The sequence below is a fragment of the Nonomuraea sp. H19 genome (assembly GCF_052068215.1).
Lineage (GTDB): Bacteria > Actinomycetota > Actinomycetes > Streptosporangiales > Streptosporangiaceae > Nonomuraea.
This window is the reverse complement of sequence record NZ_JBQHCV010000028.1, coordinates 57672-112497: the sequence shown is the minus strand read 5'-3', so window position 1 is coordinate 112497 and position 54826 is coordinate 57672. Positions and strand designations below refer to the sequence as shown.

General features: G+C 69.2%; 57 protein-coding genes and 3 pseudogenes (1 of these 60 running past the window's edge). 33 read left to right on the top strand and 27 right to left on the bottom strand.

What is annotated here, in order from left to right:
• Positions 1–287: 287 nt before the first annotated feature.
• Entirely contained in the window at positions 288–548 is a 261-nt protein-coding gene (locus tag ACTMTI_RS44775; RefSeq protein WP_441126932.1) for a hypothetical protein, read from the bottom strand.
• Between ACTMTI_RS44775 and ACTMTI_RS44770 the strand changes: the two genes are divergently transcribed.
• A complete protein-coding gene (locus ACTMTI_RS44770; protein ID WP_441126931.1) occupies positions 529–885 on the top strand; it encodes a C40 family peptidase in 357 nt (118 codons plus the stop codon). The two genes, ACTMTI_RS44775 and ACTMTI_RS44770, sit on opposite strands and share 20 nt — an antisense overlap.
• Before the next feature lie 229 nt (positions 886–1114).
• Here ACTMTI_RS44770 and ACTMTI_RS44765 read toward each other — a convergent pair whose 3' ends face one another.
• Together ACTMTI_RS44765 and ACTMTI_RS44760 are read right to left on the bottom strand one after the other, a co-directional pair.
• Positions 1115–1780 carry a response regulator gene (locus ACTMTI_RS44765; RefSeq protein WP_441126930.1) on the bottom strand — a complete coding sequence of 222 codons (666 nt, stop codon included), beginning with the start codon at positions 1778–1780 and terminating at the stop codon, positions 1115–1117.
• Positions 1777–2832, bottom strand: a complete 1056-nt coding sequence (locus tag ACTMTI_RS44760; protein WP_441126929.1) for a sensor histidine kinase — start codon at positions 2830–2832, stop codon at positions 1777–1779. Before ACTMTI_RS44760 ends, ACTMTI_RS44765 begins: the two co-directional genes overlap by 4 nt.
• A gap of 87 nt (positions 2833–2919) precedes the next feature.
• Here ACTMTI_RS44760 and ACTMTI_RS44755 point away from each other — a divergent pair, with 87 nt between their 5' ends.
• Positions 2920–3543: a hypothetical protein gene (locus tag ACTMTI_RS44755; protein WP_441126928.1), complete on the top strand. Its 624-nt coding sequence runs from the start codon at positions 2920–2922 to the stop codon at positions 3541–3543.
• A 50-nt stretch (positions 3544–3593) separates the two neighbouring features.
• On the opposite strand, the gene ACTMTI_RS44750 is transcribed toward ACTMTI_RS44755, so the two are convergent.
• Positions 3594–4472: a hypothetical protein gene (locus ACTMTI_RS44750; protein WP_441126927.1), complete on the bottom strand. Its 879-nt coding sequence runs from the start codon at positions 4470–4472 to the stop codon at positions 3594–3596.
• Positions 4469–5011, bottom strand: coding sequence for an RNA polymerase sigma factor (locus ACTMTI_RS44745; RefSeq protein WP_441126926.1), 543 nt, complete (start codon positions 5009–5011; stop codon positions 4469–4471). The genes ACTMTI_RS44750 and ACTMTI_RS44745 overlap by 4 nt, the downstream gene beginning before the upstream one ends.
• A 375-nt stretch (positions 5012–5386) precedes the next feature.
• Here ACTMTI_RS44745 and ACTMTI_RS44740 point away from each other — a divergent pair, with 375 nt between their 5' ends.
• The gene (locus ACTMTI_RS44740) at positions 5387–6259 is read left to right on the top strand and encodes an NmrA/HSCARG family protein (protein ID WP_441126925.1); all 873 of its coding nucleotides are present in this window, start codon (positions 5387–5389) and stop codon (positions 6257–6259) included.
• 35 nt (positions 6260–6294) lie between these two features.
• Here ACTMTI_RS44740 and ACTMTI_RS44735 read toward each other — a convergent pair whose 3' ends face one another.
• The gene (locus ACTMTI_RS44735) at positions 6295–7998 is read right to left on the bottom strand and encodes a TlrC/CarA/OleB/SrmB family ABC-F type ribosomal protection protein (RefSeq protein ID WP_441126924.1); all 1704 of its coding nucleotides are present in this window, start codon (positions 7996–7998) and stop codon (positions 6295–6297) included.
• 103 nt (positions 7999–8101) lie between these two features.
• Positions 8102–8923: an SDR family NAD(P)-dependent oxidoreductase gene (locus tag ACTMTI_RS44730; RefSeq protein ID WP_441126923.1), complete on the bottom strand. Its 822-nt coding sequence runs from the start codon at positions 8921–8923 to the stop codon at positions 8102–8104.
• Positions 8924–9042: 119 nt separating this feature from the next.
• On the opposite strand from ACTMTI_RS44730, the gene ACTMTI_RS44725 reads away from it, so the two are divergent.
• A complete protein-coding gene (locus ACTMTI_RS44725; protein ID WP_441126922.1) occupies positions 9043–9636 on the top strand; it encodes a TetR/AcrR family transcriptional regulator in 594 nt (197 codons plus the stop codon).
• 92 nt (positions 9637–9728) lie between these two features.
• Here the strand turns inward: ACTMTI_RS44725 and ACTMTI_RS44720 are convergent, their stop codons facing one another.
• Complete coding sequence (locus ACTMTI_RS44720) at positions 9729–9881, bottom strand: glycoside hydrolase family 30 beta sandwich domain-containing protein (protein ID WP_441126921.1); 153 nt, start codon at positions 9879–9881, stop codon at positions 9729–9731.
• A complete protein-coding gene (locus tag ACTMTI_RS44715) occupies positions 9878–10321 on the bottom strand; it encodes a nitroreductase family deazaflavin-dependent oxidoreductase (RefSeq protein WP_441126920.1) in 444 nt (147 codons plus the stop codon). The genes ACTMTI_RS44720 and ACTMTI_RS44715 overlap by 4 nt, the downstream gene beginning before the upstream one ends.
• Positions 10322–10535: 214 nt before the next feature.
• On the opposite strand from ACTMTI_RS44715, the gene ACTMTI_RS44710 reads away from it, so the two are divergent.
• On the top strand, positions 10536–11150 hold the full coding sequence (locus tag ACTMTI_RS44710; protein ID WP_441126919.1) for a TetR/AcrR family transcriptional regulator: 615 nt from the start codon (positions 10536–10538) through the stop codon (positions 11148–11150).
• 73 nt (positions 11151–11223) lie between these two features.
• On the opposite strand, the gene ACTMTI_RS44705 is transcribed toward ACTMTI_RS44710, so the two are convergent.
• On the bottom strand, positions 11224–11883 hold the full coding sequence (locus ACTMTI_RS44705) for a TetR/AcrR family transcriptional regulator (protein WP_441126918.1): 660 nt from the start codon (positions 11881–11883) through the stop codon (positions 11224–11226).
• 82 nt (positions 11884–11965) lie between these two features.
• Between ACTMTI_RS44705 and ACTMTI_RS44700 the strand changes: the two genes are divergently transcribed.
• Positions 11966–12646: a GAP family protein gene (locus ACTMTI_RS44700; RefSeq protein ID WP_441126917.1), complete on the top strand. Its 681-nt coding sequence runs from the start codon at positions 11966–11968 to the stop codon at positions 12644–12646.
• A 229-nt stretch (positions 12647–12875) separates the two neighbouring features.
• On the opposite strand, the gene ACTMTI_RS44695 is transcribed toward ACTMTI_RS44700, so the two are convergent.
• Complete coding sequence (locus ACTMTI_RS44695; RefSeq protein ID WP_441126916.1) at positions 12876–14042, bottom strand: erythromycin esterase family protein; 1167 nt, start codon at positions 14040–14042, stop codon at positions 12876–12878.
• Positions 14043–14236: 194 nt separating this feature from the next.
• Between ACTMTI_RS44695 and ACTMTI_RS44690 the strand changes: the two genes are divergently transcribed.
• The 12 genes and pseudogenes from ACTMTI_RS44690 (at position 14237) to ACTMTI_RS44635 (ending at position 22537) form a co-directional block, all read left to right on the top strand.
• Complete coding sequence (locus ACTMTI_RS44690) at positions 14237–14620, top strand: YbaB/EbfC family nucleoid-associated protein (RefSeq protein ID WP_441126915.1); 384 nt, start codon at positions 14237–14239, stop codon at positions 14618–14620.
• Entirely contained in the window at positions 14617–15522 is a 906-nt protein-coding gene (locus ACTMTI_RS44685; RefSeq protein ID WP_441126914.1) for a hypothetical protein, read from the top strand. The genes ACTMTI_RS44690 and ACTMTI_RS44685 overlap by 4 nt, the downstream gene beginning before the upstream one ends.
• Positions 15523–15531: 9 nt before the next feature.
• Positions 15532–15891, top strand: coding sequence for a hypothetical protein (locus tag ACTMTI_RS44680; RefSeq protein ID WP_441126913.1), 360 nt, complete (start codon positions 15532–15534; stop codon positions 15889–15891).
• Between the two features lie 34 nt (positions 15892–15925).
• Entirely contained in the window at positions 15926–16288 is a 363-nt protein-coding gene (locus tag ACTMTI_RS44675) for a hypothetical protein (RefSeq protein WP_441126912.1), read from the top strand.
• Positions 16285–16527 (top strand): annotated as a pseudogene (locus ACTMTI_RS44670) (chromate resistance protein ChrB domain-containing protein); the annotation flags it as partial. The gene ACTMTI_RS44675 and the pseudogene ACTMTI_RS44670, both read left to right, overlap by 4 nt.
• Before the next feature lie 44 nt (positions 16528–16571).
• The gene (locus ACTMTI_RS44665) at positions 16572–17519 is read left to right on the top strand and encodes a chromate transporter (protein ID WP_441126911.1); all 948 of its coding nucleotides are present in this window, start codon (positions 16572–16574) and stop codon (positions 17517–17519) included.
• A complete protein-coding gene (locus tag ACTMTI_RS44660; RefSeq protein ID WP_441126910.1) occupies positions 17516–17641 on the top strand; it encodes a hypothetical protein in 126 nt (41 codons plus the stop codon). Before ACTMTI_RS44665 ends, ACTMTI_RS44660 begins: the two co-directional genes overlap by 4 nt.
• Positions 17642–17777: 136 nt before the next feature.
• On the top strand, positions 17778–18578 hold the full coding sequence (locus ACTMTI_RS44655) for a S1C family serine protease (protein ID WP_441126909.1): 801 nt from the start codon (positions 17778–17780) through the stop codon (positions 18576–18578).
• A 37-nt stretch (positions 18579–18615) separates the two neighbouring features.
• Positions 18616–19605 (top strand): AAA family ATPase, encoded by a 990-nt coding sequence (locus tag ACTMTI_RS44650; RefSeq protein WP_441126908.1) that lies wholly within the window; start codon positions 18616–18618, stop codon positions 19603–19605.
• A 3-nt stretch (positions 19606–19608) separates the two neighbouring features.
• Positions 19609–20493 (top strand): DUF58 domain-containing protein, encoded by an 885-nt coding sequence (locus ACTMTI_RS44645; protein WP_441126907.1) that lies wholly within the window; start codon positions 19609–19611, stop codon positions 20491–20493.
• Positions 20494–20539: 46 nt separating this feature from the next.
• A complete protein-coding gene (locus tag ACTMTI_RS44640) occupies positions 20540–21490 on the top strand; it encodes a VWA domain-containing protein (RefSeq protein WP_441126906.1) in 951 nt (316 codons plus the stop codon).
• Positions 21491–22537 carry a VWA domain-containing protein gene (locus tag ACTMTI_RS44635; protein WP_441126905.1) on the top strand — a complete coding sequence of 349 codons (1047 nt, stop codon included), beginning with the start codon at positions 21491–21493 and terminating at the stop codon, positions 22535–22537. It begins immediately after the preceding gene.
• 244 nt (positions 22538–22781) lie between these two features.
• On the opposite strand, the gene ACTMTI_RS44630 is transcribed toward ACTMTI_RS44635, so the two are convergent.
• Positions 22782–23822, bottom strand: a complete 1041-nt coding sequence (locus ACTMTI_RS44630; RefSeq protein ID WP_441126904.1) for a saccharopine dehydrogenase family protein — start codon at positions 23820–23822, stop codon at positions 22782–22784.
• Between the two features lie 103 nt (positions 23823–23925).
• Here ACTMTI_RS44630 and ACTMTI_RS44625 point away from each other — a divergent pair, with 103 nt between their 5' ends.
• Positions 23926–24873, top strand: coding sequence for a helix-turn-helix domain-containing protein (locus ACTMTI_RS44625; RefSeq protein WP_441126903.1), 948 nt, complete (start codon positions 23926–23928; stop codon positions 24871–24873).
• Positions 24874–25129: 256 nt separating this feature from the next.
• Here ACTMTI_RS44625 and ACTMTI_RS44620 read toward each other — a convergent pair whose 3' ends face one another.
• The 3 genes from ACTMTI_RS44620 to ACTMTI_RS44610 form a co-directional block, all read right to left on the bottom strand.
• Positions 25130–26293, bottom strand: a complete 1164-nt coding sequence (locus ACTMTI_RS44620) for a serine hydrolase domain-containing protein (RefSeq protein ID WP_441126902.1) — start codon at positions 26291–26293, stop codon at positions 25130–25132.
• Between the two features lie 572 nt (positions 26294–26865).
• Entirely contained in the window at positions 26866–27846 is a 981-nt protein-coding gene (locus ACTMTI_RS44615; RefSeq protein ID WP_441126901.1) for a nucleotidyl transferase AbiEii/AbiGii toxin family protein, read from the bottom strand.
• Complete coding sequence (locus tag ACTMTI_RS44610; protein ID WP_441126900.1) at positions 27843–28481, bottom strand: hypothetical protein; 639 nt, start codon at positions 28479–28481, stop codon at positions 27843–27845. Before ACTMTI_RS44610 ends, ACTMTI_RS44615 begins: the two co-directional genes overlap by 4 nt.
• A gap of 284 nt (positions 28482–28765) precedes the next feature.
• Between ACTMTI_RS44610 and ACTMTI_RS44605 the strand changes: the two genes are divergently transcribed.
• Together ACTMTI_RS44605 and ACTMTI_RS44600 are read left to right on the top strand one after the other, a co-directional pair.
• On the top strand, positions 28766–29734 hold the full coding sequence (locus tag ACTMTI_RS44605; RefSeq protein WP_441126899.1) for a sensor histidine kinase: 969 nt from the start codon (positions 28766–28768) through the stop codon (positions 29732–29734).
• A gap of 97 nt (positions 29735–29831) precedes the next feature.
• Positions 29832–30433 (top strand): annotated as a pseudogene (locus ACTMTI_RS44600) (response regulator transcription factor).
• Positions 30434–30647: 214 nt separating this feature from the next.
• Here the strand turns inward: ACTMTI_RS44600 and ACTMTI_RS44595 are convergent.
• A complete protein-coding gene (locus ACTMTI_RS44595; protein WP_441126898.1) occupies positions 30648–31181 on the bottom strand; it encodes a hypothetical protein in 534 nt (177 codons plus the stop codon).
• A gap of 400 nt (positions 31182–31581) precedes the next feature.
• Between ACTMTI_RS44595 and ACTMTI_RS44590 the strand changes: the two genes are divergently transcribed.
• The 3 genes and pseudogenes from ACTMTI_RS44590 (at position 31582) to ACTMTI_RS44580 (ending at position 32473) form a co-directional block, all read left to right on the top strand.
• Positions 31582–32001: a group I truncated hemoglobin gene (locus ACTMTI_RS44590; protein ID WP_441126897.1), complete on the top strand. Its 420-nt coding sequence runs from the start codon at positions 31582–31584 to the stop codon at positions 31999–32001.
• An 80-nt stretch (positions 32002–32081) separates the two neighbouring features.
• Positions 32082–32312: pseudogene (locus ACTMTI_RS44585) on the top strand (hypothetical protein); the annotation flags it as partial.
• A gap of 11 nt (positions 32313–32323) precedes the next feature.
• Entirely contained in the window at positions 32324–32473 is a 150-nt protein-coding gene (locus ACTMTI_RS44580) for a hypothetical protein (RefSeq protein WP_441126896.1), read from the top strand.
• A gap of 120 nt (positions 32474–32593) precedes the next feature.
• Here ACTMTI_RS44580 and ACTMTI_RS44575 read toward each other — a convergent pair whose 3' ends face one another.
• The 5 genes from ACTMTI_RS44575 to ACTMTI_RS44555 form a co-directional block, all read right to left on the bottom strand.
• Positions 32594–33364, bottom strand: coding sequence for an ABC transporter ATP-binding protein (locus ACTMTI_RS44575; protein WP_441126895.1), 771 nt, complete (start codon positions 33362–33364; stop codon positions 32594–32596).
• Entirely contained in the window at positions 33354–34463 is a 1110-nt protein-coding gene (locus tag ACTMTI_RS44570; protein WP_441126894.1) for a FecCD family ABC transporter permease, read from the bottom strand. Before ACTMTI_RS44570 ends, ACTMTI_RS44575 begins: the two co-directional genes overlap by 11 nt.
• On the bottom strand, positions 34456–35535 hold the full coding sequence (locus ACTMTI_RS44565) for an ABC transporter substrate-binding protein (RefSeq protein ID WP_441126893.1): 1080 nt from the start codon (positions 35533–35535) through the stop codon (positions 34456–34458). Before ACTMTI_RS44565 ends, ACTMTI_RS44570 begins: the two co-directional genes overlap by 8 nt.
• Positions 35536–35853: 318 nt before the next feature.
• Entirely contained in the window at positions 35854–36459 is a 606-nt protein-coding gene (locus ACTMTI_RS44560) for a hypothetical protein (RefSeq protein WP_441126892.1), read from the bottom strand.
• Between the two features lie 725 nt (positions 36460–37184).
• A complete protein-coding gene (locus ACTMTI_RS44555) occupies positions 37185–37604 on the bottom strand; it encodes a MerR family transcriptional regulator (protein ID WP_441126891.1) in 420 nt (139 codons plus the stop codon).
• Positions 37605–37663: 59 nt separating this feature from the next.
• On the opposite strand from ACTMTI_RS44555, the gene ACTMTI_RS44550 reads away from it, so the two are divergent.
• The 4 genes from ACTMTI_RS44550 to ACTMTI_RS44535 all read left to right on the top strand — a co-directional run bounded on the left by ACTMTI_RS44550 (position 37664) and on the right by ACTMTI_RS44535 (position 45836).
• Positions 37664–38371: an SDR family oxidoreductase gene (locus ACTMTI_RS44550; RefSeq protein WP_441126890.1), complete on the top strand. Its 708-nt coding sequence runs from the start codon at positions 37664–37666 to the stop codon at positions 38369–38371.
• Between the two features lie 542 nt (positions 38372–38913).
• Positions 38914–41286 (top strand): S1 family peptidase, encoded by a 2373-nt coding sequence (locus tag ACTMTI_RS44545; protein ID WP_441126889.1) that lies wholly within the window; start codon positions 38914–38916, stop codon positions 41284–41286.
• 71 nt (positions 41287–41357) lie between these two features.
• A complete protein-coding gene (locus tag ACTMTI_RS44540; protein WP_441126888.1) occupies positions 41358–45458 on the top strand; it encodes a DddA-like double-stranded DNA deaminase toxin in 4101 nt (1366 codons plus the stop codon).
• 15 nt (positions 45459–45473) lie between these two features.
• Positions 45474–45836 (top strand): hypothetical protein, encoded by a 363-nt coding sequence (locus tag ACTMTI_RS44535; protein WP_441126887.1) that lies wholly within the window; start codon positions 45474–45476, stop codon positions 45834–45836.
• Here ACTMTI_RS44535 and ACTMTI_RS44530 read toward each other — a convergent pair.
• Positions 45828–47222, bottom strand: coding sequence for a cytochrome b (locus ACTMTI_RS44530; RefSeq protein WP_441126886.1), 1395 nt, complete (start codon positions 47220–47222; stop codon positions 45828–45830). The two genes, ACTMTI_RS44535 and ACTMTI_RS44530, sit on opposite strands and share 9 nt — an antisense overlap.
• A 364-nt stretch (positions 47223–47586) precedes the next feature.
• Between ACTMTI_RS44530 and ACTMTI_RS44525 the strand changes: the two genes are divergently transcribed.
• Complete coding sequence (locus tag ACTMTI_RS44525) at positions 47587–47853, top strand: 3-keto-disaccharide hydrolase (protein WP_441126973.1); 267 nt, start codon at positions 47587–47589, stop codon at positions 47851–47853.
• Here ACTMTI_RS44525 and ACTMTI_RS44520 read toward each other — a convergent pair.
• Genes ACTMTI_RS44520 through ACTMTI_RS44500 form a run of 5 tightly spaced genes read right to left on the bottom strand, consistent with a single transcriptional unit; the run spans position 47843 to position 51949 of the window.
• On the bottom strand, positions 47843–48286 hold the full coding sequence (locus ACTMTI_RS44520) for an RrF2 family transcriptional regulator (RefSeq protein WP_441126885.1): 444 nt from the start codon (positions 48284–48286) through the stop codon (positions 47843–47845). The two genes, ACTMTI_RS44525 and ACTMTI_RS44520, sit on opposite strands and share 11 nt — an antisense overlap.
• Positions 48287–48332: 46 nt before the next feature.
• On the bottom strand, positions 48333–49298 hold the full coding sequence (locus ACTMTI_RS44515) for a sulfate/molybdate ABC transporter ATP-binding protein (RefSeq protein WP_441126884.1): 966 nt from the start codon (positions 49296–49298) through the stop codon (positions 48333–48335).
• 5 nt (positions 49299–49303) lie between these two features.
• A complete protein-coding gene (locus ACTMTI_RS44510) occupies positions 49304–50086 on the bottom strand; it encodes a sulfate ABC transporter permease (RefSeq protein WP_441126883.1) in 783 nt (260 codons plus the stop codon).
• Complete coding sequence (gene cysT / locus ACTMTI_RS44505; protein WP_441126882.1) at positions 50079–50936, bottom strand: sulfate ABC transporter permease subunit CysT; 858 nt, start codon at positions 50934–50936, stop codon at positions 50079–50081. The genes ACTMTI_RS44510 and cysT overlap by 8 nt, the downstream gene beginning before the upstream one ends.
• 2 nt (positions 50937–50938) lie before the next feature.
• The gene (locus tag ACTMTI_RS44500; protein ID WP_441126881.1) at positions 50939–51949 is read right to left on the bottom strand and encodes a sulfate ABC transporter substrate-binding protein; all 1011 of its coding nucleotides are present in this window, start codon (positions 51947–51949) and stop codon (positions 50939–50941) included.
• 176 nt (positions 51950–52125) lie between these two features.
• Between ACTMTI_RS44500 and ACTMTI_RS44495 the strand changes: the two genes are divergently transcribed.
• The 4 genes in view from ACTMTI_RS44495 to chrA are tightly spaced (each overlapping or abutting the next) and all read left to right on the top strand, a layout consistent with a single transcriptional unit that may run on beyond the window.
• On the top strand, positions 52126–52611 hold the full coding sequence (locus ACTMTI_RS44495; protein WP_441126880.1) for a Chromate resistance protein ChrB: 486 nt from the start codon (positions 52126–52128) through the stop codon (positions 52609–52611).
• Positions 52608–53039, top strand: a complete 432-nt coding sequence (locus ACTMTI_RS44490) for a chromate resistance protein ChrB domain-containing protein (protein ID WP_441126879.1) — start codon at positions 52608–52610, stop codon at positions 53037–53039. The genes ACTMTI_RS44495 and ACTMTI_RS44490 overlap by 4 nt, the downstream gene beginning before the upstream one ends.
• Positions 53036–54256 (top strand): MFS transporter, encoded by a 1221-nt coding sequence (locus ACTMTI_RS44485; RefSeq protein WP_441126878.1) that lies wholly within the window; start codon positions 53036–53038, stop codon positions 54254–54256. The genes ACTMTI_RS44490 and ACTMTI_RS44485 overlap by 4 nt, the downstream gene beginning before the upstream one ends.
• On the top strand, positions 54253–54826 hold the start of the coding sequence (gene chrA, locus ACTMTI_RS44480; protein ID WP_441126877.1) for a chromate efflux transporter. The gene runs 782 nt beyond the window's last position; the window shows 574 of its 1356 coding nt (coding positions 1–574); it begins with the start codon at positions 54253–54255; the stop codon falls past the right edge of the window. The genes ACTMTI_RS44485 and chrA overlap by 4 nt, the downstream gene beginning before the upstream one ends.

Below are 54826 nucleotides of genomic sequence, written 5' to 3'. Positions count from 1 at the left end.
CGATTGCCGGTACACGGAACCTCCCGGGGGTATAAGAGGTCGAGACCGCCGCCGGGTGGAGCGAGCGGTGTTTCATGCGACTCTATAGAGGTATTCCGTAGATACAAGAGCTCAATATGTAACTCCGTAATTCCCCTACCAGGCTCGGTCAGGAGTCATGCCATGTCTGTGAGCTGGGCATATACCGCATGACAGGTCGCCGGGTCGGTCGAGTGAGCAGTGCGTGTCGAGCGCCCGTAACGGTCGCGAAACCATCACTACTACGGATCACCGGAGATCGGCTGTCCTTAGGTGTCAGGAGTGACACCCGCGATCAAGGCTGTCGTCGTCCTGCGCATGCGGTCGCGCAGGTCGGGCGCCTGAGGGCCACGGGTGAGCAGCAGTTGATGTGCGGTTCCCACCAAGGCGAGGGCAAGCGATTCGACGTCGGCGTCGGCGTGGATGCGGCCGTGTTCCTGTTCGGCGCGGAGGTAGGCGGCGAAGGCTCGTTCGCCGAGTTCGCTTCCCGACGAGCGGATCCGCGTGGTCTTGACGGCAGCCGCGAGCAAGCTCGACGCTCCCTATGTATGGGGCGCCGAGGGGCCCGACGCGTTCGACTGCTCCGGGCTGATCCAGTGGGCGTACGGACGCGCCGGGATCCGTCTGCCCAGAGTGACGCACCAGCAGTTCGCCAGTGGTCCCCAGGTCCCCTTCGCACAGATACGGCCGGGAGACCTGATCTTCTGGCGACTGGACCCGACCAATCCCGGCTACATTTCCCATGCGGCGATCTACTGGGGTGACGGGAAGATGATCCAGGCTCCCAGGACGGGGGACGTCGTCAAGATCGTGCCTGTGCACACGCGAAATCTCGCGGGCGTCGTCAGGGTGGCCGGTGCGGACTGACGTCAGGCAGGAACTGCTCCCCATAGTGACCTTGTCGGGCCCGCGGCTGAGCGCCTGGTCCTCGATGGCGCCCGACGGCAGGGGCGTGGCATGGACCGAAGCCTGGACGTCCGCCGCGAAAGTCTGGCAGGACGCGGCATTCAATCCATTCGATCCTCGTCGCCGTGATCACGCGGCGGCTCCACTGCGATCATGGGTCTCGTGCGGTTCCAGGATGGGCCGATGGCCGTCACGAATCGCCCGTTCCGAGGACCTGCCCTTGGGTGCCGGCGAAGACGAGGCCGAGTTCGTAGGCGAGGACGGCCGCCCGGGTGCGGTCGCGGGCGCCGAGCTTGTCCAGGACATTGCCGACGTGCGTTTTGACCGTCTCCTTGGTGACGTGCAGCGTCGCCGCGATTTCCGCGTTGTTCTGCCCGAGCGCGATGTGCCGCAGGACGTCCAGCTCGCGTGGGGTCAGCTCGACCGGCACGCGCGGCTTCGCCGTACCGAGATGCGGGGAAGCGATGCGGCGCAGCGCGTCGGGGAAGAGCACCGCGTCGCGTGAGTGCACCAGCCGGACTGCCTCTGCCAACTCGTCGGCGGGCGCGCGTTTGAGCACGTAGCCCGCGGCGCCGGCGCGCAGGGCGCCCCAGACCAACTGGTCGTTCTCGAACGTGGTGACCACGATGACCCGCGTCGCCGGGGAGCGGCGGGCGAGTTCCTGAGTGGCGGCCAGGCCGTCCATGCGGGGCATGCGGATGTCCATCAGTACGACGTCGGCGCCGGTGCCGGCCTCGACGGCTTCGCGGCCGTCGGCTGCCTCGCCCACCACCGCGATGTCGTCGTGGAGGGAGAGCATGGTCGTCCATCCCGAACGGATCAGTTGCTCGTCGTCGGCCAGGACGACCCGGATCACAGCGGCAGCCTCGCCTGTACGCGCCACGTCCCGTCCGCCTCCTCCCAGGTGCACGTCCCGCAGGCCAGGCGGGCCCGCATGCGCATGCCGGTCAGACCGCGCCCCTGCCCGCCGGAGCTGCCCGCGGTCGCGTTGTCCACGGTCAGGACCAGGTCGGCGCCGACGGCGACGTCGAGCGTGACCGGGCCACGCCCGTGACGCAGGGCGTTGGTGAGCGCCTCCCGTGCGATGGCGAAGGCCGCGCGCGAGGTCGCGGCCGGGATCTTGCCGAGGTGGCCGACGCTCGCGTGCACGTCCAGGCCGCGGGTGAGCGTGTCGAGCGCCTCCAGCGTGGGGCTCTCGGCGGTGATGCCGTCGTCGAGCACGTTCAGCAGCACGTCGAGGTCCTGCTGAGCGTGGCGGGCGGTGGCCGTCAGATGGCCGAGCGACTGTACGGCGAGCGCAAGCTCGGTTCGCTGCAGCGCCGCCTGGGCGGCCATGGCCTGCACCAGGACGACACTGAGGGCATGGCCGACGGAGTCGTGCAGTTCCAGGGCGAGGCTCTGGCGGCGGCCGAGTTCGGCGATCACACGGGACGGCTCGGTGCGCAGCAGCCGGCGCGCCGCCCAGCGTTGGCCGAATCCAGCGGCGACCATCGCGGCCAGCGTGGCGGCGGCGAGCAGGAGCACCTCCGCCAGCTCGCCGGGCGCCTCCCGCCACAGCCCGCCCAGCCGGACCAGGCCGGGAGACAGCGCCAGCACGCCCGCGCCGAGCGTGGCGCCGCCGTACAGGTGCAGGCTGGTCAGGGCCACCATGTAGATGCGGTCGGCCCGCTCCGGCACGTCGACGTCGAGCAGCTCCGACAGCGCGGCCACCTCCAGACGCCGCATCAGCGGCGTCATGGCGAGCAGCACTGAGGCGGGCAGGCACACCGCCCACAACACCAGCACGCGCCCCGGCGTCAGCTCGGCCAGGATCGGTAGGCCGAGCGCCACGGCGACCGGTGTCAGCAGCGCGGCGCCCAGCAGTTGGTAGATCCCGGCCCTCACGACCTGGGCGATATGGCGCTTCACGACGATCGACGTTAGCCGACGCCCCGCCGCGCGCACTCCCTCGCCAGGGGGAGGCGGCCCGGCCCGGCCGTTCCTAGCGTGAGCGGCATGACGAGAACTGATCGAATCCTCGACGCGGCGCTGCCGCCTGCGGTGACACTGGCCAGTGGAAGCGATGTGGCCGATGCGCCGGTGGCCGCCGGGCGGCTGAACAACGCGTGGAGGGCCGCCCATGCCCCGGTGGCCGGGGTCCCCCGCTGGGCGCGGATCGCTGCCTACGCCGTCCCGTTCACCGTGCTGCCGTCCAGCCTCTGGCGGCTACCGGCCGCGTTCGGCGACGGGCTCCCGCTCGGGGAGCGGGCGTACATCGTCCTGCTGTCGATCCTGTCGGAGTTGGTGGCGTTCACGGCTGTCGGGCTGGTCGCCACCTGGGGAGAGCGATTTCCCCGCTGGATTCCCGGGCTGGGTGGCCGCAGAGTGCCGACGCCGGCCGCCGTCATCCCCGCGACCCTCGGCGCCGTGGTCCTGACGGTCTTGTGGACCGCCGCCGTCCTCACCGAGTTCGCCGGCGTCACCCTCCGAGGTGAGCCGACCCCGGCGAACTTCCCCACACAAGCAGGCGGCTGGGAGGCCACGATCTTCTACCTCTGCTACCTCCCACTTCTGCTGTGGGGACCACTGCTCGCCGCAGTCACCTATGCCTACCACCGACGCCGCCGGAACCCCCAATAAGCCGGAAAGGGGCAATGCTCTGGAACGGGGCGTCGCTCCCTGCTGCGGGCTCAGTCCGGCATGTCCCACCACTGGGGTTCGGGGTGCGGGCTGGGGGCTCGGCCCGCGTCCTTGCCGGGGGTCACGTACAGGTTGACGGTGTCGGAGCTGTGGAACCGGGTGCCCGCCACGGTCCAGTCGTCCTTGACCCGGCTCCCCGGCACGGCTTCCTCGAACCAGCCGCCGTCCTGGTGCGGCCACATCAGCCGGTAGCCGGCCTTCAGCCCGCGCCGGTTCAGCTCGGCCCGTACGTCCGCCACCGTCTTGCCGTGACTGGTGTAGCCGGACAGGGCCTCCTCGCCGTTCGGGTCGCCGGCGCTGTCGTCGGCGTATGGCTCGCCCGGCTTGGCGGGACGGCCGACGCCGAACACCACCCGGCCGGGGAAGTCGGCCGGCATCCACACCTTCGCGCAGAACACCGACGAGCACGGCGTGATCCCCTGCGTACCGATGCTTCCGTGCCATTTGAAGCCGCCCGGGACTATGGGGCCGATCAGCGTCCCCACCTCGTTCGGCGCCACCGGGACCATCTTGACCGTGACGTTCAGCCCGACCGCCCGGAACGCCTCCTCGAAGCGGTGGCGGTCGGCCGTGGGGTCGGTGATGCTGACGCTGAAGTACTCATCGGTCTTGTTGATGGAGACGGCCGCGTTGGCGTAACTCGTCGCCGGGCCGCCGACCAGGCCGGTGCCGACGGCGACCGCCGTGGCCGTCGCCAGGGCGGCGAAGCCCGCCACGAGCCGCCGTCGTACCTTCGGGCGCGGCCGCGTCGCGGCCACCGGTTCCCGTTCCTCGGACATGATCGCGTGCATGAGCGTCCGCGCCTCCGGTGCGGACGCCTCTCCGGCGAGGTCCTTGTCGCGCACGCGGGCGAGATCAGCGAGGTTCACAGCGAGCTCCCTTCCAGGGCGACGGCACGAGGATGGTCGATGCCGGCTTTCGCCAGCCCTCGAGCGAAACGCTTGCGGGCGCGATAGAGCCTGATCCGCACCGCGTTGCGGGAGACGCCGAGCATGCGGGCGATCTGCCCATGGTCCAGCCTCTCCCAGGCGACCAGGGAGAGCAGCTCCCTGTCGTCGTCGGTCAGGGCGCGGAAGACCCGTCCCATCTGCGAGATCTCGTCCTCCGGCGGGCGGGCCAGCGCGGGGGAGGCGGCGAGCCGCTCGCGCAGGGCCGCCGTACGCTGCTCGTGGCGCCGCTCGCCGCGCCGGTGGTTGGCGAGCACCCGGCGCGCCACGCCGTACAGCCACAGCCTCGCCTCGTCGCCTTCGGGCAACTCCTCGATGCGACGCCACGCCGTGGTGAACGTCTCGGCCACCACATCGGCGGCGTCCTCCGGGTGCGGGCAGCGGCGCAGGACGTACCCGAGTATGGGTTCGTAGGTGGATTCGTAGATCTCCACGAACCGGCTATCGGGATCGGCTCCCATCCGGTCTCCTTAACTGGATCATCGGTCATCTACGTCCATGTCCGGAATTCTGGGGGCATTTCTGGAAGGTCCCCAATTTGAACGTCCCCGGCTCCCGAAAGTCCGGCGTGCACCACTTCCCAGCCCCCTGCCCTCGGCGCTGGTCAGTCCGCTCGCGGCCAGGGCTCGTTCCAGGCAGTCGCAGACGTTGGGGCGCGAAATATGGCGGTGGCCGGTGCCATGGCGGCGGCATCGTCCAGGCTGTCCGGGGGTTGACCTCAACTGTGGTTGAGGTCCCAGAATCGCTGACGGCGGGCGGCTCGGCCGGATGGGCCGGTCGGAACGCGCTCGCATGGCCTGGATCGAATCCCATCCCAAACCATGGAGATGTTTGTCATGACCGAAGTCGTCGTCATTGGCGCCACCGGCAAACAAGGCGGCGCGGTCGCCGACCTGCTTCTGCAGCGCGGTCACGAGGTGGTGGCGTACGTGCGCTCGGGGGAGTCGCCGGCCGCGAAGGCGTTGTTAGCGCAGGGCGCGCGGCTCGCCACCGGCGATCTCGCCGATCCCGACGCACTCCAGCGGGCCTGCACAGGCGCCGACGCGGTTTTCGGCCTGTCGGTGCCGTTCGGCGAGGGCGGCAAGGACGAGGAGATCGCGCAGGGACGTCTGCTCGTCGACACCGCCGCTCGCCTCGACGTCCACCTTGTGTACTCCTCTGTGCGGGGCGGTGACCGGCTGGAGGCCACCAACGTCGACCATGCCGACAGCAAGCAGCTCATCGAGGCGTATTTGCGCGAGCGGCCGGTGCGCGCGACGGTGCTCGGCCCGGTGTACTTCATGGAGAACGTCCTCAACCTCGGCTTCAGCCGGCTCGGTGACGGCGTACTCTCCAACCCGCTGACTCCCGGCAAGCCGCTCGACCAGGTGAGTGTCCTGGACATTGCCGGCATGGCCGTACATGCCATTGAGAACCCCGACGAGCTCGTCGGCGAGCGGATCGACATCGCGTCCGATCGCGTCACGGGGCAGGAGGCGGCCCGGATTCTGAGCGAGGTGCTCGGCCGGGAGATCCCCTACCAGCAGCTGCCGCTGGACATGGTGCGGCAGTGGGCAGGCGAGGAGGTGGCCACGATGTTCGAGAACTTCGAGAACAACACCGATTTCCTTGACCTCGAGGCTCTGCATGCCAGGTTCCCCGCCGTGCGCTGGCACAGCTACGCCGGGTGGGCCAAGACGGTGGACTGGGACAGAATCCTCGCGGACTAGATCCGCAACCCTGATCAAGGAGCTCCGCGACGCCGCTATGCCGCAACGCCTTCGTACAGCTCCAGCCGGGAGCCGGTGAACGTGGCCCGCAGGCGCCGATCGTGCGTCACGACCACCAGCGCACCCCGGTACGAGGCCAGCGCCTCCTCCAGTTGCTCCACCAGCATCGGCGACAGGTGGTTGGTCGGCTCGTCGAGCAGCAGCAGGTCCACGGGCGCGCTCACCAGCCGCGCCAGCTCGATCCGGCGCCGCTGCCCATAGGAGAGCTCCCCGAGGCGCAGCCCCAGGTCGGACGGCCGGAACAGGCCCAGGGCGAGCAGCGCGTCCGCGTGCTCGTCCAGGCTGCCGGGACGCCCGTGCGCGTAGGCCCGCAGCACGGTCCGATCCGCCGGCCCGTCCTGCCGAAGGATCTCAGCCGGATCGGTCCGCCGCCCGTCGCCGGTGTCGAGCTCGTCCTGGCGGAAGAACCCGACCCGGCCGGTTTGCCGTACCTCGCCCGTGTCCGGCCGCAGTTCACCGGCGAGCACCCGCAGCAGCGTGGTCTTGCCCGCTCCGTTCGGGCCGGTGACGAGCAGCCGCTCACCGGCGCGGACGGCCAGGGAATCCAGGCGGAGCCGCCCCGCGACCACCACGCCGTCGAGCGCGGCCACCTCGGCCCCGGAGGCGGCTCCCGCGGTGGCTTCGGTGGTGGCGATGGTGGCGGTGAAGCGCAGCGGCTCGGGCGGCGGCGGCGCCGGGTGGTCGGTGAGCCACCGCAGCCGCTGCTGGGACTGCCGGATACGCCCGGCGGCCCCATGCGTACGCGAGCGCGCCCGCCAGGCCCCGGTGCCCATGCCCGCCTTGGCCACCTTGCGTGGGATGCCGGCCAGCCGGCCCGCGTTGGCCGCCACCAGCGTGGCATGCCGGTCCAATTCCACTTTCCACCCCTCGTGAGCCCGCGCCTGTGCGGCGCGTTCCGCGGCCTTGGCCGCGAGGTACCCGGCGTACCCGTCGCCGTAGCGGCGCACCCGCCCGTCGGCGACCTCCAGGATGGCGGTGGTCACTCGTTCCAGGAACATCCGGTCGTGCGTGATCGCCACGACCGTGCCGCGGTGGGTGCGCAGGTGCTGTTCGAGCCAGGCCACGGCCTGGTCGTCCAGGTCGTTGGTCGGCTCGTCCAGCAGCAGCAGCTCGGGAGCGGACGCCAGCGTGGCGGCCAGGGCGAGCCGGGAGCGTTCGCCACCCGACAGCGTGCCCAGCGGGCGGCTCCGCTCCAGCCCGGGCAGCCCGAGCCCGTGCAGCGCGATCTCCACCCGAGTGTCGGCCTCGTAGCCGCCGCGCGCTTCGAACTGCGCCACCAGGCGCGCGTAGACCTCCAGCCCCGCGCCGGCCTCCGCTCCCGCGCGAGCCTCCATGCCGGCCTCGCCGAGCGAGCGTTCGGCCGCTCGCATCCGGGCTTCGAGCTCGCGCAGGTCGGCCAGTGCCAGGTCGATGGCGTCGGCCACCGTCGCGTGCGGCGGCAGCGCGAGCGACTGCGGCAGGTATCCGACGCCCCCGGGCGCGACGACCACGAGTTCGCCGTTGTCCGGCCGCTCGTCGTCCGCCATGAGCCTGAGCAGCGTGGACTTGCCCGACCCGTTGTCGCCGATCACCCCGATCCGCTCGCCGGGTTTGACGGTGAGCGACACCCGGTCCAGGACGACGCGGGTGCCGTAACGCTTGGTGATCTCGGTGAGGGCCAGTTGGGCAGCAGTACGCATAAGGGCCCACCTCCTCTTCTCAGCTCGGACAAAATCCTGGACGCCACGGCTCAGCGATCGCGTCGTGCCTCGTGGCGCGAGTACGGCCGCACCCGCCCGCGGCTCAGCCTGGCGCCTGCCGGCTGAGGTGCTCCCAGGCCCGGTACACCTCCGTGCGGGCCTGGTCCATTTCCTGGACCATGTCGTAGGAGGCGCTGCCGACGATCAGCCGCAGTGGCGGCTCCGCCAGATCGACCAACTCCATGATCACCGGTGCTGCGGTGCTCGGGTCAGGACCGGCGTCCTCGCCCCACATCTCGGCCAGCTGGGCGCGTAGCGGCTCGTACTCCGGGCGCGGCTGCGTCATCGTGGTGCCCCGCGTGAACAGGTCCGTGCCGTACCCGCCCGGCCCCACGATCGTCACCTTGACCCCGAACGGCTCCACCTCCATCGCCAGCGCCTGGCTCACGGAGTCGAGCGCGGTCTTGCTCGCCGCGTAGAACCCGACGGACGCGAACCCTCCACCGGCCCCCATCGAAGTGACCTGCAGGATGTGGCCGGACCCCTGCGCACGCAGGTACGGCACCACGGCCTGGGCCACCCACACCGCGCCGAAAAAGTTGACGTCGAACTGGGCGCGGATCTGCGCCTCGGTGGCCTCCTCCACCATGCCGAACAGCATCACGCCGGCGTTGTTGACCACGACGTCGAGCCGGCCGAACGCCGCTGCCGCCCGGTCCACCACCTCCCGCACGGCCGCGCGGTCGGTGACGTCCAGCGTCAGCCGTACGAGGCTGTCGGGGTGGGCGGCGGCCAGGTCGTCGAGAGGGCCGAGGTCGCGCGCGGCGGCCACGACGCGGTCTCCGGCGGCGAGTGCCGCCTCGGTGAAGGCCCTGCCCAGGCCCCTGGACGCGCCGGTGATGAACCATACTCGGGCAGCCGTCATACGATCTCCTCGCTCCACATGAGACGAGACGTTTCGTCTCGGTGCTACCGAGTATGGAGGCGTGTCGCTCTCATGTCAAGACGGTACGTCTCGTCTCGTGTGGTGATATGCTCCCGTCCATGTCCGATCCCATGAAGCCGAACCCCGCCCGGCGCAGCGAGCGGTCCCGGCGCGCCGTCCTGGACGCCGCGCGCGAGCTGGTCTCCGAGCTCGGGTACGCCAAGGTGTCGATCGAGGCCATCGCCGCCCGGGCGGGAGTGGGCAAGCAGACCATCTACCGATGGTGGCCGTCCAAGGGCGCGGTGATCTTCGACTCGTTCCTGGCGCTCAGCGAGGGCGGGGAGGGCATCCGGCTGCCCGACACCGGCGACCTCGAGGCCGACCTCAAGACCGTCATGCGGGCGACCGTCGCCGAGTTCGCCGACCCGGCGTTCGAGGCACCCATCAGGGCACTCAACACGGAGATCATCAACGATCCCACCCTCGCCGCCCTGTACCGCGAGAAACTGGCCGGCCCAGTCGACGAAGCCAAGAAGGAACGGCTGCGCAGCGCCCAGCGGGCTGGCCAGCTCGCCGCGAACGCCGACCTCGACCTGGTGCTCGAGGTGCTGTACGCCCCGCTCTACCAGCGCTGGCTACTCCGCTCCGGACCACTCACCCCGGAGTACGCCGACGCGCTCGTGGAAATCACCCTCCGCGCATTCGGCCCCTGAATGCGGGCCACCCTCCGCGCATCCCGACCCGCAGGCCGGAAACCGGCCTCGGTACTGGTGAGATTGCGTATCTACCTGGCAGGTGGATGAGATCAGCGGAGGAGGAAGGTCGCCACGCCGCCGGAGGCAAGCTCGTAGGAAAAGTTCGTGCGCCCCATGGAGACGTTGAAGCGCTGGCTGCCGACACCCCAGTCGTCGTTGACGGCCAGGAGGTAGATGGAGCCGTCGGGGTTACGGAAGGTCACGCCGATGACGGGTCAGAGTCGCCGGGCGAACTCGATGACGTCCGCTTGGTGGTCTCGCTCTGGTGCGCCTCGGTAGGGAGTGATGGAGCAGCTTGGTGTCGTGTGATGTCCATGCGGAGGAACTCGGTGATGCGGAGCAGCCTCGGCGGGCGTGCCACCTCATCGGAGAGGGCCTGGAACGCCTCGTCTTCCCCGACGAGGCGTGGGGCGGCGAGTTCCGCCTCCCTCCCGTCGACCCGGAGCCGCGCACCGTCGGCTGCCAGGACGTTCTGCACCCAGTCCGAACGCGATCCATTCACCAGAACGAACAGGTAGCCGCCGTCGACAGGATGCGCATCGACAGGCGTGCGGTACGTCGCGCCAGAGACGCGACCGACGTGAGTCAGCACCGGCCACTTCCCACCCGCGATCGCGCGAGGGTTGAACACCCGCTTGTTCACGTGCCCCCACCACCTCGGCATCGGCATCGGGATCTCCTTCTCTCGCCCCGGCAGGGCGCGTCGTCGCCGAGCTCCCCGCTCATGCCAACCCGGGAGGACTTACATCAGTAAGGTGGCTTACGTTTGTAAGGCTGGCTTACAGTTGTAAGGTTGTCAACCCGCCTGCCCTGGAGTCGTCGTGTCACCATCACCACAACCGCTCAGCAGAGGTCTCGTGCTGGAAGCCGCGATCCGGGTCGCGGATCGCGGCGGCGTGGAGGCGATCACGATGCGACGGGTGGCGCAGGAACTGGGAGTGGAGGCGATGTCGCTCTATCACCACGTACCGAACAAGGACGCGATCCTCGACGGCGTGGTCGACATGGTGTTCGCGGCGATCAAGCTACCCAGTGCCGAGTGTGACGATTGGCGCGACGCCATCCGTGCGTGCGCCTCCTCCGCGCGTGCGGTCCTGTCGCAGCACAGCTGGGCTCTCGGCCTCATGGACTCCCGTCGCAACCCGGGGCCGGCGACGCTACGCCACCACGACGCCGTCCTCGGTGTCCTCCGCGAGGCGGGGTTCACGCTGCCGATGGCCGCGCACGCTGTCTCGCTCATCGACAGCTACGTCGGCGGGTTCGTCCTCCAGGAGGCGAACCTGCCGGTGACGAGGCCGGACGATGTCGAGGAAGTGGCCGGCAGCATCCTCGGGCAACTGCCGGTGGACGACTTGCCGTACCTCAAAGAGATGATCGTCGACCACGCCCTGCGGCCGGGCTACGACCATACGAGCGAGTTCAGCTACGGCCTGGACCTGATTCTGGATGCGCTCGAAACTCGCCGGACGTAGAGCCCCGATACCGCTACGTGAGACTCACCTTGCCTCTTCCCGGAAACGCTCGCAGCGGGGACTGACGGCGAGTTCAGCTCCGGGGCTGGTGCGCACACTGATCCGGCTGCGCACGAGGTACGGCTTCCAGCAGTGAACGCAGCAGTTGGGTGGTGGTGTCGGCGGACACTTCGCCGGGTGTGTTCATGATCTGGGCGGCGAGTCCGTCGACGAACGTGTGCAGGAGCGCCGCCCAGAGCTCGACCTGGTCATCAGGATGCGGGCGCGTGGCCTGGCTCGGTTCGCGGGTCGGCTCGTATCCGCGTAGGGCGGCGATGCATTGGCGGTACAGCGCCCGTTGGTCGTTCCACGTCACAGAGCCTCCTTCTGGAGGGTGTTGACGTTCCCATTCCACGATCGCTGACCACAGCGCGTATTCCTCGCGCCGCTCGGCATCGAGCGGCAGCATCTCCGTCACGATCGTGGCAATCTGTTCGACCACCGAACCTTGAGTGCGGGGCCGCTGAAGGCGTGGGAGGACTCGTCGACGGAGGGTGTCGGTGGTGGCCTGTACGACGTAGGCCTGCAATTCGCGCTGATTGCGGAAGTAATGCCGCAGGGACCCGGTGGACCAGCCGGCTTCGGTGGCGACTCCGCGGACGGTCACGCCGGCAAGGCCCTCGCGCAGGATCACCCGGATGGCGGCCTCTCCGAGCTCGGCCCGTCGCTGGTCATGATCAACGAGTCGTGGCACCGCCACATGTTAACACGCGTGTGCTATTTTAACTGACACGGGCGTGTTATTACGGCTCGTTGGCTCCCGTAAGGAGACAGGTTTGTCGATCGAGACGATCGGGGCGGTGCTCGGACTGGCCCTGCTCGATACGCTGAGCCCCACCGTGATCGGGATGACTCTCTATCTGCTGCTGGCCAGGCCGCACCGCGCGGGCGCGCTGCTCGGCGTGTACCTCGGAGCGGTCGCGATCGCGTACTTCGCCTTGGGCGTACTGCTCATGCTCGGCCTGGGCGCTGTCGTGCCACTTGTCGATGACACCGTGTGGGCCTGGGGACAGGCCGTCCTCGGCGGAGCGCTCATAGTGGGAAGCTACTTCATCCCCGACAAGAACCCCGAACGTGCATCCATCCAGGCTCGGTCCTTCACCATGCGCTCGATGCTGCTGCTGGGGCTGGGGACCTGGCTGTTCGAGTTCGCCACCGCCGTACCGTACTTCGGTGCGATCGGCATCATGACCTCGGCCAACCTGTCTGCCGTCCAATGGTCGCCACTCCTCGGCGGTTACGTGACCATCATGGTGATCCCAGGCATCCTGCTCTTTGCCGCATGGGCCGCCCTGGGCGAACGGCTGCGTGAACGGTTTGAACGGTGGCAGCACAAGCTCTCCTCCGGATCCCGCACCGTACTGAGCTGGATCGTCTGGATAGCAGGATTTCTGATCCTCCTGGAGGCAGTAGACGCGCTGTTCACGGAAGTAACCGTCGTTACTCCATGGGGATAGCGCATCCACTGACTCAATGTGTGGCCGGCTGCCTCATGCCGGAGACTCCACTGGCGCGGCGAGGACGATAGTCGACCAATGATTCCAAGCACGGCAAGCATGAGCACCGCGAGCGCGGCGATCCAGGCCAACCCGGCCGTCACCGCGGTCCGCGGGAAGAGCCCCGCCGTAGGCCACAAGGGCCCATGATGCGCGTGCGTGTCAGCGGAGACTGACACGCACGCGCCTGTCAACCCAGCTTTTTCAGCCTGACAGCCTGCTTGAGGAAGACGACGCCGTCGATCATGTCGAGCTGGGCCGGGTCGAGGGGGAAATAGGCGAAATCGTGGGAGATGCGCGGGGCGGGCTTCGGGACGGCCTCGGCCAGGCGGCGGGCGTCGATGAGAGAGTGGTCCCACGGGAGCGTGGACAGGATGCCCTCGACGGTGTCCGGGGGCGGGGTGTTGTCGCCGACCGTGCCGAGGGCTGAGGCCAGGAAGGCGTACCGGTCGCCCAGGTGCGTCCCGGCGATCGCCCCCGCGCTCCACCACTCCAGCGACTGGTCGCCGAACGGCATGAAGGTCTTGTTCCGCTGCAGGTGGAGGTTGCTGGCGAAGACCAGGGCCGGGCCGCGCTCGGCGACGGCAAGCAGATTGGCGGCCATCATCGCGTCGCGCAGGGCCGACAGCCGGGTCCACCGTGCCGGAGACGCGTCGGCCATCCAGTAGTGGTAGCGGAGCAGGCCGACGGCGGTGCGCCCGTACAGTGCCGCCCGCTCCCTGTCCTCCGTGCTCAGCCGCGGCGCCTGCGTGTCGAGCAGCGCCACCAGGTCGTCGGCGAGCAGCCGCAGCCGCTGGGCGTCTGCGGACTGGCCGATCGACTGGGACGGATCCATGGCCGTGGCCTCGTTCGACCACCGGTCGTCCGGGCCCAGCAGCGTGTCGAGGGTTTCCATCGTGCACGGGAGCGGGCCGTCGATGAGGCCGTGGAGGGCGGTGAGCGCCTGGCGCGGGCTCTCGGCCCAATACTCCAGCGGGCCGTCGAAGCCGAAGAACCGGAGCTTTTCGTCATGCTCCTCGTTGTACGCGCGCATCCAGCGCACCAGCTCGCGGTTGGCCAGGAACACGCCGAAGCCGTGGCTGAAGCCGCGTTCCATGACGTCATCGAGCGTGCCGGCGCCCGTCGTGATGTAGTCGTCCACCACGAGGCCCCTGAGGCAGTCGCTCTCGATGGCGAACGACCGGTAGCCCTCGTGCTCGACCAGATGCCGGAAGATCTCGTTGCGCAGTTCGCCCAGCTCCTCCACGAAGTGCCTGGCCTCGCCCAGGCCGAGCAGCAGAGGCCGGGCGGGCAGCGACCGGAGGAACGCCGAGACGCCCGCGCCGTCGAGCGGACGGGCTGTGTCCTTGATGTCCATGGCTTCAACGGTATCGTTGAACTTTCGATGCAAACTTTGCCATGGAAATCCCCGCTTCCACCGCGATGAACCTTCAATCGGTGATGCATCCATGAGGTCGGTGGATCGGTTTCCGCGCCCACTCTTGGAATAATCCATATTTTCGGTAGGTTTTCCGAATACCTTTAAGATCGCGCAATAAGTCAGGAGACGGAATGACATCACCGGTCGATCCGCTCAAGGGCCTTGGCGACCAAGAGTTCGGCAAGCTGCTGGACCACTACCAGCAGGACCTGGCGGCGCTGGAGCGGCTGAGCGACCAGATCGCCGCGGTCAGAGGCCGGGGCGAGGCGGCGGACGGACGGGTGGTGGTCGAGGTGACGCAGACCGGAGGGCTCGCCGGACTCACCATCGACCCGCGTGCCCTGCGGCTCGGATCGGCCGAGCTGGCGGCGGCGATCCTCGATGCCGCGGCCAAAGCGACGCGGGACGCCGAGCAGGGGGCGCGCGACCTGGTGGCCCCGTTCACCACCGGCACTTTGCTCGACGGCGAGCACGCGCCAAACGACGATCGCGGCCACGGGGTTCGCCGACGTTGAGTGTCAATCCCGGTCGCGCGAGCATCTACGGCATCGGCACTCTCGGCATCGCGGCCTTCGTGTTCAAGATGCTCGCGGTCGACTACCCGCAGGGCGATCCGGCCAAAGCCCGTCAGGCCAGTGCGGTCTGGTCTCGGCTGGCCGATCGCATCGAGCAGAGCCCGGACAAGACGTTCCCGGCTGCCGCGGCGGTATGGCGGAACAACAACGGGGACGGGGTGGAGGCCTTCCGGTCGGCCGTCACCGCGGGGCTGTATCCGCAGGCACAGGAGGAGGGGTACGCCGCCAAGCTCGCCCGCCGCTGCCGGCAGAACAGCGCGGCCTGCGAGGATTTCGCCGAGGTGATCGAAACGGCGCGGCACGCGTACTGGACGCTCGCTCAGGCGAACTTCGCCAGCTTCATCTTCATCACCACCTTTCCCTGGCAGGCGGGAGCGGCGTACCAGATCACCCAGTTCCTCATGCGACGGGCACAGGCAGGCATGCTGGCAAAACTGCTGGAGCACAGCATCGCCAGGATTGTGTTGAGCAAACTCACGGAGTACTCGATCGGCAGCGCGTTCTTCGCCGTCGGGGATGTGGCGGTGGTGGCAGGCGTCAAGGCGTCGCGAGGCGAGGAGGTCGGCTCGTTGGAGGCGAACGCGACGCAGGTGCTGAAGGAGTTCGCCGCGTCGGTCGCCTTCTACGGTGCGTTCGACGCCGCCGCGCCGCTGGCCAGGAAGATGAGCGGGAACATGGACGTGCAGTATTTCCTGAGCCGGCTCGCGGGCGGCTCGATCGGCTACGGCCCCTCGTACGACCTCATGAACGGGCAGGAGGGTACGGACCTCATCCCCACCTGGAAGGAGACCCTCGGCAGAGTGCTGCTGTATTTCACCATGGCTCACAAACCCGCGGGCTGAGAGGACGACGTGAAGATTTATTGGCCGCAGATCGGATCATCGGCGGACTCGTTCGACATCGAGAGGGGCGAGCTCGGCAGGTTGGTCGAGGAGGCAGCGAAGGACCTGAACGGCATCGGGGATTTCTGGGGCGGCGGTACGGAGGGCGTGACCTTCTTCAAGGGCGGGGGAGGCGGCACGGGGTATGAGGCGGTCACCGGTCAAGTCATGGAGGGCATCGACGTGTTCCTCGACGCCCACCACGAGATCGCGCTGCGTCTGCGCCTCATGGCGGACACGACCCAGGCGGTCGAGTGGGACACCGTGGCCGTCATCTTGTCGAAGCTTCCCGCTCCCGATCCCGGACGGCCGATCTGGGGAGCGGGCTAGCCGCACTGGGTCACGGGACCTGTGTGGACTCGGCGTGGCGCGGCTGGGCGACGGACTGGTGGCTTTGCCTGCCGACGCCCGCACCCGTGAGCAGCTGGAATGGATCGGCGAGATGGGCGGCAGTTCCACCGTCTGGCTGGCCGTCGCCGACAGCGCGGCCCAGGAGAAGGCCGTCGCCGCGGAGATGCGCCGGGCACGGGCGGCCGAGTATCAGGCGGTCATCGACCAGGCCGAGGCGGCGGCGCGGGCGCGGCCCGGCGAGCGCAGCCGGGCCGTCAAGAGGCTGCAGGCCGAGCTACGCAGGATCGGCCGCCGCGACCACTTCCCGCCCGCCGAGCGCGAGACCGCGCAGCAGGCCGTGCACGCCCTGGCCCAGGCAATGGAGGGCGCCGGATGAAGTGGGCCACCCGTGCGGGAGTGCACATCGACCGGGCGGCCTGCGCCTGGCTGATCCGCCGCCACATCGACGCCGCGGCCGAGTTCGTGTTCGTCGACGACCCGGCCCTGGTGCCCGCCGACGCGACCGCGTTCGACATGCGCGGGGCGGAGCTGTCCCACGGCGGCGACTGCAGCTTCGAGACCATCCTGCGCCGGTACGAGCTCGACGATCCGGTGCTGTGGAAGCTCGCCGAGATCGTGCACGAAGCCCCGGCGCCACGACCCCTGATGACGAGGTACCCATGGACACTGACGTGCGCCGGGACGTGGTCCCGTTCCGGCAGGCCGTACGCGCCTGGTTCGGCATCTCGCTGCAGACGTTCGGCGGCCCGGCCGGCCAGATCGCCGTCATGCAGCGCACCCTCGTGGATGAGCGGCGCTGGATCGGCCAGCAGCGGTTTAACCACGCCCTGAACTACTGCATGCTCCTTCCGGGGCCGGAAGCCCAGCAGCTGGCGATCTATGTCGGCTGGTTGCTCAACGGCACCCGCGGGGGCCTGGTCGCGGGCACCCTGTTCGTCCTGCCGGGCATGCTGGCGCTGCTGGCCCTGTCGGCCGTCTATGTCCTCTGGCAGGACACGACGGTGGTGACCGCGTTGTTCGCAGGGATCGCCCCGGCGGTGCTGGCCATCGTGGCGCAGGCGGTCATCAGGGTCGCCAAGCGGTCCCTGACCCACCCGGTGTTCGTCGCCATCGCGGGGGCCGCCTTCGTCGCGCTCGCGCTGTTCGGGGTGCCCTTCCCCGTCGTCATCGCGGTCGCCGCCCTCATCGGCTGGAGCGCGTACCGGCTGGCTCCCCACGTCTTCGTGAGCGGCAACGGGCACGGCGGCGACGGCGGGGCCGCCCCGCTGATCCCCGACGACGCCCTGCACCACGCCCGGCCGAGCGGGCGCTCGGCGGGCAAGATCCTCGCCGTCGGGTTGGCCGCCTGGTGGCTGCCGGTGGCCGCGGTCGCCCTGTTCACCGGCACCGGCAGCGTCTTCACCACCCAGGGACTGTTCTTCTCCGGCACCGCGCTCGTCACCTTCGGCGGCGCGTACGCGGTAACACGGCCATCAGCGCCGCACTCACCGGCATCACCGCCGCCGTCGTCGGTGCGCTCTACTTCGCCGAGCACACGCTCTTCGCCAGGACCTTCACCTGGGCTTGGGGGCCGTTCAACGTGCAGCTCCCGGAGCCGGGGACGGTGAACCCGATCGCCCTGGTGATCACCGTGCTCGCTTTGGTCATGACGTTCGTCCAGAAATGGTCGATGCTCCGCATCCTGGGCATCTGCGCCCTCCTGGGCATGGGCACGGTGCTGCTTCCCTGAGACCGGGCGCGCTCTCGGCTTCGGTCCCAAAGCCATCCTCGTCTCCATGCGTGCGTTGGGCTGCGGGGACCGGTTCTCATGGAGTTCTAAGGCGGACTTTGTAGCACTTTTGACTGAGATTTATGAATATGGGGCGATGGAGCGCGTGCCGCAGGAGGCTGGTGCGGCCGAGGCTCGGGGAGCCGTGGCCGGGAGAGCTCGGCGGTTTTTCGTCGGGGGCGGCGCACTTGTCGTCGTGGCGGTGCTGGCGTACTGGCTGGGAAGCAGCGGTGGGAACGGCGAAGGGGCCGCCCCCAGGCCGAGCGCGACGCCGACGCCCAGTACGACGCTCACGGTGCCCGACGTCTTCAAGAGGGTCGGGCCGTCGGTGGTGATCATCCAGGCCGGGAAGTCGCTCGGAACCGGGGTGATCGCGGCCGAGGACGGGACGATCCTGACCGCGCACCACGTCATCAAGGGCACGAAGGACGTCACCCTGACGTTCGCCGACGGCACCAAGACGAAGGCCGTCGTCGCGTCGTCGAATCCCAAGCGCGACGTCGCGACCCTCAAGCCCGCGGAGCTGCCGGAGATCGTCGTCCCGGCGACGCTCGGCGGCGCCGTGGCCGTGGGCGCGCCAGTCGTGGCGATCGGCAATCCGCTGGGCCTGACCTACAGCGTCTCCACCGGCGTCGTGTCGGGCCTGAACCGGACCGCCGATCGGACCGCCGAGGGCGCCGACCTGAGCGGGCTCATCCAGTTCGACGCCTCCGTCAACCCGGGCAGCTCCGGCGGTCCCCTCCTGGACGCTCGCGGCCTGGTCATCGGGATCGTCGTCTCGATCGCCGACCCGGGAGGCGACGAGGCGTTCGCCGGCATCGCGTTCGCGGTGCCGATCGGCGCGGCCCTGGGCGGCAGCGAAGGCGACGGCCCGCCGGGCGACGGACCCCAGATCTGACCGAAGCCGACCGAAGCGTCACGAGAAGGAACACCATATGACCTCGACCAAGTCCCCCGAGTCGGCCCACCCACTCGAACAGGTGCTGTTCGAGGTCAAACGCACGATCGTCGGGCAGGACGTCCTGCTGGAGCGCATGGCGGTCGCGCTGATCGCCGACGGCCACCTGCTCGTCGAGGGCGTGCCGGGCCTGGCCAAGACGCTCGCGGTGAGGTCGCTGGCCGCCGCGATCGCCGGGAGTTTCCAGCGCGTCCAGTTCACCCCCGACCTGGTGCCCGCCGACCTCGTGGGCACGCGGGTCTACCACCAGCACTCCGGGGAGTTCAAAACCGAGCTCGGCCCGGTGTTCGCGAACCTGCTGCTGGCCGACGAGATCAACCGCGCTCCCGCCAAGGTGCAGAGCGCCCTGCTGGAAGTGATGCAGGAACATCAGGTGACGATCGGCCGTGAGACGTTCCGGGTGCCCGAGCCGTTCCTGGTCATGGCGACGGAGAACCCGATCGAGTCGGAGGGCACCTATCCGCTGCCCGAAGCGCAGGTCGACCGATTCATGATGAAGGTGGTCGTCGACTATCCGACGCAGGCCGAGGAGCAGGCGATCGTGGAACGGGCGCTGCGTCCGCCCGAGCCGCCACAGCCGATGGTGACGGCCGGGGACCTGATGGAGATGCGGGCCCGCGCTCAGCAGGTGTACGTCGATCCGGCGATCGTCGACTACGCGGTACGGCTGGTTTCCGTGACGCGTTCTCCCGCGACGGCCGGGCTCGGCGAGTTGGAACGGTACGTCACCCACGGGGCGAGCCCGCGGGCGTCCATCGCGCTCGTCACGGGCGCCCGGGCGCTGGCGTTCCTGCGCGGCCGCGACTACGTCCTGCCGCACGACCTGTCCGAGCTCGCGCTCGACGTGCTGCGCCACCGCCTCGTGCTGTCCTACGAGGCCCTCGCGGACGACGTCGACGCCGACACGATCATCACCAGGGTGCTCGGGGCCGTCCGGGCGCCCGACGTCGTCCTGCAGAACCGCTGAGCCATGGCCACCGCACCCGAGAAGCTTCTGCTCCGCCTGGAGTGGAAGGTCGTCCGCAGGCTCGACGGCCGGCTCCAAGGCGCCCACCGCACCGCACACCGCGGCTCCGGGATCGACTTCACCGGGTTGCGCCCCTACAGCGACGGCGACGACGCCCGGCACATCGACTGGAACGTGACCGCACGGCTGGACGAGCCGCACCTGCGAGTGTTCACCGAGGACCGCGAGCTGACGGTGTGGCTCGTGCTCGACCGGTCGGCGTCGATGGCGGCCGGCCGGCCGGGGCGCGGCAAGCACGACGTGCTCGCCGAGCTCGCGCTCGTCCTCGCCCGGCTGTTCGGCCGGGGCGGCAACCGCGTCGGCGCCCTGCTGTTCGACACCGGGATGCTGCGCGTCGTGCCGCCCGGCACCTCCCGGCGGCACGCGCTGCGGATCGGCGCCGAGCTGGAACGCACCTCCGCGGTGCGCGGCGGCACCACCACCGACCTGGCGGAGATGCTCGATGCGGCCGGACGGCTCGCGCGCCGCCGGGCACTCATCGTCGTGCTGTCGGACTTCATCGGCGACGGCGACTGGGAGCGCTCGCTCCAGCGCCTGGCCCGGCGGCACGAGGTGGTCGCCCTGCGGATCGTGGACACCGCCGACGACGTGCTGCCCGAAGCCGGGCTGATCGTGGTCGAGGACGCCGAGACCGGCGAGCAGCTCGTCGTCGACTCCGCCGACCCGCTGTTGCGGGTCCGCTTCCGCGCCGCCGTCGACGACCGCGACGCCCGGCTCGCGGCGGGCATGCGACGGGCCGGGGTGCCCGTCCACCGCATCGACACCGACCGCGATCTGGCCGAGGCGCTCGTCGAAGTCGTCGCCCGAACCCAGGACCGGTCGTCATGACCGAGCGCATCAATAGAGGCAGCGCCTTGGTCATGAGGCCGGCCTCATGACCCTGTCCTCGCCGCTCTTGCTGGCCGTCGGACTGCTCGTCACGGCGGCGCTCGCCTGGGCGGCCGTCGTCTCGGCGCGCCGCCGGACGGCAGCGCTCGCCGCGGCCGGTGTCGCCGTGCCGGGCGGCCGCCGGGCGTACCTCGGAACCGGCCTGACGATCGCCGGCGTCGCCGTACTCGCGATCGCCACCGCCGGACCGGCGGCCATGGTGCCGGTCCCGCGGACCGCAGGCACCGTCATCCTCGCCATCGACGTCTCCAACAGCATGGGGGCCGACGACGTCGCGCCCACCCGGCTGGCGGCCGCGCAGCGGGCGGCCCGCGCGTTCGTGGCGGCGCAGCCCGGCAGCGTCGACATCGGAGTCGTCGCGTTCGAGCGGGGCGCGCTCACCATCGCACGGCCCGACGCCGACCACTCCATCGCGCTCGCGGCCATCGACCGGCTGAAGATCACCGGCGGCACCTCGCTGGGGACGGCCATCACGGCCTCGCTGTCGGCGATCACCGGCAAGCAGGTGGCCGTCGGCCGCGACGGCGCCACGCCCGACATCGGCTACTGGCCGTCGGCGACGATCGTGATGTTCTCCGACGGCCAGAACCAGGGTGCGGACGTCGAACGGGCCGCCGCCGTGGCCCAGGGGGCGGGCGTCCACATCCACACCGTCGGGGTCGGTACCACGGCCGGGGCGACGGTCAAGGTCGACGGCTACCACCTGCAGACCTCGCTCGAGGAGGACACCCTCACCTTGATCGCGCAGACCACCGGCGGCGCCTACCACCCCGCCTCCGACGCCGCGCGGCTCGACGGGATCGCCGACACGATCGATCTGCGGCTCACCGTCTCCGACGAGCCGCTGCCCCTCGCCGGCGGGCTGATCGGGCTCGCCCTCGCGCTGCTCACCGGGGGAGCGGCGCTCACCGTGCTCCGGTCTGGACGGGTGATCTGAATGGTGTTCTCATGGCCGTGGGCGCTGCTGTCAGTCCTGATCATCCCGCTGATCTTCGCCATCCGTGAGTGGGCGCGGCGCCGCCGCCGGCGGGCGGCCGTACGCGTCACCTCGATCGCGCTCGTACGCAGCGCCCTGCCCGGCCGTACGCGCTGGACGCGGAAGATCCCCGCGGCGCTGTTCATTGCCGGACTCGCGCTGCTCGCGGTCGGGGCCGCGCGACCGCAGGCGTCGGTGCCGGTGCCGCAGACGTCGGCGACGATCCTGCTCGCACTCGACACCTCCGGCTCCATGTGTGCCACGGACGTCGACCCCAACCGCATCACCGCCGCGAGGAAGGCCGCCGCGGAGTTCATCGAGTCGCAGCGGGGCGGGCCGCGCATCGGCCTGGTCACCTTCGCCGGCACCGCGGGTCTGCTCGTCCCTCCCACCGACGACACCGACGCGCTGATCGAGGCGCTGGACGGCCTCACCGTGTCCCGCGGCACCGCGATCGGGCAGGCCATGCTCACCTCGATCGACGCGATCGCGGAGGTCGACCCGTCGGTCGCCCCCACCGGGGCGAACCCCGGCGGCGGTGGCGAAGGCTACGCCGGGGCCGCGATCATCGTGCTCACCGACGGCGCCAACACCCAGGGCGTCGACCCGCAGACCGCCGCCCAGGAGGCGGCCCTGCGGCGCGTCCGCGTCTTCCCCATCGGCTTCGGCACCACGAACCCGGCCCCGATGGTCTGCGACAACTCACAGTTCGACGGCGGCTGGGGCGGCGGCTTCGGCGGCCGCGGCAGATTCGACAGCGGCCGCAACCCCCGCACCATCGACGAGCCCGCACTCAAGCAGATAGCCCAGACCACCGGCGGCTCCTACCACCGCGCTGAGAACGCCGACCAGCTCCAAAGCGCCCTCGACGCCCTCCCCGGCAGCTTCACCGTCATTCGCCAGCGGGTCGACACCGCCCCCGCCTTCGCCGCCGGCGGCGCCATCCTCATCACCGCGGCCCTGTCCCTCTCCCTCTGGTGGAACCGCCCTCGGACCCCGGCCCGCTGACGGTACCCGTAGCCGAAACGCCTCATCGGCGCGGCCGTCCACGTTCGCTGGTGGGGCCTGGACCACACGACCGGACACGTCGGCACCGGCCCCAGGAGGCCGGCGGGCACACAGCGCTCAGCAGCCAATCTCCTCGGCACCGGCCCTGCCGACGAGGCGGAAGCGAGTTCCTGGGCCCGCACGGGTGATCGGCCTCCTCATCGACCGCACTGACCACGGTCTGGATCCCGGGTCGGATCGCCGGTCAGCCGCGTGTGTCGAGTGGGACGTGCAGCGAGAGGTGCGAGGACAGGGCCTGGAGGAAGTCCGGGGCGTCGAAGACCGCGCCCGCGGAGGCGACGCCGGTGGTCCTGGTCCGGCCGGTGAGGATGCGGTCGACGGCCTCCACCGCGAGCGGCGCGCTGATGGCGTAGATGTCCCGGCCGGTGGCGGCCACGCGGCGTTCCGTGCCGCCGGAGCGGACGAGGACGTCGACGACGAAGGTCTGCGCTGAGCGGCCGCGCTCGTCGACGGCGGTCGGTGCCGAGGCGTCAGGAGCGGACAGGTCTGCGGCCGCCTTGGCGGTCATGTAGGTGCGCACCTCCGGGACGGCCAGGTGGCTGGGAACGGTGACGACGTCGGCCATGGTGAACTCTCCGATGACGCTCTGGGGGCCGAGCGGAGCCGGGAAGGGCCACTCCAGGGTCGGCAGAGCGTCGTCGTGGTACTCCAGCCGTCCGCCGGTGTAGCGGACACGGCGGCCGCCCCGTCGCTGCCCCGAGACTGCGCCCGCAGCGAGCGTTCCCGCAGTGGGGTGCCAACTGCTCAGGCCGTAGGCGATGTGCGCCTCGTCCGCCGCCGTCCAGTCGCCCATCGCGGTGGTGACCAACAGGTCGCCGAGGCCGCCGTAGAAGGCCATCGCCGGGACCACCACGGTGCCCGCGGCCCGGGCGCGCTCCGCGAAGTGCGCGAACGTGTCGACGTTCGCCTCGATCTCGGCCGCCACGTCGACATACGGGATGCCGGCGCGCAGCGCCGCCTCGACCAGCGGGGCGGCGGTCGTGGCGAAGGGCCCGGCACAGTTGATCACGGCGGCCGCGCCGTTCAGCGCGCGGAGCGAGGCCGGATCGTCGACCGACGCCTGCCGCGCCTCCAGCCCGGGGTGGGCCTCCACCAGCGCCAGCAGCTTGTCCTGGTCGCGACCGAGGAGCAACGGGACGTATCCGCGCTCGCGCAACTCCGCGACCACGAACCGCCCGGTGTGCCCGTAGGCGCCGAACACCGCCACGTTCCGACTCGATCCCATGCCTGCTCCCGCGTGCTTCGAAGTGATTCAGTGCGTGAATCCTGTCCCAGCCGGTCCATCGGCGCCTAGTGTCCGGAACGACATGACCCGTACAATTCCCGACATGAGCTCTTTCCCGCGCTCCGTCGCGGTCGCCGCCACCGACGGGATGCTGCACTTCGAGCTGGCCCTGGCTTATGAGGTCTTCGGCTCCGCCCCGGACGCCGTGCCAGGTCCCTGGTACGACGTCCGGGTGTGCGGCACGCACGCCGTCCGGGTCGGCCGGTTCCAGGTGGAGCCGGACTGCGGGCTCGACCGGCTGGCGCACGCCGACACCGTGATCGTCCCCGCCTTGGCGGACGTCGACGAGGACCCGCCGGCCGACCTGGTCGAGGCGGTGCGCGCGGCCCACGAGTCGGGCGCGCGAGTGGTCTCCCTGTGCACGGGCGTGTTCGTGCTCGCCGCCGCCGGCCTGCTGGACGGGCTGCGCGCGACCACGCACTGGGCCCACACCGAGCAACTGGCCGCGCGCTATCCCCAGGTGGAGGTCGACCCGGACGTGCTCTACGTCGACAACGGCAGCGTGCTCACGTCTGCTGGCAAGGCCGCGGCAATGGACCTGTGCCTGCATCTGGTCCGCCGCGACCACGGCTCGGCGATCGCCAACGTGGTCGCCCGCCGCCTGGTCGTGCCGCCCCACCGGGCCGGTGGCCAGGCCCAGTTCGTCACCACACCGGTGCCCGCCCAGGACGGCCATCCCCTGGCCGAGCTGCTCCCTTGGGTGATGCGGCGGCTGGACCAGCCGCTCACCGTGGAGGACCTGGCCCGCCAGGCGAAGATGAGCTCGCGCCACCTGGCCCGCCACTTTCGCTCGGTAACCGGCACCACTCCGCTGCAGTGGCTGCTGACGCAGCGGATCCGCCGCGCGCAGGAGCTGCTGGAAAGTACGGACGACAGCGTCGACACCATCGCCTCGGCCGCGGGCATGGGCACGGCGACGACACTGCGCCGCCACTTCCACCGCACGATCGGCGTACCGCCGGACGCCTACCGCCGCACGTTCCGGGCGTGAGGCTACGACAGCACCTCGGCATCTGAGCCGTGGCCAGTTGGGAACTGCCGTTCATCACCTACCGCCGCGCCTGAAAGGCCGCCCGCAAGGCGAACCTGACGGACAAGGAATTCGCCTCGCCGCTGGCTTCCCGGCCCGGCGTCCGCGCATGTGGACCGGCCGGCCGAGCTCAGCGAGCTCGGCCTGGCCCGGTTCGCGCTCTACCTGATGCACGACCGGAAGGAGTCCACCCTCAAGGCGTACGGGTCCACGGTGCTCAGCTCGTTGGCTGAGTCGGCTCGGCGGCCTCGTCAGCCTGTCCGGTCTGCCCGCCGCAGAACACTTCGTTGACGAGCCTCTGCGTCGCCTTCTGGAACGCTTCTGCCAGGGACAGTGCGGCGTCGTCCACATAGTTCAGCGCGGCGGTCAGGGTCTTGCTGCCGTCGGGGGTGCTGTACATCAGCGCCGCGTGGCCGGCGATGCCGCCGTTGTGGGTGATGATGATGCCGCCGTCCGTGTTCTGCACGAACACGCCCAGGCCGTAGCCGGCCTTGGGCTCCGGCGTGCACATCTCGGCCAGCAGCGGGGCCGGCAGCAGCTTGCCGCCCAGCAGCGCGGAGATGAAGGTGTGGAGGTCGCGGGTGGTGGAGATCATGTCGCCGCCGCTGGAGATCCAGGAGGGGTTGTGGCGGGTGACGTCGACCGTCTTCTGCTGGCCGGCGTCCTCGTAGCGGTAGTAGGCGTGGGCGTGCGGCTCGGGGACCTCCGTCTGGGTGGTCGGCGCCACGGTGCCCGTCAGTCCGAGCGGCCCCAGGATCAGCCGCTGCATCTCCTCGGCGTAGGTGCGGCCGGTGACCTTCTCGATCAGCAGCCTGGCCAGCACGTAATTGGTGTTGGAATAGCTCCAGTCCGTCCCCGGCTCGAACCGCGCCGGCTTGGACAACGCCAGCCGGACCAGCTCTTCGGGCCGGTAGGTGTGGAACCGGTTGTCCACCCACTCCTGACCCGCGGTGGTGGCGGGGATCCCCGGCACGTACGTCCCGTCGGAGTCGTAATCGCCGGTGAAGTTGAACACCCCGCTGGTGTGCTGCAGCAGCATCCGCACCGTGATCCGCCGGTCCAGCCCGAACTCGGGCAGGTAGTCATCCGCCGGGGTGTCCAGCTCGATCATGCCCTCGGCCACCAGTTGCAGCACCAGGGTCGCGGTGAAGGTCTTGGTGTTGCTGCCGACCCGGACGTGTCCGTTGGTCGGCGGCTTGGCGGTGTCGCCCAGCTTGCGCGCCCCGGCGCTGCCGACCCACTCGCCCCGCTCATCGTGCACGCGCAGCTGCACGCCGACGAAACCGGAATCAACGATCTCCTGGATGGTTTTCTGCAGCTCCGGGCGATCCTGCCCGGGCCGCGGGGTGAGCTTGTCCTGGTCGGCGAGGGGGATGGACATGGTGGTGTGCTCCTTCAAATCTGTTATGAGCTTCGGTTGAACGGACGGATGGTGGAATGCGGGCCTGTTGGCGCCCGGGGTATCTGGATTGCTCAGGCTGGGTCGCCCGAGGGGATCGCACCCAGCCTTGGGGCCGTGATCGCTGCACCGTTCATGGCATCCACGATCGCCGACCGCGCTGATACCGGGCCGTTGCCGTCCTGACGTGGCCGCTGACACGACACCGCATGGTCAGCGCGAGGGCTGGTCAGCTGGGTCGAGGGCGCCGGCCAAAGGGATCAGGGGGGCTGCGGTTCGCACGGTCCGACTACTGGGTGGCGGCACCGTACGCGGCCCCGCCGGTTCTACGCCACCACCCGGAATGTCGGTGAGCAGGGACCGGGAGGCGGTGGTGGAGGACGCGACGCTGGCCGCCCGGAACGCGCTGCTGGAGATGATCGATCATCTCGGGAGGCGGGGGTGGAGCGCACAGTAGGCACGCGTCATCGACAGCGTGGCCGTCGGCCTCAAGGTCGGTCAGCTGGTGGACGTGCTCAGATTCCTGGCGTCGGCGTTCGTGCCCGAGGACGTCTTCACCGGCGGATGAAGGTCGGGGTCAGTGCGTGCGCCAGACGCCTCTTCCAGACGTGCGCCTGGCCCTGGACCTGCGGATATTCGACCTGGAACTCATCCCAGTTCACGTCCCAGCTGCGAATCGTGTCCAGGTTGAACTCCGCCGCCTCCCGCTCGCCCAGCGCCTCCTGCAGAATCTGCCGGAGCAGCTCATGGGGCAGTGTGACGTGCTCGGCCAGCAGTACGGCGTCGTAGAGGTCCTTGCCCTGAGCCCATATGTCGGAGGCCAGCCAGAGGATCTTCCAGGCCAGAGACAGCTCGGGGGTGGCGGCCTGGACGGGGGTCGGCTCGCCGCCACCCGCCCGCGGGATCAGCGCCGTGACAGGTGGGACCGGCAGCCGCTCGTTGAAGACGAAGTCGAGCTGAACGGTTCCTGACGGCAGGCCCGCGGCGTGCCAGGTGAACACCAGACGCTGCCCCGGAGTGCGATCGTAGGTCCAGATGTCATCGACGCGGATGCCGGTGGCGTCGACGGTCACCGTGCCGGACGCGTCCGGATAGTCCGCCACGGCGCCGATGAGCCCCTTGAACATCTCCGCCGTGAACGAGCTCTCGAGTTCGACGTCATGCGGCACCACCACCCAGTCGAGGTCGCCCGGATCCCGGGCCTCCGCCCCGATCCATGCCTCCAGCAGCAGGCTGCCGCGCAGCACGAGGTTCTCGCACCAGGGCGAGCCCGCGACGATGCCGACCAGGTGGTCGATCGCCTCCCGCCGCGCCCGTCGCCAGCGCCGCCCGGTCTCCTCGTCCTCGAAGGCCGGCTCTCCGGCACGGAAGGCGTAGGTGAACTGCTTCAGCGCTGGATCGAAGATCCGCGGCTGGCGGACGCCGTCACCGCGTGTGAGAGGCAGGTACGTCACCGGGACGTCAGGTGATTCCTTCGCCGGCATGTCGTACCGGTCGGACACGGGCTGCTTCTTCTGCTTCCGTCGCGACGTCATCGTTCCTCGATCCAGCCGTTGTCGACGCCGGGGTTGTCGTCGTGCACCACGAACTCCTGCTCGGCCTCGAGCACCGCGAAGCCGGCCGACCTCAGCTCCGTCAGAAGTGCGTCGAACCGCCGCCTTGCCTCGGGCAGGCCGACGTTCCTGCAGCGCTGCGTCACGAACCGCTCATGGGAGCCGTCGGCACGCAGCCGCCTGGCGTTCCGCGACACGTGCGCCGAATGGCGTCCGGCGATCGTGGCCAGGGCCGCCGGGTCGTCGCGGACCGCCACCTTGGCGTGGTGCTCGAAATAGCACGCGGACAGCGCGGCCGCCGCCTCCGCGCTCGCCGGCACGTCATCGTTCCACGGCGCGGCCTCGATCTTGACCCGGACGACGTCGAAGCCCTCGTCACGCAGCCGCGCCACGCTGATCGCCGCGGCCACCCGCTGGCCGGTCAGGGTGCCGCGGCCGGTGAAGGTGAGCATGGGCTGGGAGGGGACCTCGCCGCGGGCGAGCACGATGTGGGTGACTTTTCCGCCGTTGCGGTCAGCCCAGAGGGCCAGGTGCTCGAATGGGGTGCCGGCCGCGACGGTCACATGGATGTCGAAGACACCTGCGAACTCCAGGCCGGACAGCGATCGTTTCCCCATGACCGCACATGGTTCCATCGGACGGCACCCGGTTCGACCGGTTTTCTCCTCGGTTAATGCAGGACCGACGTGTACCCCGAGCATCACCTACGCGAGACCGGCGGCCCTACCTCGGTGAGGCGGATTCATGCTCGCGCGGGTTGACGTTCCCCCGTTGCACGGCCCTCGGTTGCGGTTCCATGTCGCCGACTAACTCGCCCCACAGCTCGGCGCGGGGTGGCCAGGAAGGTGTCGACGGCCGAGGCGAGGCTGACGTGCCCGCCGCCCAACGCGGGTGATCTTCGGTGCGGCGCTCATGCCGGCCGCCAGATGCGGACGGCGTCCGGCGTGATGACGTCATCGTCCTGGGTCTGGGCGTGGTCGCGGCCCTGGTGGCGTTCGTCCAGTGGGCGGCGCGCGACATCTCCCGCGTCGCGCTCCCCTGCCTGATCGTCGCAGCGGCCGTATGGGCCCTCGGAGCGCTGGTGGTGGACGGTAGGTCGGCGTTCTACGGAATTTCGATCGTGGGTTCCCTCGCCATCCCCCAGCTACCGCGCTACCGAGGCGCGGCAGCCCTGGGACTGACCGCCTACGTGGCCGCGGTAGGCGCGGCGAGGCTGCTGGTGACCCAGGAAGATGTCTCCGGCGTACTGATCGGATACGTCATCGTCCCCGCGGGCATCACCGCGGTGCTGACCGGCCTCATGTTCCCCAACCAGAGGTTCTACGGCCTCGTCGCGGAGCTGGAGGAGGCCCGGGAACGCGAAGCGGAGCTGGCCGTCATCCGCGAACGCATGCGTTTCGCCAGCGATCTGCACGACATCCAGGGCCACACGCTCCACGTGGTGAAACTGAAGATCGCCCTGGCCCAGAAGCTGGTGCGCACCGACGCCGAGCGAGCGGAGCAGGAACTGCGCGAGATTCACGCCCTGGTCAGCGACACCATCACCCAGGCCAAGCAGCTCGCCTACGCGCAGCGGCGGCTCAACCTGTCCGCGGAGCTGGAGAACGCCAAGAACCTCTTCGAGGCCGCGGACATCAACGTGCGCGTCGAGCGCGAGGGCGAGGTCGATGCCCGCGCGGGCGAGCTGCTCGGCCAGGCCCTGCGCAAGACGACGACCAACATCCTGCGGCATGCGCAGGCCACGCAGGTACGCATCACCTTGTCGGAGTCGGGCATCTCCATCGTCAACGACGGCGCGCAAGACACTCCGCTACCCCCAGCTGCGAGGGCTCGCCACCCTCAGGGAACGCGTGGTGACCAACGGAGGTGAACTGACGGTGGAGCAGAAGGACGGGCGGTTCCTGACCGCGGCGGCCTTCCCGCACGGTCGCTCGGACACCGCCCTCTAGATCATGGAAGGACGACCGATGACCACCGTGGTGCTCGCCGATGACGAGGTCCTCCTGCGCAAGGCACTGGCGTCGTTGCTCCCGCTCGAGGGCGAGATCACCGTGCTCGCCGAAGCAGAAGACGGCGAGGCGGCCGTGCGGGCCACGCTGCGGCACCGGCCCGACGTACTCGTCATCGATCTGGAGATGCCCGGTGTGGACGGACTCGGCGCCGTCGCGGAGATCCGCCGGGCACGGCCCAAGCAGGTGATCCTCATGCTGACCCGCCATGCCAGGCCCGGCGTGCTCCGCAAGGCGCTGAAGCTCGGCGTGCAGGCTTCGTCAGCAAGTCCGCCGAACCGGCGCACATCGTCTCCGTCATCAAGACCTTGCACGGGGGCAAGCGATGGATCGACCCGGACGTCTCCGCCCTCGCCGTCATCGACGACTGCCCGCTCACCGACCGCGAGATCGATGTGCTGCGGGTGACCGGCGAAGGCTACTCGGTCGCCGACATCGCCGCCCGGCTCCACCTGGCAGAGGGCACGGTGCGCAACTACCTCTCCCATGCGATGCAGAAGACCCAGACCCGGACCCGGCACGAAGCGGCGCGGTACGCGCGTGAACACGACTGGCTGTAAGCGGGAACGACGCAGGACGGCTGCTGCCCACGCGGCTTCGGCTCCATCGGATTGTGACACCGGGCACCTTGTTGTCCTCGCACCGTTGTCCTGGCATCGTCGGCTGGTCACCCAACGCTGAACTTACCCGAACACGGCCGGGCGTCCGCCGGTCCCGGATGAGCTGCGTGACGGTTCCTCGCGTCGCAAGCCTCCGGCATCTTGGCGTGCGACTTCAGGCCTCGGGGCTCGGTCGGGCGTCAAGCTCCGGCAGTGATCGCAGGTCATGAGGCTTCACCAGGCCGTCTACGTCCCGCGATGCATGGAACACGAATTGAGCAAGCAGGTGGTCGCTCTCCTTGACCTTTGCGTCGAACTCCGGTCGTGACAGAGTGGGACGCATTTCGTCGATCGTCTCCAGTACGCGCTGGGCGCAGGCCGTCACGTCGTTGTCGCCGGCGATGATCTGGGCGCGGAAGAGGGCATGCCGGGCTGTTCCTTGAGCGCGGTCGCTTTCGGCGCGAGCTTCGTGATAGGTCGGCCCTCCAGGGTCATCCTGCTGTCTGTACCAACGCGTGATCCGCGCCTGTCTGTAAGTGGTTGCAGCGACGGCGAAGGCTCCATATGCCTCGATCCGCTCCTGTCGGAGGTTGGAGTCTCGGGACCGCATCTCCATCTGATCCGTCGTGCGGCGTTGTAACCAGTGCGTGACGATGGACCCCAGGAGGGTTCCAATTACGGCGACGACTCCTGCCAGCACAGCTTCCATGACCACATGGCATCACATTCAGTCTCGTCGGTCTGCCGAATGTGCGAGGCTGGATGACGAGCTGGTTGTGCTGCGCTCGCCCTCCGGGCTAGTCGGAGGCAGACGCAAAACCTTCCCTCTCGGTTCGCGCCAGCGGGCGCGCGAGATGTCGGCAGCGATCTGCTGTTCCTCGAACCTGTGGCGCACAAGGGCGTCAAGTTCATACGCGGGCTTGACCTTGAGCCCGAATCTTGTGCGTAGGTCTCCTTACGGTCATGTGTTCTCGCGAACTACATGGCACCGGTCAACTGTTGTCATGGCCCGTTAGGCTCGGCCGAAATCGGACACCAGGACTAAAAGGTCCGGTGGCCATCAGCCCAGAGCGGACGAAACTTCATCGCGAACCCAACGGGAGGGGCCCATGCAGCCTGACCAGGGTCCGTCGCTGTACGACCGGCTCGGAGGCGTCTACAACATCGCCGCGGTCGTCGACGACTTGATCGACCGGGTCATGAGCGACCCGCGGTTGAACAAGAATCCCGCCGTGGACGAGGCACACCATCGTGTCACCCCGGCGGGCTTCAAGTTTCTCGTCACGGAGATGGTCTGCGCGGCAGCGGGCGGCCCGCAACAGTACTCGGGGCGGACCATGGGGGACTCCCACCGCCACTTGGCCATCGCCGAGGACGAGTGGGAGTCCTTCATGGATGACCTGCACCAGGCGTTGGCGAAGTATCAGGTGCCGCCCGCGGAGGAGAGCGAGATCGTCGCCATCGTCGAGGGCACCAGGGACGCCATCGTCATGGTGCCTGCGCCTGGAGCGGGCCCGCCGAACCCGTAGAGACACGCAGGAGCTCGGTCATGTCGCAGTCAGCACATGAGGTCATTGGTGAGGTCGTCTCCCTCTGACGCCATCCCGTCAAGTCGATGATGGGAGAGGAACTCAACGCCGCCGAGGTCGGTGAACGCGGCCTGCTGGGAGATCGAGCGTACGCCCTGCTGGACGCCTCTGATGGGAAGGTGGCCAGCGCTAAGAACCCCGGTAAGTTAACCACCGGGGCGGAGGCCGGGGCGTCGGTGGGGGGTACACGGCGCAGGAGGGTGAGGGCGAGGACGGCCGCGACGGCGGCGAGGATCGCGGCCTGTAGGTAGCGCGATTTGCCATGATGGACCTGCGGCTCGGTCGTCTCGCCCCCGGTCTGGACGTGCAGGTGGGCAGGCGGCGAGGGTCGATGGGGCAGCGCCTGGCCGAGCGGGTCGTCGCCTCGCCTGAGCGCCGCGGCGAGGTGGTGCTGCACCGGCAGGCAGTTTGAATGCGGGGCGCTTGGGAGATGCGGCCACGCCGGACAGCCGGACGGCACGAGCCGCAGCCCGCAGCCGATCCGGCCCACGGGCGGGGCCGGATCATGGCGAGTTGGTCGTCGTCATCTCCTTCACGGTGCGGGTGAGGCCACGGCGATGTGCGGGCGTCCGGTGATGGGGTGCGGGCCGACATGGGCGCGGACGCCGAAGACTTCCTCGATGAAGGCGGGGGTCAGCACCTTCAGGGGAGGTCCGTGCCCGGCGACGTGGCCGTCGCGAAGGACGACGATCTGGTCGGCGTAGGCGGCGGCCTGGTCGAGGTCGTGCAGGGCGGCCAGCAGGGTGAGGCCGAGGGAGCGGATCAGGTCGAGCAGGAGGAGCTGGGATCCGACATCCAGGTGGTTGGTGGGTTCGTCGAGGATCAGCAGTGGTGCCTCCTGTGCCAGTGCGCGGGCGAGCAGGACGCGTTGCCGCTCTCCGCCGGACAGGGTGGTCATCAGCCGGTCGGCGGCCCAATCCATGCCGACCCGTTCCAGCGCGGTGGTGACCACGGCTCGGTCGGCCGCGGTCTCCCGGTCGAGCGGCCGTTTGTGGCTGTGGCGGCCGACTGCGACGACTTCGGCGACGGACGTGCCGTCGGTGGCCTGGTTGTGCTGGGGGAGGACGGCGCGGTGGCGGGCGGCTTGGCGGGGCCGCATCCGCCACAGGTCTTGGCCGTCCAGCCGGACCACGCCGCCCGAGGGGCGCAGCGATCGGTAGACGGTACGCAGTAGCGTGGATTTGCCGCTGCCGTTGGGGCCGACGAGCGCGACGAACTCGCCCGGCCCGGCGGTCAGGTCGACGTCGTTGACGATGGGGCGCGCGTCGATGCGGGCGCTGACGCCGGCGAGGTCAAGGCGCATCGGTGCCTCCGCCGGCGCGGCGGCGCAGCAGCCACAGGAAGAACGGCACGCCCAGCCCGGTGGTGAAGATCCCGACCGGCAGTTCATTGGGCCGGTCGGCTGTCCGGGCGGCCAGGTCGACCAGCACCAGGAACAGCGCGCCGGCCAGCAGGGACACGGGCAGCACACGGCGATGGTCGGCGCCGACGACGAACCGGACCATGTGCGGGATCATCAGCCCGATGAAGCCGATGCCGCCGACGACGCTGACCACGGTGGCCGTCAGCAGTGACCCCGCCACCAGCAGCCCGATCCGCAGAGCGGCCACCGGCACGCCGATGGCGACGGCCGCTTCCTCGCCGGCCAGCAATGCGTTGAGCGCGCGGGCCTGCAGCGACAACCACGCCATGCAGATGACGATGAGCAGGGCGGGCACGCCCAGGTCGGTCCAGGACGCGCCGGCGACGCTCCCCATCAGCCAGAACATCATGCCCTGCAGCTCCGTCGGGTTGAGCTGGAGCTGCACGAACGTCGTCGCCGCGGCGCACAGGTAGCCGATGGCCACGCCGGTCAGCACCAGCCACGAGTCCAGCAGCCGACCGGCGCGCTGGGCCAGCACGTAGACCAGCAGCGCCGACAGCATCGCGGCGACGAAGGCGGCGCCGGTGACACCGAGCGAGCCGGCCAGGCCCGCCAGCGCGGTGCCGCCGAGCGCGGGAACCAGCACCGCCCCGAGGGATGCCGCCGAGGACACGCCGAGCACGTACGGATCGGCGAGCGGGTTGCGGACCAGGGCCTGCAGGGCGACCCCGGCCACCGACAGGCCGGCTCCGGCGAGCGCGGCCAGTAGCGCCCTGGGCGTGCGGATCTCCCAGACGACCTGGCTGAGCAGCGGGTCGGCCTGCGCGCCCCGTCCGGTCAGGTGCGCCCAGACCACTGTCCAGACCTGGTCGAGGGGGAGGTTGACCGAGCCGACGGAGATGCCGGCCACCAGGGCTGCGATCAGCGCGGCGGCCAGGGCGGCCAGCAGCAGCCCTGTCGCGGGTCCGGAGATGAGATGCGGGCGTGGGGACGGCGCGGGCCTGGCCCGGCGCGTTTCAGGGGTCAGCGTGTCAGTCACCGGGGTGCACCACCTTGGAGATCTTCTCCACGGCCCAGGCGTTGAGCGGGCCTAGGTAGACGCCGTCGGAGACCACCGTGTAGGTCTTGGACTTGGCCGCGGCCCAGTGCGGGTAGGCGGCGAACAGCTTGGCCGCCTCCGCTTCGCCGTTCTCCTGCGGGGTGAACAGCCCGACCACCAGCACATCCACCTGGGCCGTGGCGAGTTGCTCCTTGTTGAGGGTGCGGGTGGCGTCCGAGGTCTGGCCGGCGAAGGCGTTGACGCCGCCGGCGGCCTTGATCACATCGTCGTAGATGCCGCCGGTCATCACGGCGGGCAATCCGTTGGCGTTCATCATGGCCATGCCGGGATAGGCGATGAGTACCTTCTTGGCGGGTCGGCCCGCCACGCTTGTCCGTACGGCCTCGATGCGGCCGCGCAGCTTGCCGATCAGGTCGAACGCGCGCTGCTCGACGTCGAACACCCGCCCGAGCAGGCTGATGAACTCCAACGAGGAGTTGATCGACTGGTTCTGGTAGGCGCGCTTCTCCTCAGGCGTCGCCTCGGGCTTGCCCATCGCGCAGTTGACGGGGTTGACCAGCGACGTGATCCCGGCCGCGGCGAGCTGCTCGCGGGTGGCGAAGCCGCGCTTGGCGTCGAACCCGCCCGACCAGGTGGACACCACCAGGTCGGGCTTGAGCTTGAGCACCTGTTCGGCGGGCACGTCGAAGTTCTTGTTCATCGTCAGCCCGCCGGTCGGCAAGGCCTTGATCTTGGCGAGCATGGACGGGTCGTCGGAGACGCCGTAGCTCTGGGCGTTGGCCAGGATGCTCTTGTCCAGGCCGAGCAAGATGAAGCTCTCCACCTCGCCCACGCTGGTCCCGTTGAGGATCAGCACGCGCTGCGGTGGCCGCTGGAAGGTGACCTTCATGCCGCAGTTGTCGAAGGTAAGGGGATAGCCGGTCCGGTCGGCAGGAGCGGCGGTCGGCGCGGAGGCGGCGGTGGCCCCGCCGCCAGAGCCGCCGGAGGCTCCGCAACCGGTGGCGGTCAAGGCCACCAGCGCAGACAACGCGGCGGCCAAGGTGTGGCGCAAACGACAATGTTTCATCGGTACGTGCTCTCTTCGAGGTCGCGTCTGGAAAGGCGTGCGCCGACGTCGGCCATGGTGGCGGACGGCGTGACGGCACTCGGCTGGTCCTCAGAGGAACCGCGACCGGCGACGATGGTGATCAGTGATCAGCGCGTGCCAGGGCAGGGGCCGGCCCCAGGCATGCCGCGATGGCGCCCGGTCCAGCAAGCGCATCTCAACAAACGCGGCGACGCTGTGGGTGGCACACCTAGCGGCCCGGCGGCACGTTCAGCGGCTCTGAATCAGGGAGCCGACCCGCGCAGCCGGCACACGATCACCGGATCAACCGGCCAGTGCGGTTCCGGCCTGCCTTCCAGGGGGTCCCCGCCGCACGAGGGCATGCGTCAGAAAGAGCCGGATAGACGCGGTCTCGTCCTCGCCCGCGTGCGCGATCGCTCGTGGCCCGGAGGAGATCCCTCCAGCTGTCATGAACAGCAGGACCAGTAACGGGCGCAGCACCCAGCCGGCCAGCTGCCTGACCAGGGCGCACAGGCCCGCCTCGACCCACCGCAGCCATACGGAGGTCACCAGCACGCCTGCCCCGTGCATGGGCAGCATCCCCCAGCCTGGGGAGAGCGCGTGATCCAACTGGCTCATGTCCATGCCCGGGGTGTGCACATGGTGTGCCATCGTCTGCTGGGCCGTGCTCTGCGTCAGCAGGACATGCAGGATGACCTGCGCCAATGCCGTGGCGGGCAGGATGGAGCCCAGACTGCGTTCACGGCCCGTCAACGCGAGCGCGGGCGGCAGGAGGAGCAGGAAACCGTTCAGCGCAGGCACCGGATCGAAGGAGCCCCCACCGGCCAGGTGCCCGAGCGTGGCCAGGGCAGCGCACGTGGCGGCGAAGCTCGCCGCGCGCACCCACCGCACCACCGAGAACGGACCCATCGTGGCCAGATCCTCCCACACCGTCGCAGAGGTCTATGGATCAGGTGACTCTCACCGCCGCCGGATCATGCCGACGCCTGTAGAGAGTGATACGCGGCCTGCGGCTTCCTGGTTCAGCCAGTGCGGGCCGGCTGACCGTGTCGCGGGATCGGCCGGCACCTTCGAGCCGGTGCTGGTGCCCAAGCGGACGGGCGTCGCTCCCGCCGCGCCAGCCAGCCGCCCAGGATCGGGCCGATGGGAAAGGCCAGCAGCGAGGTGAAGGTGAACGCCAAGCTCCCCGGCGCCCGGCCGGCGCTGCGCGGCGTGATCTGCCTGCACGGCGGCAAGGACGGTGAGCTGCTCGCACTGCTGGATTCGGCCACCGTGACCGCTTGGCGCACCGGCCTGGCCGCGGCCTTGGGCACTCATGTCCTGGCGGTGCCCCGATTCCGCCGCGGCCATCGGTGTGATCGGTGCAGGTGCGCAGGCCGGACGTGGCGCTCCCCGGAAGTGATCACTGGAGAGCCGTGTGCGGTTAACGCCGCCCGCACGGTTCGGGAGGGGCCGACGGAAATCCCAGAGTTCAGTCGAACCGAAGGTCCTTCAGGATGAACTCATGGGTCCTCGGCTCTCCTGGGCCGTATGGACCCTTGGGTTCGTGGCGACTCGCGGGGTCTTGGGTCAGGGTGAGAAGGCGGGCGCGGCCGTCCTCGGCGTAGCCGATGGCGTCTGGGATCGAGCCCGACTTAGCCGTCGCGATCACGGCTCGCGAAGTGGCTCGCCTGCGCGGAGACGTCCCGGTCCGCGATCCACGTGCAGCCGCTGTCTGGGCTTCTGGAGGAGGCGATGACCGCGTCGAGGCGGTCACGGGTACGCGTCAACGCGGCGATCTGGGCGTCGATGCGATCGCGCTCGGCGGCCAGCCGGGCCTGTGACTCCGGAGTGCTGACCTTGGCCTCGACGCAGGGCAGCAGCTCGGCGATGGTCCGGCTGGACAGGCCGGCCGCATAGAGCATCTGGATCAGCTGAACCCGGTCGGCCGCCGATTCAGGATAGTGGCGCTGCCCGGAGTCGCTCCGGTTCGCCTCCAGCAGTCCCTGCTCCTCGTAGTAGCGCAAGGCCCGCACGCTGACGCCCGACCGCGCCGCCAACTCGCCGATACGCATTGTGAACTCCATCACAAGACTTGCCTCTGACGTCAACGTCAGGTTTTAGCCTATCCGGCATGCAGATCAACGGAGCACACGTGCTGGTCACCGGCGCCAACCGCGGCCTGGGCCGGCAGTTCGTCCTTTCCCTTCTCGATCGTGGTGCCGGCAGGGTGTACGCCACCGCCCGCCGCCCCGACCTCATCGACGTGCCCGGGGTCGTCCCGCTGCGTCTCGACATCACCGATCCGGCATCGGTCGCCGCCGCCGCGGCAGCGGCACCCGACGTCAAGATTGTGATCAACAATGCGGGCATCTCCACCGGGGCAAACCTGGTCACCGGGGACCTGGACACGATCAGCCGCGAGATGGACACCCACTTCTACGGCACCCTCAACGTGATCCGCGCCTTTGCGCCCCAGTTGGCCGACGGCGCGATACTCAACGTGCTTTCGGCGATCTCGTGGCTCGCCTACGACGGCGCGGGCGCCTACCACGCGGCCAAGGCCGCCGAGTGGGCGCTCACCAACAGCGTCCGCCTGGAGCTGGCCCACCAGCGCACCCTGGTGACGGGCCTCCACCTGGGCGCTGCGGACACCGACATGATGGCCTGGTACAACGGCGACAAGACCGCCCCCGAGGTGATCGTCGCGGCGGCCCTGGATGGCATCGAGGCGCACCGGCCCGAGGTGCTCGCCGACGCCTGGAGCCGCCAGGTGAAGGCATGGCTGGCGGAGGACCCGAGCGTCATCTACCGGGAAGCGGCGGCCGCCCTCACCGCCTGACCTGCCGATCCCGAAAGTCACGGCACCCGCGGCCGTGACTTCAGGCCGCGCCCCGTACGTTGAGCCGCACTCGCCAGCAGGGTGGTACAGCGTGACCAGAATGATGCAGCCGCTGACATAGCCGCATCGTTGTCGGCGAAGGCCGTCCCGATGACGAGAAAGAACCAGGGATCTCAGAGAGTAAGCCCAGGTCCTGCGGCTATGGCCACGCTCAACCACGCAATGAACGCAGGGCTGCCTTGAGGATCATCGCAGGTCCGCGCCGAACTTCCTCGTCCGAAGGCGGCCACCCGCACGGCTCACGCCTCTATCAGTCGCGGCCTGGCCAGCGCGTCGGTGGCCGCGTCGAGAGACAGGCCCGAGGCCGTTGAGCTGACTCCTCGCCGTTGGGGCCCATCTGCCCAATGTGCAGTCGTGCTCAGACTGCACATTTCGGTACGCCGGGGTGGAGACTGCGGTCCGAAGCTCTCGCTGAGCAAATGGCCGCTTTATGTCCGGTAGATGCCCTGGTTCGCCCAGGACCCAACTCTCACAATCGTGCCGTGAACCTCCAGCGAATGATCCGGTTTTTACACATCACAGCCCTCTCGTTATTGATGGCTGTCTCCTCGGTCGTGCTCTGGGCGGGAGCGACGCCGGCCCACGCGGTGAGGGGCGGGAGTCCGGTCGCCGACGGCACGTGGGGTTTCGTGGCGAAGGTGAACGTCGGTGAGACGCACGGGTGCACTGGAGCCTTGGTCAGCCCGCAGTGGGTGATCACCGCCACCAGTTGTTTCGCCTCTGAGGGGGAGTCCGTCACGAGCGGGTCGCCGAGGGTGGCGACGACGGTGACGGTCGGCAGGGCGGACCTGTTCGGTTCGGGCGGGCGGGTGCTGCCCGTGGAGTGGATCCACCCGCACCGAGACCGGGATGTTGTGCTGGTCCGATTGTCGTTGCGGGTACTCGACGTCACGCCTGTCGCGGTCAGCTCCACCGTTCCTGCCGCGGGTAATGCGCTGCAGGTCGCCGGCTATGGCCGGACCGCTGAGCAGTGGGCGCCCAACCGGCTGCATGCCGCGCCGGTCGTGGCCGGAACCGTGGCCGCCGACTCGTTCGGTTGGACCGGAGCGAACGGCAGCGACGTGAGCGCCTGTCAGGGCGACGCGGGCGCGCCGGTTTTCCGTACGGGCGGGAGTCGCCCGGAGCTCGTCGGGCTCAGCTTCGGCGCGGGGCAGGGCGGCTGCCTTGGCGCGGCTGACGACGGGCCGCGCGGCGCCGACGCGGTGCGTGTGGACGATCTGGCGAGCTGGATCAGCTCGGTCGCGGCCGAGCCCACCACGTCCTTCCGCGCGTACGGACCCAGTTCGACCGGGATCGGCGGCTATGACCTGAAGGATGCCCGGGATCAGGTGGTGGCTTTCGACTATGAGCATTCGGGGAAGCTGGATCATCTGCTGCTTTACCGTCCGGAGGTTGGGACGGTCCACATCCTCAAGCGCGACAGTGGTGCGACGTTCACGCCGGTCTATTCCTCGACCGACGGTGGGATCGGTGGTTATGACCTGAAGAGTGCGGCGGACCGGATCATCGCTTTCGATTACACGGGTTCGGGGAAGCTGGATCATCTGCTGTTGTATCGGCCGGGGGTTGGGACGGTCCACATCCTCAAGCACGGCAGTGGTGCGACGTTCACGCCGGTCTATTCCTCGACCGACGGTGGGATCGGTGGTTATGACCTGAAGAGTGCGGCGGACCGGATCATCGCTTTCGATTACACGGGTTCGGGGAAGCTGGATCATCTGCTGTTGTATCGGCCGGGGGTTGGGACGGTCCACATCCTCAAGCACGGCAGTGGTGCGACGTTCACGCCGGTCTATTCCTCGACCGACGGTGGGATCGGTGGTTATGACCTGAAGAGTGCGGCGGACCGGATCATCGCTTTCGATTACACGGGTTCGGGGAAGCTGGATCATCTGCTGCTTTATCGTCCGGGTGGGCAGACGGCCTGGATCCTCGAACACGGTGCGGGCAACACGTTCAGAGCTGTGTTCCACAGCGCGGCCGGCATCGGTGGCTATGACCTGAAGGACCCCCAGGATCAGGTGGTGGCGTTCGACTACGACCATTCGGGGAAGCTGGATCATCTGCTGCTTTACCGTCCGGGCGCGCAGACGGCCTGGATCCTCGAACACGGCGCGGGCAACACGTTCAAAGCTGTGTTCCACAGCGCGGCCGGCATCGGTGGCTATGACCTGAAGAGCACGGCGGACCGCATCATCGCCTTCGATTACACGGGTTCGGGCGGGCAGAGCCATCTGCTCCTCTACCGACCGGGCGACCAGATCGCGTGGATCGTGGGCCGGGCTTATCCGCCTGGGCGGCCGGTCATGGTCACCGTGTGGCCCGTCATCGGCCCGGACTCCATCGTGGAGAAGTTCGCCTATCCCGTGGACTTTCCTCACGAGTTCGCAGGTACATCCGGTCAGGACGATTGGGGTACGGACGAGGCCGAGGCGCAGAACTTCGAACTGCTCTCTGGGAATGGCGGGATCATCTGGGTCTCGTGCACTGCGTCCACGGAGAACGGCGTCGGCGTGATCAAGGTGTTCCCGGGCTTGTTGAACGGCGAAACCGAGGTCGGCGAGCCGCACCTCGGCGTGACGGCGGTGTGCTTCAAGGTCCTCGCACCCACGGGATACGTGAAGCTCCGGATCCCGAACGTCTACGAGGTCCAGGGAGACAGCCGCTCACCGGGGGCCGGCCATGACGTGGACGCGACGGTTGTGAACGTGACGTCCGGCGCGGAGCGGACCAAGCGCGTCGAGCGGGACGAGAGCGAGCAGTTCGGACGTACGGACACCACATGTGACGAGAGTCACCCGGATTTCCCCGACAACTGCAGAGAGACCCTTCTGGAACTGCGGGTCGTCAACTGAGGGTGGAACGGCCGGCCGGCAGATGACATCTGGCCGGCCGTCCCGCCATTCATTCGGAAGTATCGGCCGAAATGGTGGAAGTGACTGCGATGAATGCGATTCGCGCGTTACGCGGCAGGGGTCTTTGGCAGGCGGCAAGTGTTATCGGCGTCGTACTCTCATTGATTCTCGTGGGCAGCCCCGTCGGTGAAGCACGGGCGACGGAGGCGGATCCACCCGCCGTGCCGGCATGCGAACGCCAAGTGGTTCTGGACGCATGGGTCACGGGCGGCGTGAACGTCCGTCCGGCCGCGGAGCAGGCTCTGCTCGGAGATAAGGCGGCGATCTGCGCCTTCCTTGACCAGCTTCCCCGGCTCGCGGCGCAGGACGATCGTGAACAGGTCGGCCGCATCAAGGCCCACGGAGGTCCCGAGGTGTCCGCGGCTGCCAACACTGCGCTGGTCTCGAACGACTCCGGTGCCGTGAAGGCCTTTCTCGCCGGTGGTTGGGAGACTGCTCGGGAGATCGACCTGCGCGCCAGCGTGAACGAGATGAAGGCAGCCGGTGGACCGGAGGTCAAGGCCGCCGCGAACGCGGTGCTGCGCAACGGGACGCGTGAAGCCTTGGGGCAGTTCATCGAGTCGGGATGGCGGCTGCCGTACAAGTTGGACCTGCGGGCGGTCGTCAATCGTGCGATGGCTGAAGGCGGCCCGGAGGTGAAGGCCGCGGCGAACCGGGCGCTTCAGGACGGCAGTCTGGAGATGCAGGAACGATTCGTTCAGATCGATTGGGGGGTGGCCCAGGCCCGGGACAACGAGAACCAGACCTTGAATGATCTTCGGGCGAGTGCCACCGAAGCGACTCGCCGTGCGGCGTTCGAGACGATCGGCGCAGTCGCGCAGGCCGACCGCGCAGAGGCTGAGTCCCTGGCGGCCAAGAACGATGCGCTTGAGGCGGAACGCCTCGCCTCGCAGGCCGGACGGGAGTCGGCGGAGGCCAAGCGTCAGGCACAACGTGCGGCTGAGGCCGCCGATCGCGCTGCGGCGGCATCCCGCGTCGCTGTACAAGCCGCGCGGGCAGCGGCGGACGCCGCGCGCGCCGCCGCAGGGGCCGCCGGACGCGCAGCGACCGCAGCGGCGCGGGCGCATACCAAGTCCGACGAGGCGTGGGCGGCCGCGGCAGCGGCAGAGCTGGACGCGGACGCCGCTGCTGAGGCGGAGGCTCACAACCGCGTCATGCAGCAGGTCGGTCCACAGATCTCCGCCTGGATCTCGCCCATCGACCAGATCATCGCCGTGAACCAGCAGGCGTTCGCCGCGGTCGCCGCCGCCGACTCGGCGAGGGCGAACACCGAGGCTGCCGGACGCGCGGCCGAGGCTGCCGGCCATTACGCAGGGGAGGCGAGCGCCGAGGCCAAGGCCGCGTTCGCCGCGGCCGCGCGTGCGGGAGCAAGCGCGGAACGGGCGAAGCGCGCCACCGCGGAAACGGTGCGTCACGCGAACATCGCCCAGGACGCGGCCGGCAAGGCGCGAGATGCCGCAACGCGTGCGGTGTCCTATGCGGAGGCGGCGGCGAGCGCCGCGGCGAGCGCGGCCGAGCACGCAGGCGCTGCTGTCAACGCGGCCGAGCTGGCGACGCAGCACGCGAACAACGCCTACCGCGCGGCGGAGGACGCGTTACAGGCCGCCGAGACGGCCCAAGCCGTCTACAAATCGGCACGTGAGGCAGACGCCGAACGACTCCAGAATGAGCTCGAGCTCGAGTTGTCCTTCGCCCGGCACATCAGCGCGGAAGCCGCCAAGGCCCGTTTGGGGGACGCTCGCGGTTTCGGAGTGCCGATGCGTGAGTACCACACTCCGCAGGTCGATGCGCTGATTGCCGAGGCCGCCGACTCGCGGACCGCTCCGGCAGCGGCGGTGAGCAAGGCGCGGGAAGTGGCTCGGTACTTCGCGACTGTGCCCGGTACGTGGACCAGCTCGGCGGCCGTGGACGCTCTCGGCGAGGACGATGACCTCCTTGTGCTCGAGTTCGTCAAGAGCGGGCTCGCGGCCGCCGAGGAGCAGGACGACCGCACAACGCTGACCGGTCTCACGGTCACCGGCACCCCGGCCATGAGAGCCGCTGCCCAGAACGCCCTCAATGGCGGGTGGCCCGACGTCATCGAGTTTCTCGACGACCCGGACTATCCCGAGCGAGCCGCCGAAGAACGAGAGCAGGTCGGGCGGATCCTCGCCGATGCCCGCAGCGCCGGCAAAACAGAGACCGAGCAAGCGGCGAACATCGCCCTGCGCTCGGACGATCCAGATGCCCTCGAGAAGTTCCTGGAGTCGACGTACAACACCGCTCACACGATCGACGTCCGGTCGAAGGTCGTCGCGATCGCCGGCGATGATTCTCACGGTACCGAAGTGCGGAACGCCGCCCAGGTCGCTCTCGCCGGCACGACGGCGATGCAGGTCGAGTTCTTGGAGGAGGGTCGGCACCGTGCGGCCGAACGTGACTACGCGACCGCGACGCACAACTACATCGCCACATCCTTGATGATCGAGACATCGCAGATCGCGCAGAGCGCCGTCGAGTTCGCGCGCACCGCGCAGGCCGCGGCGGCACGAGCCCGCGGTGCGGCGGAGCAGGCGATCGGTTACGCCAACGACGCCGGTATCGCAGCCGACCGGGCGCGGGATTACGCGAGCGACGCCGTCGACAGCGCACGCGACGCCGCCGCGTCCGCGGAACGAGCCGCGGAGGCCGTCCGCACCGCTGCCGCCGCGACCCAGCAGGCCCAGCAGTCAGCCAGGAAGGCGTCCCTCTCCGCCCGTTGGGCCCGCGCCTCGGCTGTTTCGGCGGCACAGGACGCGGCCAGCGCCTTCGCCGCCTACGACACCGCGTACGCGGCGCAGATCAAGGCCGGCCAGAGCGCGTCGGAAGCGGCTCGCATCGCCGCCGAGGTGTTCGAAGACTATCGGGCAGACGCCGAGTTGCGTCTGGGCGCGCTCAAGGCCGTCTGGTACGGCCACTGCAAGTGGGGACCCGAGGACGGCCTGCCTGGATACAACGACTGCAACGCTTACGCCGAAGAGATTCTCAACGACCCCAACGGGCCACTCCACGACCCGGACGGCTACGCCCAGGAACGAATCCAGCACTGCCGGAACCAGTTCGTCGGCAAGGCCCAGGACGCCTGCATGTCCGTCGTCATGAGCCCCCTTTTCTACTTCGCGGCAAGGGGGATCTCCGACCGGGAGACCGAAACCCACCGCCTCGCCGAAGAGTACATGGGCCTGTTCGGACTGGACCTGCTCAACGCCGCCTCCCAGTACTCGATCATAGGCAAGTGCAAAACCGCCGCCAAGGGAGGCGTCGCGACTGGAGGGAAGAAGTTCTCGGACTGCCTCACCGGACTCCTGGACATGGGCGAAGATCCCGACTGGAACAAATACGCGAGCCAGTGGAAGGGAACTTTCGTGGAGTCGCTCCTCCCAGAAGAACTCCGGTTCGCCGAATACAACTCGATCTGGGGAACGATGTACCTGCAAAGTCACCTGTCTGATCGGACCATCCTCTCGGCGCTTTATGAGACCAATCTCGCGACATCACTCCTGCGGATTCTCCCGATCGGGTGCGTTCAGGAGGGAGGGCAGTGCCCGTACGAGAACACCGCGCAACAGCTCAAGAACGTGAGCGAGTCGATCAAGCTGCAGAACAACCAGGGCTATATCGTCGACGGGTCCGGACGGGTGCTCGATGCGAACGGACTGCCGATCGCGAATCTGCCACCGGTCGACGATCTCCAGAACTGGGCAAGATATACAGTCGAGAGCGGGCTGCACGACGACCTGGCGGCCCTCGAAAACCGCCTCGCGCTGCTGTACAGGCAGGAGTTCGGTGTGCCCATCGCGCCCCCAGCGTGGCACCTGGAGACACAGCTCGCTTATCGCGTCGCCACGCGGGAAGTGGCGCTACGTGATAACACGCTACGGCTTGTCATGAACAACCGTGGCGGTGTCTGTGACGCGGTGCCGATCAACGGCACAGCACCTGATCAGCAGCGACAGGCCGTGGCAGGGTGCGTCCAAGCCATCAAAATGCTGCTTCCGGCCGGCACGACCATGATCATCTACTACCCCGACCCGGACAATCCGGCAGAACTGCTTGAAGTCACCGTGCGTGGCGTCGGCCGCTGGCTGGACTGAGTCTGCCGGGGGCATGTGGATGGGCCCGTAGCGAACTGGCCGGCCTGGGATATACGCCGTACGACCTGCGGCCGGCCAGCAGCGCCGGCAGCCTCGCCGCCGGCGCCGACGGCCCGCGCGAACCGCTGGCCGGGGGCCCTGATCGAGGCTCGGGATCTGCTCGCCGAGGCGGCCCACCGCGGTCTGTGCCACCTGCCCCCGACGTACGATGCCCGGCTCGCCGACGCGGCGCAGTGGTCGACCGCACTGGGGCTGCACCGCGTCGCGCAGGCTGTCACGGCCTTCGCGGCGACCCTGACCCGCGATCGTGCCGAGGCGATGGAGCGGACCTGGGCCGACGCGTTCCTGCGGCTGGAACTCGCCCTGGACCTATGCTGACCGGCTCAATTCCCTGTGACGATCGCGCTCTTGCCGCACCGGCGCCACTCGCTCATGGAATCCGCCGTCCGGGGACCGGGTGATGATCCCGGTCTCCACACCGTGCTCGGCCACGTCGCGGTCCGACTGCTGGAGCGCGAGGCAGATCCACCGGGTGACGACGAAGGCGACGACGGGCCCGATGACCACGGCGTACCGGAAGAAGATCGTCACGACGTTGAGGGTGAGCTGGAACTGGTGGGCGAGCTGATCGTTGGCCGCGGCTGCCCACAGCAGGGCGTAGAACGTGATCCCGGCGGCGGCGATGGCCGTCTTCACGGGCGTATCGCGCGGCCGGTCGAGCAGGTCACGCGCGGGTGTCTCGCGGGCGATGCGGCGCGTGCTCTTGGGCCGGCCCAGCGCGTCGCGGCGGTCGCGTCGCGCCAGGAGGAAGCGCTCGGCCATCGGGTACGCGGCCAGCGCGGTGAAGAAGACCCCGGGTACCACCACCGTGGGAACGAGGACCGCGAGGCTGAGCGTGTAGTTCCCGAGGGTGAGCTCCCATCCAGGCATGATCCGGAGGGCGCCGTCGAGGAACCCCATGTACCAGTCGGGCACCGAGCCTGCCGAGATCTGCGTCGGCTTGGCTGGGCCGTACAGCCAGATCGGGGCGATCTGGAACCCGAACCCGAGGATGATCAGCATGCCGATCGTCGCGACCGCCATCAGCGGGCGGGCGCTTCGCCGCGACGGCAGCGAGGCGACGAACCGCGAGTGGCTGTGCCGCCGCACCAGCAGCTCACGGGCGATCAGCAGCACGGCCATGACGGCCGCGAGCAGCAGGTGCCCGCCGTACATGACCGGAATGACCGTGTCACCGGGAAAGCCCGAGCCGAACAGCAGAGACATCAGCCACGTGCCCACCACCGGGATGGACTGCACGACCGACATGATCAGCCACAGGCTCCCGCCCGACAGCATGTCGTCGGGCAGGGCGTTGCCGGTCTCGCCCGCGAACATGCCCAGCGCCAGCAGCGCCACCCAGATCAGCCACTGCCGGATACGCGGGCGGCGGAACGCGCCGGTGAGGAACATGCGCAGCAGCTGCAACACGACGGCTGCCACGAAGACGAGCGCCGACCAGTGGTGCATCTGGCGGATGAGCAGGCCGCCGCGCACCTCCAGGCTCAGGTGCATGGTCGAGTCGAACGCCTTGCTGACGACGAGCCCGCGCAGCGGGCCGTAGGAACCGCCATAGGTCACCTGGGACATGCTGGGGTCGTAGAACAGCATGAGCATCGCCCCGGTCACCAGCAAAACGACGAACGACCAGACGGCGATTTCCGCGAACATGAACGACCAGTGAGAGAACTGGAACGAGCGGCGTATGGTCGGCAACGAACGCATCTGAGGCCCCCTAACCTTGCCTACACACAAGACGCGATCGGGCCGTCAGATGTGACGTCGATAGGGGCCTTTGTGACCGTGAATCACGTCACTACGGAGGGCCAGGACAAGGTCAGTCGCGCGTGACGGGTGTCAGCCACAGCCCGACGAGTGCATCGATCAGCCCGGTCGCGGTGTCGTGCCGGCTCTTGCGGGGTGTGGAGGCGCCTTCCGCGCGGGGTCGGTGCCCACCTGCGCGAGGAATCGGGCGTACCAGGTGGGGGAGCCGAGCCGCGCGAGATGCCGTTGGTGACCGGGCGCACTTTCGCGCTCATCGACGGCGCGATCGTCGCGCAGCCGGACACCGCCGGCGAACTCGGGCGCTATCTATGACATCGAGGTCGGAGCGGGAGCCGGGCAGCAGGCATACAACCGGGCCGCACCCCTCGTCCCCGGCCAGTGGACGGACTGCGAGATCGAGGTACGGGGCAACAGCTACACCGTGCGCGTCAACGGCCTCCAGACCACGACCTTCAGCAATCAGGACCCCGGTCGTGGCAAGGCCGCAGCCGATGACCCCCACTCCGGTTTCATCGGCCTGCAGGCTCATACCGGCCGGGTGGCCTTCAGGAACATCTTCATCAAGGTGTGAGCTCCGGCGATGTGACCGTCACCCCACCCGGGCGGGGGTCGGATGCGGGCTTGTCGGCCGAGGCCACGATGTCGGCGAGGGTGACCTCGCTGAGCAGGGCGTGTTCGTGGTCACGCATGGCCGACCAGACGTCGGCGAGCGGGCCCGCGACGCCGCGGAAAGGTTCCATGTCCTCCTCGATGCCTTCGGTCACCACGATGATGTCGGCCAGAGTGATGTCCTCCGGTGGGCGGGCCAGCCAGTAGCCTCCCTCCGGTCCTCGCTGGCTGCGGACCAGCCCCGCCCGCCGGAGCTGCAGCAGGATGTTGTTGCAGAACTTGAGGGGGATGTCCTGGCTGGAGGCGATCTTGTTGGCCGGCACGGGCCCTTGCGGTGCCGCCGCCAGGACGACGGCGGCGCGCAGGGCGTAGTGGGTGCGGGCGGAGATTCGCATCAGTTCGTGTGCTGGGTGAGCCCCCAGTGGCCCCGGCAGGTGGTGGTCATGGCGTGCTCAGCGCCAGCGGGCGGGCGGCCGGGCTGGGCCGTACGTGGACGTCCTGGCCGGGGTGGAGGTCCAAGCTCTCGACTGTGCCGCGGGTCACCTGGGCCCAGGCCTCCTGTCCGTTGATGAGCAGTTCCACCCGCACTTCGAAGCCGAGGCGGACCACCCGGGTAACGGTGGCGGGGGTGCCGCCCTCCAGAGGGCCGGTGCCGATCTCGATGTCGTGCGGGCGGACGAGGTGGCCGTCCAGTTCGGTGACCGGGCCGAGGAAGCGCATCACGAACGGGTCGGCGGGGGTGTCGTAGACGTCGGCGGGGCTGCCGACCTGCTTCACCTGGCCGTCGGCGAGGACGACGATGGTGTCGGCGACTTCGATCGCCTCCTCCTGGTCGTGGGTGACGAAGACGGTGGTGACGTGGACCTCGTCGTGCAGGCGGCGTAGCCAGGTCCGCAGTTCCTTGCGGACCTGGGCGTCCAGCGCGCCGAAGGGCTCGTCCAGCAGCAGCACCTCGGGCTCGACCGCCAGGGCCCGGGCCAGCGCCATGCGCTGACGTTGCCCGCCGGACAGTTGCGCCGGGTAGCGGTCGGCGAAGCTCTCCAGGTGGACCAGCTCCAGCAGCTCCATCACGCGCTTGCGGATCTCGTCCTTGGGTCGCTTGCGGATCTCCAGCCCGAAGGCCACGTTGCGGAACACGCTCAGGTGCTTGAACGCCGCGTAGTGCTGGAAGACGAAGCCGACGTTGCGCCGCTGCGGGGACAGGTTCGTGGCGTCCTTTCCGGAGATCACCACGGTGCCGGTGTCGGGGGTCTCCAGTCCGGCGATGACCCGCAGCAGGGTCGACTTGCCGCCGCCGGAGGGGCCCAGCAGCGCGGTCAGCGAGCCGGAGGCCACGTCGATGGAGACGTCGTCCAGCACCCGGGTCGCGCCGAAGGCCTTGTTGACGTTGCGTACTTCGATGGCCATGAGGTTCAGTCCTTGGGGCGCAGGATCTTGGTGAGCAGGAGAGTGACCACGGCCAGCAGGGCCAGGGCGGTCGCGGCGGCGAAGGCGGCGGGTTCGTCGAAGTTCTGGAAGCGTTCCTCGACGAACAGGGTCAGTGTCTGGGTCTGCTCGACCAGGCGGCCGGAGACGACGGCGACCGCACCGTACTCGCCCAGTGCCCGGGCCAGGCACAATACGACGCCGTAGGCCAGTGCCCAGCGGATCCCGGGGAGGGTGATGCGGCGGAAGGTCTGCCAGGCGCCGGCGCCGAGGGTTCGGGCGGCCTGCTCCTGGTCGTCGCCGAGTTCCTCCAGGACGGGGATCACGGCCCGGACGACCAGTGGCAGGGAGATGAACACGGCCGCCATCACCATGCCGGGGGTGGAGAAGATGACCTGGATGCCGATGCTCTCCAGCCATCCGCCCGCGGGGGCGAAGCGGCCGTAGACCAGGATGAGCGCCAGGCCGACCACGACGGGGGAGACGGCCATGGGGAGGTCGATGAACGCATTCAGCAGCCGCTTGCCTGGGAAGTCGCGGCGCACCAGGAGGATGGCTGTGCCGACGCCGAAGATGGTGTTGGCCAGCACGGTCCAGAACGCGACCGTCAGGGTGACGGCGAACGCCGATTGGGCCTGCGGCGTGGTGAGCGAGTCCAGGACAGGGCCGAGGCCGTTCTGGAAGGTGCGCCAGCCGATCAGCATGACCGGCACCACCAGTAGGAAGGTCAGATAGGCCAGGGCCAGTGCGCGGAGTCCGTACTTAGCCACGGCGGCTCCCCCATCGCTGCAGAAGATCGAGGGCGAGCAGGGTCACCAGGGCGACGACGAGCAGGACGGTGGAGGTCGCGGCCGCGCCGATCGGGTTGTCGGTTTCGATCTGCCCGAAGATGTACACCGAGGCCACCTGGGTCTTGAACGGCAGGTTCCCCGAGATCAGCACGACGGAGCCGATCTCGGCCATCGATCGGGCGAAGGCCAGCGCGGTGCCCGACAACATCGCCGGGACCAGGTTGGGCAGGATGATGCGGCGGAAGATCTGCAACGAGCCCGCGCCCAGCGAGGCGGCGGCCTGCTCCATGTCGGCGTCGAGCTCCAGCAGCACCGGCTGGACCGTGCGGACCACGAAGGGCAGCGTGACGAACAGCAGGGCCAGTACGACCCCGGCCCTGCTGTAGGCCAGATCGAGGCCGAGCGGGCTGTTCGGCCCGTACAACGCCAGCAGCACCAGGCCGGCGACGATGGTGGGCAGCGCGAACGGCAGGTCGATGAGCGTGTCGACGACGGCCTTGCCGGGGAACCGGTCGCGGACCAGCACCCAGGCGATGACCGTGCCCATGACCAGGTTGATCACGGCCACTACGAAGGAGGCGCCGATGGTCAGCGTCAGCGCCGCCCAGGCATCCGGCGTGGTGACCGCGTCCCAGAAGTAGCCGATCCCGCGCTCCTGCGAGCGCCACACCACGGCGGCCAGCGGGATCAGCACGATCAGGCTCAGATAGAGAACGGCCGAGCCCAGCCCGAGCGCGGTGCCGCCCCGCCCGGACAGGCCGCGCCGGGCCCGCGGGGGCGGCGTGCCGCCCCCGGGGGGAGCTGTCTCGACACTGGTGGTGGCGGGCATCGTCACTTCTCGATCGAGACCCCGAGCTTGCGCTCGACGTCGGCCATGATGCTGCCCTTGGGGTCGAAGAACTCGGTGGTGACCTTCGACCAGCCGCCGAGGTCCGCGATGGTGAACAGGCCGGGCGGGTTGGGGAAGGAGACGCCCGGCACGCCACCCTTGATCACCGGACGGTAGCCGTTGTCGGCGAAGATCTTCTGCGCCTCGGGGGTGTAGAGGTACTTCAGGAACGCCTGGGCCTCCTTCGGGTGCTTGGAGTTCTTGGTCACGGCGACCGGGTTCTCGATCAGGATGGTGGAGTCCGGGACCGTGTAGTCCAGCGGCTGGTTGCTCTGCTGGGCGAAGATCGCCTCGTTCTCGTACGCCAGGATGGCGTCGCCCTTGCCGCTGGAGAACGTCTGCAGCGACTTGCGGGCGCTGTCGTCCTGCACCGGCACGTTGGCGAACAGGGAGTTGAGGAAGGCCACGCCGGCTTCCTTGTCGGCTCCCTTGTTGGATTTGGCGCCGTAGCCGGCCAGCACGTTCCAGCGGGCGCCGCCGGAGGTGAACGGGTTGGGGGTGATGACCTCGACGCCAGGCTTGATCAGGTCGTCCCAGGTCTTGAGGCTCTTGGGGTTGCCCTTGCGGGTGGCGATGACCACGACCGAGTCGGTGACCATACCCTTGGTCTCGCCCGTGTTCCAGTCTTCGGCGACCAGGCCCTTCTTGACCAGGCGGGTCATGTCCGGCTCGAGGGAGAAGGCGACGATGTCGGCTGTCAGGCCGGCCTCCACGGCCCGGCTCTGGTCGCCCGAGCCGCCGAAGGACTTGGTGAAGGTGACGTTCTTGCCCTCCGGCGTGGCCTGGAACGCCTGAATGATCTTCTCGTATGCCTTTTGCGGCGTGGAGTACGCCACCAGCGACAGCTGTACCTTGTCGCCCGAGCCTGCACCGCCCCCGCAGGCGGTGGCCAGGGCGGTGACCGACGCCACCGTCGTGGCCGCCGCCAGACTCCGAAGCCTGCGAACGTTCACCAGTTCTCCCTATTTCCTACTTAACTAGTCGCTATATAGTAGATAAGGCGGCGGGAGTGCGTCCGGCAAGAGCTCGCAAGTCTTCGTTATCGTTCCGTGTTGATCGTTGGCGCTGGTAGTCATGAGTTGCTCGCAACTATGGTTACAGTAACGATGGTTGCGGTAAGGAGATGGCTGTGAGAGGTGCATCCGGCCAGTGGGTGCTGCTGGCCTACCGGATTCCCCGGCAGCCTTCGACGTTGCGGATCACGATCTGGCGCAAGTTGGATCGGCTCGGGGTGGCGAGGCTGGGTGACGGGCTGGTCGCGTTGCCCGCTGACGCCCGTACCCGTGAGCAGTTGGAGTGGATCGCCGAGGAGATCGGCGAGATGGGCGGCAGTTCGACGCTCTGGCTGGCGGCTCCGGGCAACCAGGCTCAAGAGCAGGCGATCGCGGCGGAGATGCGGCAGGCCAGGGCGGCCGAGTATCGGGCAGTGATCGCGCAAGTGGAGGCGGCAGCACAGGCTCGGCCGGGGGAGCGCGCGCGGGCCGTCAAGCGACTGCAGGCGGAGTTGCGCCGGATCGGCCGCCGTGACTACTTCCCGCCGCCGGAGCGGGAGAAGGCTCGTCTCGCGGTGCGAGCACTGGCTCAGGAGGTCGTCGTCAAGGAGGAGAGCCGGTGAAGTGGGCGACGCGTAGCGGAGTGCACATCGATCGGGCGGCATGTGCCTGGCTGATCCGCCGCCATGTCGATGCCGACGCCGAGTTCGTCTTCGTGGACGATCCCGCCAAGGTGCCGGAGGACGCGACGCCGTTCGACATGCGAGGGGTGGACCTGTCCCATCACGGTGGCGACTGTACGTTCGAGACGATCCTGCGCCGCTACGACCTGGCCGATCCGGTGCTGTGGAAGATCGCCGAGATCGTCCACGAGGCCGACATCGACGACGAGCGCTTCGACGCGCCGGAAGCTCCCGGTCTGGACGCCATCTTGCGCGGGCTGTCGATGATCTGCGATGACTCCCACGTGCTGGAGATCACCGGGCCGGTCTTCGACGGGCTGTATGAGTTCTACCGGCGCGGCCTGCTGCTGGGGCGCGAACCGGCATGAACGACGCAGGTAGGGATGCCGTACGCATCGTGCGCATCCTGCTGAGCGCCCAGGCCATGCGCGGCCTGGGATATGGGGTTGCCGCTGTTCAGCTGGGCGCGATCTTGCGCCTTGGCGGCCTGTCCCCATCGCAGGTGGGACTGCTGCTCGCGGCCATCGTCGCAGGGAGCCTCGTGGCCAGCCTCGTTCTGGCCCGATGGGGCGATCGCGTCGGCCGCCGTCGTTGCTATGCGGCCTTGTACGGCGCGCTCATCTGCTGCGGGATCGTCATCGCGGCCGGGGCACCCTTGTGGCTGCTGGCCGTGGTGGCCATGACCGGGGCACTGTCGGTCGAGGTGATGGAGTCCGGGCCGTTCACCACCTTGGAACAGGTCATGCTGGCCGGCACCGGCCGCCCGCAGCGGCAGATCGTCAAAGGCTTCGGCCTGTACAACGCCGTCGCGGCGGTCGCGGGCACGGCCGGTGCGCTGCTGGGCGCTCTGCCCGCCGACCGGCGGCTGCTCGGAGGAGCGCTGATCGTGGCCGGCATCTCAGGTGGCTTGCTGGCCGTACGCCTGCCCGCCACCGTGGAGGCACCGGCGCGCCGCTCTCACGGGAAGACGCTAGCCCGGTCGAGGGGAGCGGTGACGCGGCTGTCCGCTCTGTTCGCGGTGGACAGCCTCGCCGGAGGGTTCGTGGTCCAGGCCTACATCGGCTACTGGCTGGCGCTGCGCTTCGACGCCACTACCCAGACGATCGGGATCACCTTCGCCGCAGTCGGCGTGCTGCAGACCGCGTCCCTGCTCGCAGCGCCCCTGGTGGCGGCCCGGGTTGGGCTGCTGCGCACGATGGTGTTCACCCACATCCCGTCCAACGTGCTGCTCGCCGCCGTCCCGTTCACCCCGGCCCTGCCGGGGGCGATCGCGCTGCTGCTGGCGCGCGCCTGCCTGTCGCAGATGGACGTGCCCACGCGGCAGGCGTACGTGATGGCGCTGGTGCCCGAGGAGGAGCGGACCGCCGCCGCGGCGGTCACCAACACCGCCCGCTACGTCACCCGTCCCGCAGGGCCCGCCCTGGCCGGGCTGGCGCAGGGACTCGGGCTCGCCTGGCCGTTCCTGCTGGCGGGCACCGCCAAGATCGGCTACGACCTGGCTCTCTGGCGGCTGTTCCGGCCGGTCCGGCTGCCCGCGGAGCGACATGACGACACCCTTTCCCCCGAACCCAGGAGGACGACGTGACCACGCAGGCACCGGCAGATGTGATCCCGTTCCGGGAGGCCGTACGCGCCTGGTTCCTGATCTCGTTGCAGACCTTCGGCGGCCCGGCGGGGCAGATCGCCGTGATGCAACGCACGCTGGTGGAGGAGAAACGCTGGATCGGTCAGCAGCGCTTCAACCACGCGCTCAACTACTGCATGCTGTTGCCCGGCCCTGAGGCGCAACAGCTGGCCATATACGTGGGCTGGCTGCTGAACGGTACCCGCGGGGGACTCGTGGCCGGCACCCTCTTCGTGTTGCCCGGCATGCTGGCGCTGCTGGCGCTTTCGGCCGTGTACGTGCTGTGGCAGGACACCACGGTGGTGTCCGCCCTGTTCGCCGGGATCGCGCCGGCGGTGCTGGCCATCGTGGCCCAGGCCGTGATTCGGGTCGCCAAGCGCTCGCTGACCCACCCGGTGTTCGTCGCCGTGGCGGTGGCGGCCTTCCTCGCGCTCGCGCTGTTCGGCGTGCCGTTCCCTATCGTGATCGCCATCGCCGCGCTCATCGGCTGGACGGTGCACAAACTCGCTCCGCACGCTCTCAAGAGCGGCA

What these genes read in the sequence shown, in the direction of transcription:
- ACTMTI_RS44755 (WP_441126928.1), top strand. Translation starts at nt 2,920, where the DNA reads ATGACGAGAACTGATCGAATCCTCGACGCGGCGCTGCCGCCTGCGGTG.
- ACTMTI_RS44745 (WP_441126926.1), bottom strand. Translation starts at nt 5,011, where the DNA reads ATGGGAGCCGATCCCGATAGCCGGTTCGTGGAGATCTACGAATCCACC.
- ACTMTI_RS44740 (WP_441126925.1), top strand. Translation starts at nt 5,387, where the DNA reads ATGACCGAAGTCGTCGTCATTGGCGCCACCGGCAAACAAGGCGGCGCG.
- ACTMTI_RS44735 (WP_441126924.1), bottom strand. Translation starts at nt 7,998, where the DNA reads ATGCGTACTGCTGCCCAACTGGCCCTCACCGAGATCACCAAGCGTTAC.
- ACTMTI_RS44730 (WP_441126923.1), bottom strand. Translation starts at nt 8,923, where the DNA reads ATGACGGCTGCCCGAGTATGGTTCATCACCGGCGCGTCCAGGGGCCTG.
- ACTMTI_RS44725 (WP_441126922.1), top strand. Translation starts at nt 9,043, where the DNA reads ATGTCCGATCCCATGAAGCCGAACCCCGCCCGGCGCAGCGAGCGGTCC.
- ACTMTI_RS44695 (WP_441126916.1), bottom strand. Translation starts at nt 14,042, where the DNA reads ATGGACATCAAGGACACAGCCCGTCCGCTCGACGGCGCGGGCGTCTCG.
- ACTMTI_RS44690 (WP_441126915.1), top strand. Translation starts at nt 14,237, where the DNA reads ATGACATCACCGGTCGATCCGCTCAAGGGCCTTGGCGACCAAGAGTTC.
- ACTMTI_RS44665 (WP_441126911.1), top strand. Translation starts at nt 16,572, where the DNA reads ATGGACACTGACGTGCGCCGGGACGTGGTCCCGTTCCGGCAGGCCGTA.
- ACTMTI_RS44655 (WP_441126909.1), top strand. Translation starts at nt 17,778, where the DNA reads ATGGAGCGCGTGCCGCAGGAGGCTGGTGCGGCCGAGGCTCGGGGAGCC.
- ACTMTI_RS44650 (WP_441126908.1), top strand. Translation starts at nt 18,616, where the DNA reads ATGACCTCGACCAAGTCCCCCGAGTCGGCCCACCCACTCGAACAGGTG.
- ACTMTI_RS44645 (WP_441126907.1), top strand. Translation starts at nt 19,609, where the DNA reads ATGGCCACCGCACCCGAGAAGCTTCTGCTCCGCCTGGAGTGGAAGGTC.
- ACTMTI_RS44640 (WP_441126906.1), top strand. Translation starts at nt 20,540, where the DNA reads ATGACCCTGTCCTCGCCGCTCTTGCTGGCCGTCGGACTGCTCGTCACG.
- ACTMTI_RS44635 (WP_441126905.1), top strand. Translation starts at nt 21,491, where the DNA reads ATGGTGTTCTCATGGCCGTGGGCGCTGCTGTCAGTCCTGATCATCCCG.
- ACTMTI_RS44630 (WP_441126904.1), bottom strand. Translation starts at nt 23,822, where the DNA reads ATGGGATCGAGTCGGAACGTGGCGGTGTTCGGCGCCTACGGGCACACC.
- ACTMTI_RS44625 (WP_441126903.1), top strand. Translation starts at nt 23,926, where the DNA reads ATGAGCTCTTTCCCGCGCTCCGTCGCGGTCGCCGCCACCGACGGGATG.
- ACTMTI_RS44620 (WP_441126902.1), bottom strand. Translation starts at nt 26,293, where the DNA reads ATGTCCATCCCCCTCGCCGACCAGGACAAGCTCACCCCGCGGCCCGGG.
- ACTMTI_RS44615 (WP_441126901.1), bottom strand. Translation starts at nt 27,846, where the DNA reads ATGACGTCGCGACGGAAGCAGAAGAAGCAGCCCGTGTCCGACCGGTAC.
- ACTMTI_RS44610 (WP_441126900.1), bottom strand. Translation starts at nt 28,481, where the DNA reads ATGGGGAAACGATCGCTGTCCGGCCTGGAGTTCGCAGGTGTCTTCGAC.
- ACTMTI_RS44595 (WP_441126898.1), bottom strand. Translation starts at nt 31,181, where the DNA reads ATGGAAGCTGTGCTGGCAGGAGTCGTCGCCGTAATTGGAACCCTCCTG.
- ACTMTI_RS44590 (WP_441126897.1), top strand. Translation starts at nt 31,582, where the DNA reads ATGCAGCCTGACCAGGGTCCGTCGCTGTACGACCGGCTCGGAGGCGTC.
- ACTMTI_RS44580 (WP_441126896.1), top strand. Translation starts at nt 32,324, where the DNA reads ATGATGGACCTGCGGCTCGGTCGTCTCGCCCCCGGTCTGGACGTGCAG.
- ACTMTI_RS44575 (WP_441126895.1), bottom strand. Translation starts at nt 33,364, where the DNA reads ATGCGCCTTGACCTCGCCGGCGTCAGCGCCCGCATCGACGCGCGCCCC.
- ACTMTI_RS44560 (WP_441126892.1), bottom strand. Translation starts at nt 36,459, where the DNA reads ATGGGTCCGTTCTCGGTGGTGCGGTGGGTGCGCGCGGCGAGCTTCGCC.
- ACTMTI_RS44555 (WP_441126891.1), bottom strand. Translation starts at nt 37,604, where the DNA reads ATGCGTATCGGCGAGTTGGCGGCGCGGTCGGGCGTCAGCGTGCGGGCC.
- ACTMTI_RS44550 (WP_441126890.1), top strand. Translation starts at nt 37,664, where the DNA reads ATGCAGATCAACGGAGCACACGTGCTGGTCACCGGCGCCAACCGCGGC.
- ACTMTI_RS44540 (WP_441126888.1), top strand. Translation starts at nt 41,358, where the DNA reads ATGGTGGAAGTGACTGCGATGAATGCGATTCGCGCGTTACGCGGCAGG.
- ACTMTI_RS44530 (WP_441126886.1), bottom strand. Translation starts at nt 47,222, where the DNA reads ATGCGTTCGTTGCCGACCATACGCCGCTCGTTCCAGTTCTCTCACTGG.
- ACTMTI_RS44520 (WP_441126885.1), bottom strand. Translation starts at nt 48,286, where the DNA reads ATGCGAATCTCCGCCCGCACCCACTACGCCCTGCGCGCCGCCGTCGTC.
- ACTMTI_RS44515 (WP_441126884.1), bottom strand. Translation starts at nt 49,298, where the DNA reads ATGGCCATCGAAGTACGCAACGTCAACAAGGCCTTCGGCGCGACCCGG.
- cysT (WP_441126882.1), bottom strand. Translation starts at nt 50,936, where the DNA reads ATGCCCGCCACCACCAGTGTCGAGACAGCTCCCCCCGGGGGCGGCACG.
- ACTMTI_RS44485 (WP_441126878.1), top strand. Translation starts at nt 53,036, where the DNA reads ATGAACGACGCAGGTAGGGATGCCGTACGCATCGTGCGCATCCTGCTG.